The following is a 57,382-nucleotide window of genomic DNA, read 5'->3' as shown; positions in this document are numbered from 1 at the left end:
ACCTGCTGGAAGTCACCAGCCGTCAGGACTGATTCGCTCGCGATTTGCCCTGCCAACGGCCCGCCCTCTGGTGGGCCGTTGTGCTTGTGATACAGCATGCGACTGGCCAGCAACGCGCCGCTAGCGTACAAATCGTGGTCATCGATCACCCGGCTCCTAAGGCTGACAATGCGACTGCTTTCTTCCTCTGTGTTTCTCATCGCCCTGTTGCTGGGCGCCGCAAGTACCCAGGCCGCACCGCAGCACGCCATGACCGTCTACGGCGAACCGGCCAAGTACCCCCAGGGCTTCAGCCACTTCGACTACGTCAACCCCCAGGCCCCGAAAGGCGGGACCCTGCGCCGCTCGGCAATCGAGATCGGCCGCTTCGACCACGTCCTGCCCTACATCGACAAAGGCATCGGCGTGTCCCAGCTCGACGGCCTGGTCTATTCGCCCCTGGCCCAGCGCTCCCTGGACGAGCCCTACACCGTCTACGGCCTGGTGGCCGAGAAAATGGAACGCGCCGACGATGGCCTGTGGCTGCGCTTCTACCTCAACCCCAAGGCGCGCTTCGCCGATAACACACCGATCACAGCCGAAGACGTGCGCTACAGCTACGACCTGCTGATGACCCGTGGCAGCATGCGCTACCGCACCCAGTTCGACGACGTCAAAGGCGTCACCGTGGAGTCGCCGCGGGTGGTGCGCTTCGACTTCAAGAGCAACGAGAACCGCACCCTGCCGCTGGATATCGCGACCCTGCCGGTGTTCCCCGAACACTGGTGGAAGAGTCGCGACTTTGCTGGCGGCGGCGGTTATGAAGCCCCCCTGGGCAGCGGCCCCTACCGGGTGAGCAAGGTCGACTCGGGCAACAGCATCACCTTCGCCCGCAATCCCGACTGGTGGGGCAAGGACCTGCCGGTGAGTCGCGGCCTGTACAACTTCGATCATTTCAGCGTCGAGTACTTCGGCGACATCGACGTCGCCCGCCAGGTGCTGCGCGGCGGCGCCTACGACTACAACCGCGAGTTCTCCGCCACCGGCTACTCCATCGGCTACGACAGCCCGGCCCTCAAGGATGGCCGCCTGCAAAAGGCCCACCTGGCCCAGGCCGCGCCGCAACCGGCCCAGGGCTATGTGTTCAACCTTGACCGACCGATGTTCCAGGACCGCCGGGTACGCCAGGCCCTGGCCATGCTCTGGGATTTCGAATGGAGCAACCGGCAGATGATGCGCGACCTGTACATCCGCCAGCAGAGCTTTTTCTCCAACACCCCACTGGCCGCCCGCAGCCTGCCGGACGCCGAAGAACTGAAGATCCTCGAACCCCTGCGTGGGCAGATCCCCGACGAAGTCTTCACCCAGGTCTTCGAAGCCCCGAAAACCGATGGCAGCGGCAACATTCGCGACAAACAGCTGCAAGCCCTGGCACTGCTGGAGCAAGCGGGCTGGAAACCCGAAGGCGACAAGCTGGTGAATGCCGAGGGCGAGCCCCTGAGCTTCACCTTCCTGATCACCCAGAGTTCCATCGAACGCCTGCTGCTGCCCTACAAGCGCAACCTGGCGCAGATCGGCATCAACCTGAACATCCGTCGCATCGACTCCTCGCAGTACGTCAACCGGCTGATGGCCCGGGACTACGACATGATCGTCACCGGCTACCCGGTGACCACCTCGCCAGGCCTGGAGCTGTACAACTATTTCGGCTCGGCCTCAGCCAACGACCCCGGCTCCAACAACTACATGGTGCTCAAGAACCCGGCGGTGGACACCCTGGTCAACGGCCTGGTGAAGGCCACCAGCCAGCCGGAAATGCTGCGCTACGCCCACGCTCTGGACCGGGTCCTGCAGTGGAACTACTACTGGATTGCCAACTACTACCCGCCGGGCACCTCCACCGTATGGTGGAACCGCTTCGGCATTCCCAAGGTGCCGGCGAGCAACGACGAAGCCATCGAGAGCTGGTGGGAAGTCAGCGGCACCGCACTGACCGATGAACAAATGGCCGCCGAGCTGATCCGCCGTGGCAAACCCGGAGGACGCCACTGATGCTGGGCTACATTGTGCGGCGCCTGCTGCTGATCATCCCGACCCTGCTGATCATTCTTCTGGTGAACTTCGTCATCGTCCAGGCTGCCCCCGGCGGCCCGGTGGAACAGGCTATCGCCCGCCTGCAAGGCATCGGCGGTGGCGGCGCCGTCGGCGGTTCCGCCGACGCCATGAGCGCCAGCGGCTCCCGGGCCAGCCGCGGCCTGGATCCCAAGCTGATCGAGGACATCGAGAAGCAATACGGCTTCGACAAGCCGGCCCCCGAGCGCCTCTGGCTGATGCTCAAGAACTACGCCCAACTGGACTTCGGCAAGAGCTTCTTCCGCGGCGCCACGGTCACCGACCTGATCCTGGAAAAGATGCCGGTGACCATTTCCCTGGGCCTCTGGGCCACCCTGATCACCTACCTGGTGTCGATCCCCCTGGGGATCCGCAAAGCGGTGCACCACGGCAGCCATTTCGATATCTGGAGCAGCACCGCGATCATCATCGGCTACGCCATGCCGGCCTTCCTGTTCGCCATGTTCCTGATCGTGCTGTTCGCCGGCGGCACTTCGCTGAACTGGTTCCCGGTGCGCGGCCTGGTCTCGGACAACTTCGAGCAACTGAGCACCCTGGGCAAGATCGCCGACTACTTCTGGCACCTGGTGCTGCCGGTCAGCTCCCTGGTGATCGGCGGCTTTGCCACCCTGACCATCCTCACCAAGAACTCCTTCCTCAACGAGATCACCCGCCAGTACGTGGTCACCGCCCGGGCCAAGGGCCTGAGCGAGCGCCGGGTGCTGTATGGGCATGTGTTCCGCAACGCCATGCTGCTGGTGGTCTCGGGGATTCCCCAGGCCTTTATCAGCGTGTTCTTCGCCGGCTCCCTGCTGATCGAAGTGATCTTCTCCCTCGACGGCCTGGGGCGCATGAGCTACGAGGCTGCCGTGTCCCGGGACTACCCGGTGGTGTTCGGCTCGCTGTTCATCTTCACCCTGTTCGGCCTCCTGATAAAACTCATCGGCGACCTGTGCTACACCCTGGTCGACCCGCGTATCGACTTCGCCGCGAGGAACGCCTGATGTTCACGCTTTCCCCCCTGGCGCGCCGGCGCTTCGACCGCTTCAAGAAAAACCGCCGTGGCTGGTGGTCGCTGTGGCTGTTCATCGGCCTGTTCATCCTTACCCTGGGCGGCGAGCTGATCGCCAACGACAAGCCGCTGGTGGTCAGCTACCAGGGCTCGCTGTACTTCCCGGTGTTCAAGCGCTACACCGAGCAGGAATTCGGCGGCCAGTTGCCGTTCCAGGCCGACTACCGCAGCGACTACGTGCAGCAACTGATCCGCAAGGACGGCGGCTGGCTGCTGTTCCCGCCCATTCCCTTCAGCGAGGACACCCCCAATTACGACCTGAGTCGCCCAGCCCCCAGCCCGCCCACCGCGGTGAACTGGCTGGGCACCGACGACCAGGCCCGGGACGTGGCCGCGCGAGTGATCTACGGCGCCCGTGTATCGATCCTGTTCGCCCTGGCCCTGACCGCCATCAGCGCCCTGATCGGCATCGCCGCCGGCGCCCTGCAAGGCTACTACGGCGGCTGGGTCGACCTGCTCGGCCAACGCCTGCTGGAGGTGTGGTCGGGGCTGCCGGTGCTGTACCTGCTGATTATCCTTTCGGGGTTTGTCGAACCGAACTTCTGGTGGCTGCTGGGGATCATGGCGCTGTTCTCCTGGCTGGCCCTGGTGGACGTGGTGCGCGCCGAGTTCCTGCGCGGACGCAACCTGGAGTACGTCAAGGCCGCTCGGGCCCTGGGCCTGACCGACCGCAAGGTGATCCTGCGACACATCCTGCCCAATGCCATGAACGCCACCCTGAGCTACCTGCCGTTCATTCTCACCGGCGCCATCTCGACCCTCACCGCGCTGGACTTCCTCGGCTTCGGCATGCCCGCCGGCAGCGCCTCCCTGGGCGAGCTGATCGGCCAGGGCAAGCAGAACCTGCAGGCGCCCTGGCTGGGATTGACGGCCTTCTTCACCCTGGCGCTGATCCTCTCGCTGCTGGTGTTTATCGGCGAGGCATTGCGTGATGCCTTTGACCCAAGATCGTGAAGCGGATGCAAGCAATGACTGACAACCTGATTGAAATCCGCCAGCTCAACGTCGCCTTCGGCGAGCATCGCGTCGTCCGCGACCTGAGCCTGGACATCCGCCCCGGCGAGTGCCTGGCCCTGGTGGGGGAATCCGGCTCGGGCAAATCGGTAACCGCCCATTCGATCCTGCAACTGCTGCCGCAGACCGGTTGCAGCAGCACCGGCAGCGTACGCTATCGCGGCCAGGAACTGATCGGTGCCAGCCCCGCGACCCTGCAAAAACTGCGGGGCAACCGCATCGCGATGATCTTCCAGGAGCCCATGACCTCCCTCAACCCGCTGCACAGCATCGAGAAGCAGATCGGCGAGACCCTGCTGCTGCACCGCGGCATGGGGGGCAAGCAAGCCCAGGCGCGGATCCTCGAATTGCTGGAGCTGGTGGGCATTCAAAAACCCGGGGAACGCCTCAAGGCCTACCCGCACCAGCTCTCTGGCGGCCAGCGCCAACGAGTGATGATCGCCATGGCCCTGGCCTGCGAACCGGAACTGTTGATCGCCGACGAGCCCACCACGGCCCTGGACGTGACGGTGCAGCGCAAGATCCTGCTGCTGCTCAAGTCCCTGCAACAGCGCCTGGGCATGTCCTTGCTGCTGATCAGCCACGACCTCAACCTGGTGCGGCGCATCGCCCAGCGAGTGTGCGTGATGAAGGCCGGGGAAATCGTCGAACAGGCGGACTGCGAAACCCTGTTCAACGCCCCGGTCCATCCCTACAGCTGCGAACTGCTGCATGCCGAGCCCGAGGGCGAACCGCTGTGCCTCGACACCCGCGCCACCGTGCTGGAAGTGGACCAGCTCAGCGTCGAATTCCAGATCGGCGGCGGCCTGTTCCGGCGCAAGGAATACCTGCGGGCAGTGGACGGCATCAGCCTCAGCGTGCAACAGGGCAAGACCCTGGGGATCGTCGGCGAATCCGGCTCGGGCAAATCCACCCTGGGCCAGGCGATCCTGCGCCTGCTGGATTCCCAGGGCGGCATCCGCTTCCAGGGCGAGGCCCTCGATGGCCTGAACCAGAAACAGCTGCGGCCCTGGCGCAAGCGCATGCAGGTGGTGTTCCAGGACCCCTTCGGCAGCCTCAGCCCGCGCATGTCGGTGGCCCAGATCATCAGCGAAGGGCTGGAGGTGCACAGCCAGTACGACGCCCGGCAATGCGATGAACAGGTGATCCGTGCCCTGGAGGAAGTGGGCCTGGACCCCGACAGCCGGCACCGCTACCCCCATGAGTTTTCCGGCGGCCAGCGCCAGCGCATCGCCATTGCCCGGGCCCTGGTGCTGAAGCCGGCGCTGATCCTGCTCGACGAACCCACCTCGGCCCTGGACCGCACAGTGCAGAAACAGGTGGTGGCGCTGCTGCGCGAACTGCAGGAGAAACACGGACTGACCTACCTGTTCATCAGCCATGACCTGGCGGTGGTGCGGGCCCTGGCCCACGACATGATCGTGATCAAGGACGGCAAGGTGGTCGAGCGCGGCCCCAGCCACCAGGTGTTCGAGGCTCCGCAGCATCCCTACACCCGGGAGCTGCTGGCCGCTGCCCACCCGGGCTGAGCGCTGCAGGGGCAGGCTTTCCAGCGAAGGCGTCCGCCAGACCAACGCCCCATCCAAGGGCCTCATTCGCCGGCAAGCCGGCTCCTACAAGATCCGCAGCAGCCTCCAACCCTGTAGGAGCTGGCTTGCCAGCGAAGGCGTCCGCAAGACCAACGCCCCATCCAAGGGCCTCATTCGTCGGCAAGCCGGCTCCTACAAGATCCGCAGCAGCCTCCAGCCCTGTAGGAGCTGGCTTGCCAGCGAAGGCGTCCACCAGACCAGCGCCCCATTCAAAGGCCCCATTCGCCGGCAAGCCGGCTCCTACAAGATCCGCGGCAGCCACCAGCCCTGTAGGAGCTGGCTTGCCAGCGAAGGCGTCGACAAGACCAACGCCCCATCCAAAGACCCCATTCGCCGGCAAGCCGGCTCCTACAAATCGGGCATAATCCCTGGCGCCCATTTTCAGGATGCCACCATGAACGACAGCGACAGCCTCAAGGATTACCAGCGTGTGCGCCAACTGGCGATCCGCTCGCTGTTCGAGATCATCGAGCAATCCAGCGAAGGCACGGTGATCGTCGATCGTGACGCCAATATCGTCTGGATGAACCAGCGCTATGCCCGGCGCTTCGGCCTGGAGTCCGCCGAATTCGCCATCGGCAAGCCCTGCGAAAGCGTGATCCCCGGCAGCCTGCTGCGCGAAGTGGTGCGCACCGGCCGGCCGATCCTGCTGGACATGCAGGACACCCCCAAGGAACCCCTGGTGGTGATGCGCCTGCCGATCCATGACGACGCCGGCACGGTGATCGGTGCCATCGGCTTTGCCCTGTTCGACGAGCTGCGCAGCCTGTCGCCAATGCTCAAGCGCTACCTGAGCATGCAGGAAGAACTGGCTTCCACTCGCTCCCTGCTGCGAGCCCGGCAGACCAAGTACAACTTCGCCCATTTCATCGGTACCAGCGCCGCCAGCCTGGAGGTCAAGCGCCGGGCCCGACGCAGTGCCAGCGCCGATTCGCCGGTGCTGCTGCAAGGCGAGACCGGCACCGGCAAGGAGCTGCTGGCCCAGGCCATCCACGCTGCATCGCCTCGGGCCCACAAGCCCTTTGTCAGCATCAACAGCGCGGCGATTCCCGAGGCGCTGCTGGAGGCGGAGTTCTTCGGCACCGCCCCTGGCGCCTTCACCGGCGCCGACCGCAAGGGCCGCGCCGGCAAGCTGCAGATTGCCCAGGGGGGCACCTTGTTCCTCGATGAAATCGGCGACATGCCGCTGCCCCTGCAAAGCAAGCTGCTGCGGGTGCTGCAAGAGAAGGAGTTCGAACCGCTGGGCTCCAACGAAGTGATCAACAGCGATGTACGGGTGATCGCCGCCACTTCCACCGACCTTGCGGCGGCGATCAAGCGCGGCGAGTTCCGCGCCGATCTATACTACCGGCTCAACGTACTGCCGATTCAGGTGCCGGCCCTGCGTGAACGCCTGGATGACCTGCCGGCCCTGAGCGAGGGCATCCTCGAAGAACTGCGCAGCCAGCACGAACTCGACCGCGACGCCTTGCAGTTGCTGGCCCAGCACGCCTGGCCGGGGAATATCCGCGAGCTGCGCAATGTGCTGGAGCGAGCCGCGCTGCTCAGTGACGACCTGATGCTCAATGCCGCCGACATCCGCGCGGCGATCGGCAGCTTCAGTCCGGTGCAACGCGACGCCGCCAATCTGCCGCAGCCCTTGAACAGCGAAACCTTTGCCCAGGCCCGGGAGCGCTTCGACCGGCAACTGATCAGCGCCACTCTGGCCCAGTGCGCCGGCAAGGTGGATGACGCTGCCCGCAGCCTGGGGCTCGGGCGTTCGACCCTATACAAGAAAATGGCAGCACTGGGGATTACCGAGTCTCTATAGTGAGACACAAATCTCCATTTAGAGAACCTACCAATCGCGCTGCGCGCTTTTCGCTGGCAAGCCAGTGCCTACGGCGAGCTGAACAATCTCTGTAGGAGCTGGCTTGCCAGCGAACAGGCCGGCCAACCCCAAAAAAATCTCAAAACAGAGACAAACAACTTCAGCCCACCCCTATAAAAATAAAAATACCTATATATTTCAACTACTTACACAGATGGCACAGTTCTCGCTATAAGCCTCTCCACACGCAACACCCGACAACAATAACAATCCTGGAGAGACACACCATGAGTGTGATCATTGCCTTGGCAGCCCTGGCGCTGCTGATGCTCGCGGCCTACCGTGGCTACAGCGTCATCCTCTTTGCCCCGATCGCCGCCCTCGGCGCGGTGCTGCTCACCGACCCGTCCGCCGTGGCGCCCGCCTTCACCGGGGTGTTCATGGAAAAAATGGTGGGTTTCATCAAGCTGTACTTCCCGGTGTTCCTGCTCGGCGCGGTGTTCGGCAAGCTGATCGAGCTCTCGGGGTTTTCGCGCTCCATCGTCGCCGCCGCCATCAAGCTGCTCGGCACTCGCCAGGCAATGCTGGTGATCGTGCTGGTGTGCGCCCTGCTGACCTACGGCGGGGTCTCGCTGTTCGTGGTGGTGTTCGCGGTCTACCCGTTCGCCGCGGAGATGTTCCGCCAGAGCAATATCCCCAAGCGGCTGATCCCCGCCACCATCGCGTTGGGGGCGTTCTCCTTCACCATGGACGCCCTGCCCGGCACCCCGCAGATCCAGAACATCATCCCCAGCACCTTCTTCAACACCACCGCCTGGGCCGCGCCCTGGCTGGGAGTGATCGGCACCATTTTCGTGTTCTGCGCCGGCATGCTGTTCCTTCAGCGCCAGCGCAACAAAGCGCAAAAGGCCGGTGAAGGCTACGGCAGCGAACTGCGCAACGAACCGGAAACCGCCGCAGACCTGCAGTTGCCCAACCCCTGGATCGCCCTGTCGCCGCTGCTGCTGGTGGGGCTGATGAACCTGCTGTTCACCCACTGGATCCCCCTGTGGTACGGCAAGACCCACAGCCTCAGCCTGCCGGGCATGGCGGCGCCGGTGACCACCGAGATCGCCAAGCTCACCGCCATCTGGGCGGTGCAGGCAGCCTTGCTGGTGGGCATCTTGATGGTGCTGGTGTGCGGCTTCTCGGCGATTCGCAGCAAGCTCGCCGAAGGCAGCAAGAGCGCGGTCAGCGGCGCCCTGCTGGCGGCGATGAACACCGCCTCGGAATACGGCTTCGGCGCGGTGATTGCCTCCTTGCCGGGCTTCCTGGTACTGGCCGACTGGCTGAAAAGCATTCCCAACCCGCTGGTCAACGAAGCCGTTACCGTGACCTTGCTGGCGGGCATCACAGGTTCGGCTTCGGGGGGCATGAGCATCGCCCTGGCGGCCATGTCCGACAGCTTCATCAGCGCCGCCCATGCCGCCAACATCCCCTTGGAAGTGCTGCACCGAGTGGCCGCCATGGCCAGCGGCGGCATGGACACCCTGCCCCACAACGGCGCGGTGATCACCCTGCTGGCCGTCACCGGGCTGACCCATCGTGAAGCCTACAAGGACATTTTCTGCATTACCCTGATCAAGACCCTGGCGGTCTTCGTGGTGATCGCTACTTTCTACGCCACCGGCATTGTGTGAGGTATTCATGACCACTCTTAACGGCAAGACCGCACTGGTCACCGGTTCCACCAGCGGCATCGGCCTGGGCATCGCCCGGGTCCTGGCCCAGGCCGGGGCCAAGCTGATTCTCAACGGCTTCGGCGATGCCGCCCAGGCAATCGCCGAGGTTGCACAGTTCGGTGGCCAGGTCGGCCATCACCCGGCGGACGTCAGCGACCCGGCGCAGATCGCCGAGATGTTCGCCTATGCCGAACGGGAGTTCGGCGGCGTCGACATCCTGGTGAACAACGCCGGCATCCAGCATGTGGCGGCGGTGGAGGAGTTCCCCGTGGAACGCTGGGATTCGATCATCGCCATCAACCTGTCGTCGGTGTTCCACAGCACTCGCCTGGGGCTGCCGGGGATGCGCGCCAAGGGCTGGGGACGGATCGTCAACATTGCCTCGGTGCACGGCCAGGTGGGTTCGGTGGGCAAGGCCGCCTATGTGGCGGCCAAGCACGGGGTGATCGGCCTGACCAAGGTGGTGGGCCTGGAAACCGCCACCAGCAATGTCACCTGCAACGCCATCTGCCCGGGCTGGGTACTGACCCCGCTGGTGCAGAAGCAGATCGACGACCGCGTCGCCGCCGGCACCGATCCCCAGCAGGCGCAGCACGATCTGCTGGCGGAAAAACAGCCGTCCCTGGAGTTCGTCACCCCGTCGCAGCTGGGGGAACTGGTGCTATTTTTGTGCAGCGAAGCCGGCGCCCAGGTGCGCGGCGCGGCGTGGAATATCGACGGTGGCTGGCTGGCGCAATGACGCGACGCCCAGGCTGATGCCTTCGCTGGCAAGCCGGCTCCTACACGGCTCATCACCGCCGTGCAGGAGCGAGCTTGGCAGCGACAAGCCCGACCCGGAAAAACAATAAGAACACGAGGCCTTGCATGTCCGACATTCTCTGGCAACCCAGCGCCGAGCGCATCAGCAAGACGCGCATCGACGCCTTCCGCCGCTTGATCAATCAGCGCCACGGCCTGGACATTCGTGACTACCCCGAGCTGCACCAGTGGAGCATCGACCAGCGCGAAAGCTTCTGGCAGGCCATCGTCGACTTCTTCGAAGTCCGCTTCCAGCAGAGCGCCGAATGCGTGCTCCGCGAAGGCTCGCAGATGCCCAGTGCCCAATGGTTTCCCGGGGCCACTCTGAACTTTGCCGAGCACCTGCTCAAGCGCCGGGATCACAGTGTTGCGCTGGTGGCGCTCAACGAGAACGGCCAGCGCGAGCAACTGACTTACGCCGAACTGGCGGCCCAGGTAGCCGGTCTGCAGCAGAGCCTTCGGGCCGCCGGGGTCGGTCTCGGCGACCGGGTCGCGGCGTGCATGCCCAACACCTGGCAAACCCTGGTGGCGATGCTCGCCAGTACCAGCCTCGGCGCGGTGTGGTCATGCTCCTCGCCGGACTTCGGCACCCAGGGGGTGATCGACCGCTTCGGCCAGATCGAACCCAAGGTGCTGATCACCTGCGCCGGTTACCGTTACGCCGGCAAGGACATCGACCAGACCGCCAAGGTCAACGAAATCCTTGCGCGCCTGCCATCCCTGGAACAGCTGATCATCGTGCCCTATGCCCGGCCCCAGGCGCGGCCCGAGGATTTCATCGGCAACGCTCAAATCAGCCTGTGGGACGACTTCTACCGCCCTGGCGGCGAACCGCAATTCGTCGCCGTGCCCTTCGACCACCCGCTCTACATCCTCTATTCCAGCGGTACCACCGGAGTGCCCAAGTGCATCGTCCACGGCACTGGCGGCGTGCTCTTGCAGCACCTCAAGGAGCACGGCCTGCACGCCGACCTGGGCCCCGGCGAGCGCTTGTTCTACTACACCACCTGCGGCTGGATGATGTGGAACTGGCTGGTCTCGGCCCTGGCCACCGGCGCCAGCCTGGTGCTCTATGACGGCTCGCCGTTCCATCCGGGCACGGAACACCTGATCGACCTGATCGACAGCGAGGCCATCAACGTCTTCGGCACCAGCCCCAAGTACCTGGCCGCCCTGGAAAAAGCCGGCAGCCAGCCACGCCGCAGCCACCGCCTGGACAGCCTCAAGACCCTGCTCAGCACCGGTTCGCCGCTGTCGCCGCAGAGCTACGACTACGTCTACCGCGAGATCAAGAGCGACCTGTGCCTGGCTTCGATGTCCGGTGGCACCGACATCGTCGCCTGCTTCGTCGCCGGCAACCCGCTGCAGCCAGTGCGCCGTGGCGAAATGCAAGGCAAGGGCCTGGGCATGGCCATCGAAGTGTGGAACGACCAGGGCCGGCCGGTGATCGGCGAGAAAGGCGAGCTGGTGTGCACCCGGCACTTCCCGAGCATTCCCGTGGGCCTGTGGAACGACCCGGACCACAGCAAGCTGCGGGCCTCCTACTTCAGCCTGTTTCCCGGGGTCTGGGCCCAGGGCGACTACGCCGAGCAACTGCCCCACGGCGGCTGGCTGATCCACGGCCGCTCGGACGCAGTGCTCAACCCGGGGGGAGTGCGCATCGGCACCGCGGAAATCTACCGCCAGGTGGAAAAACTCGAACAGGTGGTGGAAAGCCTGGCCGTCGGCCAGAGCTGGGAGCATGACGTGCGGGTGGTGCTGTTCGTGCGCCTGCAACCCGGCGTGCAGCTCGACGAGGCCCTGCAGGAACGCATCCGCCAGGTGATCCGCGCCAACACCACGCCGCGCCACGTACCGGCAAAGATCCTTGCGGTCACGGACATTCCGCGCACCATCAGCGGCAAGATCGTCGAGTTGGCCGTACGCAATGTGGTGCATGGGCTGCCGGTGAAGAACACCGACGCCCTGGCCAATCCCGAGGCCCTGGAGCAGTTTCGCCAGCGCGAGGAATTGCGCAGCTGACCCCATCCCTTGCCGGCGAACCGCGCAGCGGCCGGTGGGTGCGGTTCATGGCGAAGGAATGCGGCGCTCTTGCGGGCCCCTTCGCTGGCAAGCCAGCTCCTACGGCTGGCGCGATAGCGGCGTCGTCCTTGTAGGAGCCGGCTTGCCGGCGAACCGCGCAGCGGCCGATGGGTGCTGTTCATGGCGAGGGAATGCGGCGCTCTTGCGGGCCCCTTCGCTGGCAAGCCAGCTCCTACGGCTCGCGCGATAGCGGCGTCGTCTTTACCGGCGAACCGCGCAGCGGCCGGTGAGTGCGGTTCATGGCGAGGGCATGCGGCGTTCTTGCGGGCCCCTTCGCTGGCAAGCCAGCTCCTACGGCTGGCGCGATAGCGGCGTCGTCCTTGTAGGAGCCGGCTTGCCGGCGAACCGCGCAGCGGCCAGAGTGTGCGGTTCATGGCGAGGGCATGCGGCGTTCTTGCGGGCCTCTTCGCTGGCCAGCCGGCACCCGAAGCTGGGTCGATGCTCGCGGACTACCGTTCAGCCGCTCTAGACTGGTCATCTGCCGCAAAAGCAGGTGAAAATAACCCAGCCGAACTCCCGACAATCCATCCGTTTGAATATGCACCGCATGTCCATGCGACTTTTCGAGTGAGCGAGCCTGACGCCTCGCCGCGCGCGACTGCTCCACCCAGGACACCTTCGACATGAATGCCCCCCACCCAGGCAGCGAAGCCGCCAACCTGATTGCCCGCCTGGACTGGTCCGCCACCGCCCTCGGCGAATCCAGCCACTGGCCCCAGAGCCTGCGCACCGCGGTGGACATCGTGATCCACTCACCGATGCCGATGCTGCTGCTCTGGGGCCCGGAGCTGGCGCAGATCTACAACGACGGCTTTGCCTTGCTGGCGGGCAACAAGCACCCCGGGGCCTTCGGCCAGCCGGCGCACCTGACCTGGCCGGAGCTCAAGGACTTCACCGGCCCGATCTACAGCGCCGTGCTCAACGGCCAGGTGCGCACCTTCAGTGAGCGGCGCTTCACCCTGCAACGCAGCAACGGCAGCGAATACGACCTGTGGCTGGACCTGACCTACAGCCCGATCCGCGATGAGCGTGGGGTGGTGGCGGGGATCCTGGTCACGGCCATCGAGACCAACGAGCGCCGGCGCATCGCCCTGGAGCTCAAGCAGCGCTCCGACGACAGCCTGCGGGCCCAGCATGAAACCGAAGAACGCCTGCAGCTGGCACTGGCGGCTACCGACGCGGTGGGTACCTGGGACTGGGACATCGGCGAAGACCGCTTTATCGCCGACGCCCATTTCGCCCAGTTGCACAGCGTCGACCCCCAGCAATCGCGCCAGCTGCCCATCAGCGAATACCTCAAGGGCGTGCACCCTGAAGACCGCGGCATGGTCGCCCGGGGCATCAAGCACTGCATCACCCACGGCACCGAGTACGCCGAGGAATACCGCCTGCAACTGGCCGATGGGCAAGTGCGCTGGGTCTTCGCCCGGGGCCGTTGCTACAAGGACCACCACGGCCGGCCCACGCGCTTTCTCGGCGCCGCCCTGGACCTGACCGAACGCAAGCAGACGGAACAGGCCCTGCGCCAGAGCCAGACCGAGCTGCAACTGATCATCAACGCCATGCCGGTGCTGATCGGCTATGTCGACCGCGAAGAACGCTTTCGCCTGAACAACAGCGCCTACCTCGACTGGTACGGACTGACCCCGCAAGAGCTGTACGGCAGGACCATCCGCGAAGTGGTGGGCGACGAGATCTATGCCACTCGCGCCGACAACATCGCCGCGGCCCTGGCCGGCAAGCCGTGCAGCTTCGAGGCCAACTCGCCACACCGCGACGGCCGCCCGCGCCACGCCCTGATGAAGTACCTGCCACGCTACGGAGCCGATGGGGCGATCAACGGCTTCTACATCTTCGTGATCGACGAAACCGAGCGCAAACAGACCGAAGAAGCCCTGCGCAACCTCAATGAAACCCTGGAAGAGCGGGTCAACCAGCGCACCGAGGCCCTGGCCACCGCCAACCAGCGCCTGCAGAACGAGATGTTCGAACGTGAGCGCGCCGAAGACGCCCTGCGCCACGCACAGAAAATGGAAGCCGTGGGCCAGCTCACCGGCGGCATCGCCCATGACTTCAACAACATGCTCACCGGGATCATCGGCAGCCTGGACCTGATGCAGCGCTACATCGACAACGGCCGTGGCGACGAGATCGGCCGCTTCACCGAGGCGGCCATGTCTTCGGCCAAGCGCGCCGCAGCCCTGACCCATCGTCTGCTGGCCTTCTCCCGCCGCCAGTCCCTGGACCGCCAGCCCCTGGACCCGAACCAACTGGTGCGCTCCCTGCAGGAGCTGTTCAACCACACCAAGGGCGAGCACATCGAGCTGCACATGCAACTGGCCGAAGGCGTGTGGCCAGTGAACACCGACGCCAGCCAGCTGGAAAACGCCCTGCTCAACCTGGTGATCAACGCCCGGGACGCCATGCCCAACGGCGGCCAACTGACCATCGAAACCGCCAACAGTTACCTCGACGGCAGTGACATCAGCACCCTGGAACCGGTCAAGGCCGGTGATTACGTGATGCTCGGCGTCAGTGACAACGGCGCTGGCATGAGCCCGCGGATCCTGGCCAAGGCCTTCGACCCGTTCTTCACCACCAAGCCCATCGGCCAGGGCACGGGCCTGGGCCTGTCGATGATCTACGGCTTCGCCCAGCAGTCCGGCGGCCACGTGACCATCAGCAGCGAGCCAGACCAGGGCACCTGCGTGCGCCTGTACCTGCCACGGTTGTATGCCGCCGCGCCGGAAGCGGCAAACAGCGCCACCGCCAACCAGGCGCCCCAGGCCCTGGCCGGGGAAACCGTGGTGGTGGTCGAAGATGATCCGGCGGTGCGCATGCTGGTGCTCAATGTGCTGAGCGAGCTGGGCTATCGCGCCTTCGAAGCCGAGGACGCGCGCAGCGCCCTGCCCTTGCTGGAGTCGCCGATGCGCGTCGACCTGCTGGTGACCGACGTCGGCCTGCCGGGCATGAACGGCCGGCAACTGGCAGAGATCGCCCGCCAGCATCGTCCGCAACTGAAGGTGCTGTTCATGACCGGCTACGCTGAAAAAGCCGCCGAGCGCCAGGGCTTCCTCGAACCCGGCATGGACCTGATGGCCAAGCCGTTCTCCATCGAGGACTTGGCGCAGAAGATTCGACGGATGATCGGCCAGCCGGATTGAATTCAGGCATAATCCGCGGCCGCCGTTTACCCGCTACAAGGTCACCTGCCCATGAAAGCCCAAGCCCGTCACATCCTGGTGAAAACCGCCGAAGAGGCCGAACAGCTCAAGCAGCGCATCGCCAAGGGCGAAGCCTTCGACGTCCTGGCGAAGAAGTACTCCACCTGCCCGTCCGGCAAGCGCGGCGGCGACCTGGGTGAGGTGCGTCCGGGGCAGATGGTCGGCGCCATCGACCAGGTGATCTTCAAGAAACCCCTGCGCACCGTGCATGGCCCGATCAAGAGCAAGTTCGGCTACCACCTGGTGCAAGTGTTCTATCGCGACTGACCCCGGACCTTGCAGGAGCTGGCTTGCCAGCGAAAGCGCACGCAAGGTCAGCGCCCGGTTCAATGGCCTCTTCGCCGGCAAGCCGGCTCCTACAACTTCCACCTGCCCTGTAGGAGCTGGCTTGCCAGCGAAAGCGCCCGCAAGGTCAACGCCCGGTTCAATGCCCCCTTCGCCGGCAAGCCGGCTCCTACAACCTCCACCTGCCCTGTAGGAGCTGGCTTGCCAGCGAAAGCGCGCGCAAGGTCAACGCCCGATTCAATGGCCTCTTCGCCGGCAAGCCGGCTCCTACAACTTCCACCTGCCCTGTAGGAGCTGGCTTGCCAGCGAAAGCGCGCGCAAGGTCAACGCCCGGTTCAATGGCCTCTTCGCCGGCAAGCCGGCTCCTACAACTTCCACCTGCCCTGTAGGAGCTGGCTTGCCAGCGAAAGCGCGCGCAAAGGTCAACGCCCGGCTCAATGGCCTCTTCGCCGGCAAGCCGGCTCCTACAACCTCCACCTGCCCTGTAGGAGCTGGCTTGCCAGCGAAAGCGCGCGCAAGGTCAACGCCCGGTTCAATCGCGGGGGATCAGGGCGCCGGGATACTGGATTACCCGACTCGCCAGTCGATGCCCCGCCTGCGCCGCTTGCTCCGGGCTCTCACCCCGCAAGCGGCTGGCCAGATAAGCCGCGCTGAACGAATCCCCCGCGGCGGTGGTGTCCACCACCTTGTCCACCCGCTGCGCGGGCACATCAAACGCGCCACCCGCGCCCCGAACCAGGCAGGACTCGGCCCCGCGCTTGAGCACCACTTCCGGCGTGCCGCGATAAGCCTCGAACACCGCCTCAACATCGCTGTAGGCAAACAGCGCCTGCTCATCCTCCAGGGTCAGCAGGGCCAGATCCACCTGGGGCAGTACCTCCCGATAAGCCGCCCGGGCCTGCTCCACCGAGGCCCACAAACGTGGCCGGTAGTTGTTGTCGAAGACGATCAGTGCCTGGCGCTGGCGCGCTTCGCTCACCATGGCCAGCAGTTTGCTGCGTCCCGATTCACCCAGCACGGCCAGGGTGATGCCGCTGAAATACAGCACGTCGTAACCCTTCAAGGCCTCAAGAATCGGCCCCGCCGCCAGGCTGGTAAAACAGTCGCGTACCGCGGCCTCGTTGCGCCAATAGAGAAAGCGCCGCTCGCCGCGGGCATCGGTCTGGATGCAATACAAGCCGGGCAAACGCCCCGGCAAGCGCTGCACCAGCTCCAGGCCGATGCCCTCAGCCGCCCAGCCCTGGCACATGGCATCGCTGAAGCTGTCGTCGCCCAGGGCGGTGACATAGTCCACCCGGGCCAGCTCGCCCAACTCACGGGACAGATACACCGCGGTATTCAAGGTGTCGCCACCAAAGCTCTGTTGCAGACGGCCATCGTGATGCTGTTGCAACTCGATCATGCATTCACCGATGCAGGCGATGCGTTTCTTCTGGTTCATGTCCTTGCCCTCCTCCCTCCCACACAACCCATCCTGCACAAGCCGGTGCGCCGGTGAAGTCCTCATGCGATCGTCTTCAGCGTCACACCGCTTATGCCATCAGCGGTTAGAAGCAGGTTTCCAGGCTCTCGACCACCTGCAGGCGCTCATCCACCAACAGCCCGGTGCGCCACTTGTCGAAGGTCAGGCACGGGTGCGACGTGCCAAAGGAGAGGATGTCGCCCACCCGCAACTCGATACCCGGCGCCACGGTCATGAAGGCGTGCTGGTCCATCACCGCCGTAACCTTGCAGGTGCTGACATCATCCCCCTGAACAGCACCTGCCTGCGGCTTGTAGCGACGCAGCGGCACCGGCAACCCGGCGTCATAGGCCACGTCGCGCTTGCCCAGGGCCACCACGGCGAACCCCGGTTCCGGCAGCGATTGCACATGGGCCCAGACCTCCATGGCCGGGCGCAGGCCCTCCTGCAGGTCCGAGCGGCGCTCCAACACGCAGCACTGCGCAACCTTGTAGATGCCATGGTCATGGGCCACGTAACTGCCGGGACGCAGCACGCTGAGGAAACGCCCCTTGGCGTTGTGCGTCTCGAAGGATTCGGCGATCAGGTCGTACCAGGCCGACCCCGAAGCCGTGATGATCGGCCGCTCGATGGCAAACAGCCCGTCGTTGTGCAGGTCCACCGCCAGGCGCACCAGGGAGTCGGCGAAGCGGCGAATCCCCTCAATGGCCTCGTCGCCATGGATCACCCCTTCGTAACCCTCGATACCGCACAGGGCCAGGGCCGGCTGCGCCTGGATCGCCTTGGCCAGGGCCAGCACCTCCTGCTCGCTGCGACAGCCACAGCGACCGCCAACCACGCCGTACTCGATCATCACCTTGAGGGTTACCCCGCGCTGGGCAAAAAAAGCGCCCAAATCGGCAACGTTGTCCGGGTGATCGACCATGCAATAGAAATCGAAATCCGCGTCCGCCAGCAGCTCGGCGATCAGCGCCATGTTCGGCGCCCCTACCAGCTGGTTGGCCATCAACACCCGACGCGCACCGTGGGCATAAGCCGCTCGGGTCTGCACCGCCGTGGCCAGGGTGATGCCCCAGGCTCCCGCGTCCAGCTGCCGCTGGAACAGCCCTGGCATCATGCTGGTCTTGCCATGGGGCGCCAGCTCGGCACCGCTGTCGCTGACGAACGCCTGCATCCAGCCGATGTTGTGTTCCAGGGCCTCGCGGTGCAGCACCAGGGCCGGCAGGCTGACCTCGGTCAACAGGTTCGCGCCCTTGCCAGCGGCACCCTTTTCCACCAGCGGCAGGTTCAATGGAGAATTCATCTTGGCACTCCTTATCAAGGCGGCTGCGCACAGCCGCGGTGTACAACCTATTAGTCGTTGATCCGCCGGGCCAACTGGTTGGCGCTGTCGATCAGCACCCGGCGGTACTCCTGGTAATTGCGCAGGGCATCGGCCCTCGGCGCGACGATGCAGAGCGTGCAAATGCACAGCCCGCGCTCATCGCGCACCGGCGCGGCAAAACAATGGGTAAAGGTGTCGGCCACACTGTCGAAGGAAAAGAACCCATCCTCGGTGGCCTGACGGATTTCCTTAAGGAAAATCTCCAAGGGCAGACGTTCACCACTGGGCAGAATGAAGTCCCGTTCATCGATCAGATCGACAATCTGCGCGTCGCTCAGATGCCCCAGCAGCAGCCGCCCGGAAGCAGTCCAGGGAATCGGCGCGTTCTCGCCGATGTCCGAGGAAATGCGGAAATGCCGCTCGCCCTCCTTCATCAGCGCCACCGTGTATTTGCGCCCGTTGAGCAGGCACATCTGCGCAGTTTCGTGGGTCTGGCTGACGATTTCCTGCAAGGCCTGATCGGCCTCACGGGTCAGGTCGAAATGACGCAAATGGGCCTGGCCGAGAAAGTACAACTGGCGGCCCAGGTACACATGCCCGTCCTTGCCCACGGGCTCCAGAATCCGCCGCTCCAGCAAAGACGCCACCAGCTCGTAGACCGTGGACTTGGGGCTGCCAATGCCCTTGGCAATATCGTTGGGGCGCAACGGCTGGCCGACTTCCTTGAGGAAATCGAGAATATCGAACGCCCGATCCAGGCCCCTGGCCCGGCGCTTGATGGTGTCTTCGCTCATCTACCTGCGCCCCCTCTATCGAACCGTAGGAGCCGGCTTGCCGGCGAAGAGGCTTTCAAGCCTTGTACCGCCCTCACGGGCGCCTTCGCTGGCAAGCCAGCTCCTGCAGGCCAGCTCCTACAGACCGTGGCCATCAGGCCTTCTTCTTGTACGCCACGCAATCGATCTCGACCTTGCAGTCGACCATCATGCTGGCCTGCACACAGGCCCGGGCCGGCGCGTGTTCGGGCTTGAAGTACTCGCCGAACACCTTGTTGAAACTCCAGAAATCCCGCGGGTCTTCCAGCCACACGCCAACCCGCACCACATCCTCCAGGCCGTAGCCGGCCTCTTCGAGAATGGCCACCAGATTGCGCAGCGTCTGATGCGTCTGCTCAACGATTCCACCGTGAATGATCTCGCCCTCCAGCGCTGGCACCTGGCCGGACACATGCAGCCAGCCATCGGCTTCGACGGCGCGAGCGAAAGGACGCGGCTGGCCACCGCCTGCGGTGCTGCCGGTGCCGTAACGGGTGATGCTCATGGGAGGTTCTCCTGGTTGAAGGTTGGCCATCTGCAGGCCATGCCCGAGAAGGTTATCCAGCTTGCCGTCCATTTCTGAGCAGTACTTGCGACAAAAACCAACGGCCATCTGAAAACCCTAAGCCTTTAAAAAATTCCGCTATAGCGGAATTAAATATGGAATAACGGAAATTCCAACGGAGTGTGCCATGGAGAACAAAGGAGATAACAGAGGGAATGGCAAACTTTCCGGAAACAACGATTGAGGACGTAGTAGGAAAAACACCGACCACCCCGTCGCCTCTGTCCAGCCTCAAGCCTCCTTGCTTGATCTGCTGACCAACGCCGGCCTGCGCATCCGTACTGCATGTGGCGAAACAACAAGCGATGCAACTGCCGGAGCATTAGCCACAAGACCTAGCCAGGGTTTTAGCTCTGCATTGCCCGGCTTTGGCTGTTGATCCTGAGGGGCCCGTTAACCACGATGGCCGAACGCAGGCATTGAGCCGTGGCTAACCCGACCATGGATGGTCGGTGGTGGCCCACGGATCAATGCTGGAGTGAGGAAATGCCGGGCCTAGACGAGAAACCGAGTAGAGGGGCAAGCAAGTGCCCTCGCCATAGAGGTTGTGTGGCCATGGCAGACGACTGAGGGACAGGGCAGCAACCGATACCTGCAACACCCAATCCCCTGGTGTTCTCGATGCCGCCTTCGCTGGCAAGCCAGCTCCTACGCAAAAAGCCTTGCGCCCGAAGGGCATCAATCAAAGTCAGCAACGCACAGCACCCACCAAAGATTCCGAGCCCCCTGGCAGGCGACATAGGCGGAAGAAAGGGTCGAGCTCCGGGTCAATTCACACCAATCGAGGCTGTCCAACCGATACACCACCAGCTCGGAAAACGGCCCCGGAAACACCGCCTCTAGCGCCTCGTACACCAACTTCCGAGCATTGGCCAGGCTCAACCCACGGGTCGAATGATGACACCCGCCCCGTAGCACCACCGCCAGCAACGAGCCCTCGAACTCATATCGATTCAGCATGGAAAAGGGCCCGAACTCACGCTCAACCTGCCCAATAGCCGTCGACCTGGCGAGGTTGCTGAAACGCTCCAGAAACTCGGCCAGTCGCTGCCTCTCATCCAACGCCTTGATTGAGGGGGCTGGCTTGACGAAGCTGGACACCAGCTCGCCACATTCAGCAAGCACGGCAAGTAGTTCGACAAGGGGTTGCTTGTCGACGAGGCACTGGCTGGCACCTGTAAATGGCGCTACAGCATCGTGCTTCAGACTTTCATCTTGATTCATGATTGAGCACCCGACTTTGGCCGCAAACAGGCAATCACCATGGTGGCTACCGCGCCCTGGGCTTTTGCGGCCGCAGATAATAGCCGGAGAGAAAGGCAATCATGACCAGCATCAACGCCAGGCCCGGATCACCTTTAGGCAGCATGAATTGATAAAGGCCAGCGCCCATCGTCAGCCCAGAGGCAATACACAAGACAAACCAAATAGCTTTTTTAAGCAGTTTCACGATCTGATGACAGCCCTTCCATAGACGACTTGAACGCATCCCATTACCAGCGAACGGTGGCCGGGGGACGACAATGTATCGGCCAGTACCCTGAACGGCAAATCCGAAATCAGCGCACCCACGACCGGTACAGCCGACTTGAAGCGAGCGCTCATGCCTACCACCGAGACCATCTTTGAACGCATCGCTTCAACCCAAGACATCGGTTAGCCATGAGGATCAACCCTCACTCCCAAGGGCCCGCCGTACTTACGCCTTGAAGGTCAGAATCGGCGAAAACCTGGCGATCACCGATACCGTTTCCTCTTCCACCTGGGACCGGATCACCTGGCCGATTTCCTTATAGGCCCCCGGCGCTTCCTCGATCATCCGCTCTTCCTTGGTGGTGATGCACTCCACTCCTTGCAGGCCAAGGAAGGCCTTGTCGCGCTTGGCCTTGACCAGAATCTCACTGCGGGACATGGAACGCCCGGCGCCATGGCTGGCCGAACGCAACCAGCGCTCATTGCCCAACCCGTTGAGCAGGTAGGAATCGTGCCCCATGCTCCCCGGAATCAGCAGCGGCTGGCCGGCATAGGCCGGGGTCGCGCCCTTGCGGTGGACGTTACCGCCCTCTTCACGCAGCACGATGTTGTGGGGCACATCGACGATCAGCGGGGCCTCGATGCCGGCACCGAACACTTGCCGGGTACGCTGACGCACCATCTCGGCAATCAGCGCCCGGTTGGCGTCGGCGTAATGGGCCGCACTGTGCATGGCCAGCAGGTACTGGTCGGCCATCTCCCCCAGCAGGGCAAAGATCTTCGAGTCCGGGTGCTTGATCCCCGCCGGCCACAGGGCCTTGGCCTTGTCCATCCAGCGCCGCCCGACGTAGAAGCCGACATCCCGGGAGCCGGTGTGAATCATCATCACCACCTGCCCCACCGATAGCCCCTGGGCGAAGCAGGCCTGACGGTCCACCAGTTCGGTGACCACCTGGATCTCGACAAAGTGGTTGCCACCGCCCAGGGAGCCCAGCCCCGGGTCCCGCAGGATCTTGCGCGAAGCATCCTGCAGGGCTTCCGGGGCGTACTGCGCACTGCCCTGGGCAAAGGACGACTCATGCAGGCCGGCCAGCTCACGCTGCAGTTGCTGGAAGTCCGCCCCGGCAAACAGGCCCACCGGGTCCTGCTGCTGCACCTGGCTCCAGAAATCACCGAGCCCGGACTGAAACAGCGCGCTCATCGCCGTCGGGCTGGTAGGAATATTGCGTGTGCCTTCCAGCAGATCGCCACGCACCAGGGCTGTCCATTGCGCCTTATGGGCCATGAAGCGCTCGTAGCTCAGGTCGAGCTTGTGCAGGCGCATGCCGCAATTGATGTCGGTGCCAATGGCTTGCGGCACCACCATGTCGTGGCTGGTGACAATCACGCTGCCCACCGGTATCGGGCTGCCGGTGTGGAAGTCCGGAGTGGCACAGGCGCACTTCACTTCACCGCCGTCGGGGTGGGCGACCTTGGCGAAATCCATCAGTTGCAGGATGGCTTTCTCTTCGATGGCAAAACTCTCGGGCAGCAGCAGATCCACCTTGAGCCCGGCGTCGTTGATCGAGGAGATAGAGAGGGAATTGGAATTCAGGCGTTCGATGGCCACCCCGGAACGGGCGAGCTTGTGCTGAATTCTTTTCAGAGGAGTCTTGGTCATTTTCAACTGCTTTTCTTGGACGCAACAAAACAACCACCCGATTGGTGGCTGGAATTGTCTGGTCAGCAGCGAAACTTAGACGGTGCGCATGGTGATGAGAATGGTGGCCGATGTAAAGACCCAGGGGCGTTTTTTTTCCAGGCGCAGCAGCGGCCGTACCGTTTAACGCAGGCCATAGTCCCAGCCGTCTGACTCAAAGGGCTCGGCACAGGCCTCACTCCAACCGAAACGAAAGGTCGGCCTCGATGGCCATAAATACCCTGCTCAACAAGGCATCTCCCGCCACGCAACCGGAAAGCAGGTAGTCCCCATCCGCCCAGTGGCACCAGCCGGCTTCGATCAGTACCTCGCCCCGACGAAACGACTGGGCCACGCCTGCGTCCCAACCATCGGCCGTTTCACCGCAACGCTCGAAGCCCAGCCCTTGCACCAGAAAAGCGCCAACCGCCTGGTGCAGCTCGCTGCCATAAGCATCGAACTCCAGAGTGAGGTGGCCGTTGGCGGCCTTGAACAGTCGCGGCTGCATCGCTATCGCTCCGCTTCAGAAATCGAAACGCACATCCTTGACCACCTGCACCTTGCCCCAGTGGAAATTGCACAACCGCGCCACTTCGGCACCATCCCGGCTTACCGGCACGCACCCGCCCTTGAGGGTCACGCTGTCCTGCCCTTGGCGAGACAGCATGTATTCCAGTGCCGGCCCCTTGGGGATCCGGTGAACCAGCGTCACGTCTTCGGCAAAGTCATCGGTCAGGCTGAAAATCAGTTCGCCATCGACCATCAGGCGATAGCTGTCATGCTTGAACGCCGCCCCTGGCAGCAGGCACATCTGCGCCATATGCCCCTGCACCTGCCGCTCTTCGCAGCGAGCCATCTGCTCTGCCTGCACTGGCTGCCCCAGCAACAAGGCCATCACTGGCAAGCATTTATAGAGTTTGAACATCTTTGCTGTCTCCCTGGCCACAGGCCGTTGCACAAGGTGTGCTATCCGCTATTCGCCCATCACCGGTGACCGGCTCGGCTCGACCGCCAGCACCGCTTCATAGGTGCCGCTGTCCGGCGCAAAGGACACGAAACGGTGCTCCGCCCCGCGCTGGACCCACAAGCGCCCACAGTTCTGGCACTCATAGACACAGGTGCTGGACGCCGCATAAAGGTTGCACAACCGGTCCCCGAGGTAATCTCTCGCCTTGGGCCGCCACGCCGTCTTGCCATAGGTCCGGTCCAGCAATTGATCCAGGCTCCCGGCCTCGGCTGCGACCTGAAATGCCTGGCTCAAGTGGCCAATACCCTCGTACAGCGCCTCCTCATGCCCGTCTCGCATCAACGATGCCTTATAGGCAAGATCGTCAGTCTGATCGACGATCACATGCCCGCAACTGCAGCCTAATTTGCTCATTGACTGACCTTTTGACTGATTCCGCTGGCGGTGTTGTTTTATTGCGCCCCCTGCCCCTGGGCATAGGCATCGTACCGAGAACGAGCCACGCCGACCTTGTCGGCCTGCGACCCGGAATCAAGGCTGCTTCGGCCCACCTTTCCAGGGTGAGTAAAACACGCTGGTGGCAATCGGCGGCACCTTGCCATCCACCAGCGCAAAGCCCGGCATCTGCCGCAGGTCCAGTTGCTCGCACAAGCCGGTCAGCTTGTTGCGCAGTTCGTTGTCGGGCTTGAACGACTCAGGCCGGTATTGCACCGCCCGCAGGTTGACCCAGCATTCCTGCACCTTGCCTTGGGGGTCGGCCTTGACCTCGAAACTGGCCACTCCAATGCTGTCCAGCGCTTGGCCCGCCAGGGTGCGCTCCCAGAAAAAGCGTCCCCGGGCGTAGTCCTGCGTCTGCTGATCCAGTGCCTTGCGTTGCTCGGCATTCGGGCTTGGCGGCGGGAAGATCATGGTTCCCTTCACCCGCAGCCGCTCGTCCCCATCAAAGGCCGTGGCCGGGGCCATTGGAAACACGCTGTCCCAGCAGATGCCCTTGACCAGCGCGCCCAGCTTGAGGCTATAGGGGTACACCTGCATCGCCGGGTTGGTGCTGCGCCGCGCCTCGCAACTGACCACCTCATTCTGGCGATTGAAGGTCATCAGCAAATCGACGCTGCCGGACAATTGCTGGGCATTGGCCCTGATGCTTTCAGCGTGCAGCACTTGCTGCACGGTATTCGAATACCGTTGCATATCCGCTTGGCGCTGCTGTTCGTCGCTCACCGCCGACGGGCTCTGCGCAGGGGACTGACAACCGGCCAGGGCCAGGAGCCCGGCCATCCACAGGCTGCGCCGTGCCTGGGTCGTTCTGAACTGGGTATGCATGTTCAATTCCTTTGCCGGGCAGGATCGCCTGCCCTTCTTGCGCTGTGTTCTGCGGCGCGATCAATGCGCCGCGCATGTGCCTCTGGTTGAACGAAGCAGCAGGGGTTCGCTACAGGGCTGAGTGCTGGCAAGCGTCCTCTGTCGGCTCCCGAACCGGCCTGCCGGACAGGCTTGCCCAGGGTTCGGCCCGCCCTTCCAGGGGCTGGAATCCACCTTGACCGGGAACCGCTCCTGGCCCTGCCGATACTCGCGCTTGCCCGGCAGCTCGCGCCTCTCCAGTTGCCGGCAGCGCTGCCACAGAGGCTGTTGCAGTCTGCATCGGCCCGGAACTGGCTGCCCCGGATAGGGGCCATGCCCAGTTCCACCTGGCAGCTGCGCACCTGGCACTGGTCATCCGTCATCCCTTCGGTTGCTGCGCAGTGGTCGCTGGCGCCAGGGCCTGACAGCCGCTCAGCAGCGCCATGGCGCCGGTCAGCAGCAGTGCTTTCAAGGATGCGGGGAGACTGGAATGCATGCTCAGGTCCATTGAGAAACATATCGGGACAGCGCCGTGCCTAGCCCTCCCGTCGATCAAGGCGCGAAAGCATAAAGGCTATCGCCCGCCTCACCAAGTGCAACCTTGATACCCCTGGCTGATGGCGTAACGGGCCGTTTCGCAGGGCCTTGCTCAAGCCCTGAATCACCCGGAAAAAACAGATATCCTGCAGCACCTGACTCCAGGTTCACCCAAGGAAGGACTGCCCCATGCCCCGCGCCATCACCCTCATCTGCGAGAACTTCGCCGATTGGGAAACCGCCCTGATCAACGCCACGGCCCGTGCCTATTACGGTTTCGACTGCCAATACGCTAGCCCCAAGGGCACCCCGGTGACCTCCATGGGCGGCCTGCGGGTGACCCCGGACCTGGCCCTGGAAGACATACGCCTCGATGAGCTCGACCTGCTGATGATCTGCGGCGGTCCGGTCTGGCAAAGCGCGCAGGCTCCCGAGATCAGCGAGCTGCTGCGGGCGGCGCAGGCACGCCAGATCGTTCTCGCCGGTATCTGCGACGGCACCCGCGCCCTGGCCAGGGCCGGGGTGCTGGATCTTGTGCGACATACCTCGAACTCGGCGGACAACCTGCTGGCGGAGGGATACGCCGGCGCGGCGCACTATCAGGACGTGCCCCACGCCGTGGCGGATCAGCGAGTGATCACAGCGCCGGGCAGCGCTCCGGTGAGTTTCATGGCGCAGATTCTCGGTGCTCTGGGCATCAGCGATGACAACCTCAGTGCCTACCTCGCCCTGCATGCAGCGGAACACCGCCCGAAGGCCTGAGCCCTCGCCTCCTGCGGCGGCCGGCGTGCCCAGCCACGGGGCTCCGACCGCCCCGGGCCTGGTGCTGCAGCGCAACGCCGCCACGAGGGACAGGCTCAGGGTTGTTTCGGCCCGCCCTTCCAGGGCCTGCAGCCGAGCTCCAGGAGCAACCGCCCACCCAGTCATCGAGGTTGTAGCGGCGAGCACCCTCGCTCAAGGCCTCGGCGAACGCCCACCGATAAGCCTCGCGCGGGCTCTGCAACTGTTGCTCGGGGGGCTGTGGCGTGGCGCTCTTGCAGCCGCCCAGCGCCAGCAGGCCGAGGTCATGGCCACGACCCGTTCAAGGGCGGGTGTCGTTGATCCCCAGCACCTGATCCAGTCGCCGCATCTGCTCCTCGGTCAACAAAGGTGCAGGCGGTTGCAAAGGCGCTTGGCTGGAAACGGCCACCCCAGGCGCTCGAGGCTTGGCCCTGGCCGGCGGGGTGCGGGTCGAGCTGCTCGACGGATACAGCGCCTCATCCAGGCATTTATCACGCATGCCCTGGCTCGACAGGCCCTGGCAGCCCTTGCCATTGGACAGCGCCCGGGCCCCACAGGTGGCCCTGCTGTCGGGGTCTTGCAGGTCGACGCAGCTCAGGGAACCAAAGCCATGGCCAAGCACCGAAGCCGGATCCTCGGCATGGGCGTTGGCCGCACACAACAACAGTGAACCGAGAAACAGGGCAATTCGCATAGATGCACATCCATGGCTGCAGAAACGGCCCCGGGCCAACCTAACGCCGGGCGCCAGTATTGCTGTCGGGGAAACCCTGTTCTAGCAGCCGAAGATGACCGTTTCGTGCTTTGGCGCTGCCACACCCTGGCCTCTAGCGGAAGCGCTGCGCCAGGAATGGCTGCAACGCCACGCTTGGCGTCAGTCCGCTGGCCTGCTCCGCCATCAGTTGCCCAGTGATCGCGGCCAGGGTCAGCCCGACATGGCCATGGCCGAAGTTGTAGTGCACCTGGGGCAATAATCGCGACTGGCCGAGCACCGGCTTGCTGTCCGGCAGCGACGGACGAAAGCCCATCCACCGGGATGACGGTGAGTGGTGCAGGGTCAGGAAACGCCGGGCACCGCGGGCCAGGTAACGGTAGCGGCGCGGGTCCGGGGCGGCGTCGAGGCCGCCGAACTCGACGGTGCCCGCCACGCGCAAACCCTGGGCCATCGGCGTCATGTAGAACCCTCCGGCGCCCCAGCACAGCGGCCGGTTGACCAGGCCGCCGGCCTGCTCGAACAGCACGTGATAGCCGCGCTCGGTGTCCAGGGGAATGGCGTCTCCCAGGCGTTGTGCCAGGCTGCGGGACCAGGCCCCGGTGCACAGCAGCAGGCGCTCGGCCGGCAGTGACTCACCACTGCTCAAGCGTGCGCTGAGCCGTTCGCCGTGCTGGGCGTGGCGCTCGATATCCAGCAACTCGCCCCGGCGAAACACCCCGCCGCGCTCGACAAAACGCTGGAGCAGACGCTGGCTCAAGGCATAGGGATCAAGGGTGCGGCTGACCTGCGGCAACTCCAGGGCCAGAGCGGCCCGGGCATTCAGGGCCGGCTCCATGGCCCGCAACTCCGGCCCCGGCACCAGGCGCATCGGCACGTCGAAGGCCTGATGGTAGGCCAGCATGTCGATGGCGCTCTGCCGCTCATGGGCCTCGAACAGGTACAACGAGCCGTCGTGGCGTACCAGATCATTGGCCCCGGCGTCATCGAACAGGGTCTGCCAGGCCCCCATGCATGGCTTGAGCAGGCTGTGCAGGTCGTGGCTGATGGCCTTGACCCGCGACGCACTGGAGCAGGCGAGGAAACGCCACAGCCAGGGAGCGATCCGTGGCAGGTAGCCCGGGCGGATGGCCAACGGGCTGTCGCGGCGCAACAGCATGCCCGGCGCCTGGCGCCAGATGCCGGGGGTGGCCACCGGCTCCACCGCATAGGTGGCGAACGTGCAGGCATTGCCGAACGAGGTGCCGCTGCCGGGGAGCTGGCGGTCCAGCAGGGTCACCTGCCAGTTCAGCCGCTGCAGCCACAAAGCACTGGCCAGGCCTACCACCCCGGCCCCCACCACTAGGGCATGGCCGCGTTGTTGCCGACTCGCAATCATGCCGGGCTCCTCATGTGCCGCTGACGACCCGTGTCCACAGGCGGGTGCTCAGACGCATGCCGGCCGGGGTCATGGTCTTGATCGGGAACAGGCTGTCGAGCACCGACTGCGGCGGATAGGCCGCCGGGTTGCTGCGCAATTGCGGCTCTATGTAAGGCAAGGACGCCGCGTTGCCGTTGGCGTACTGCACGAAGTTGCTGATGTTGGCGATCACTTTGGGGTCCAGCAGGTAATTCAGGTAAGCGTAGGCGTTGTCCAGGTGCGGGGCACCCTTGGGGATCACCACCATGTCCATGGCCACGGTGGAGCCTTCCTTGGGAATGCTGTAGCCGATGTTCACGCCGCTTTTCGCCTGGTGCGCGGTGGCCATGGCTTGCAGCACGTCGCCACTGAAGCCCACGGCCACGCAGATGTTGCCGTTGGCCAGGTCGCTGACGTACTTGGCCTGGTGGAAATAGAGGATCGAGGGACGGATCGCCTGCAGCGCCGCTTCGGCCTTTTTCAGGTCCGCCGGCTGTTCGCTGTGGGGGTCCAGGCCCAGGGCATTGAGGGTGATGGGCACCATCTGCGTGGGGTTGTCGAGAAAGGCCACGCCGCACTGCTTGAGCTTCTGGATGTTCTCCGGCTTGAACAGCAGCTGCCAGGACTGGGTGACGTCGGTGTCACCGAAGATCGCCTTGATCTTGTCGACGTTGTAGCCGATGCCCACGGTCACCCACATATAGGGGATGCCGTACTGGTTGCCCGGGTCGCTGGTTTCCAACAGCTTCATCAGCTTGGGATCGAGGTTGTTCCAGTTGGGCAGCTTGCTCCGGTCCAGCGGCTGGATCGCCCCGGCCTGGATCAGCCGCGGCAGGAAGTGATTGGACGGGCTGGCCAGGTCGTAGCCGCTGCCGCCAGTCATCAGCTTGGCCTCGGTGGTTTCGTTGCTGTCGATCACGTCGTAGGTGGTCTGGATACCGCTGCGCCGGGTGAACTCGGCCAGGGTGTCGGGAGCGATGTAGCCGCTCCAGTTGGCGATGCTCACCGTTTCGGCCGCGTGTACGCTTGCGCCGTACAAGGCCAGGGATAACAGTGCCGTAGTGGTGCGATTAATCATGTTTCCGCCCTCTGTGCTCTTATTATTGCGGCGTTTTATTCGCCGCGACGGTTAACGCTCGTGTCGCGCGCGCTGCACTTCCCAGCCCATGCGCAAGCTTGCTCCAATGTCGAAAAACGGTCGCGGCGGCAGGTAGCCGGGGCGGGCCTGGGACAGCACGTCCCGCAGCAGCGAGGAGTCGCAGCCGGCGGCCATTTCCGCCAGCAGCCGGCCCCACAGGGTGCCCCGGGCCACCCCCGAGCCATTGCAGCCGGCCACCGCGTGCAGGCCTGGGGCAACCCGGCTGAAGTACGGCTCGCCGGAGCGGGTGCCGCTCAGGTGCCCGGTCCAGGTGTATTGCAGGTCGGCGTCGGTGATGCCGGGAAAGCGCTTTTGCAGGCCCCGCAGGTGTTCCTGGCGGCGTACCGCCAACTGCGCCGGGCCGAGGTCGCGCTGGCGATATTCAACGGTGTTGCGCATCAGCAAGCGGCGCCCCGGCAACAGGCGCACCGTGGCCGCCCCGGGCAAGGTGGAGAGCACGCCCCAGCCCTGCTCATCCAGCAGCTGTTGCCAGTGCTCCTGGTGCAGGGGCCGGGTGATGCTGGCGCTCAGTTCCAGGGGGAAAGTAGCGCTGTGCCGGACCCCGACCCGGGGCAGGAAGGCGCCGACACAGGCCAGCACCTGGGACGCCTGGATCTCGCCCTCCCCGGTGGTGGCCCGCCAGCCCCGGCCCGCCAGGGGCTGCAGGTCCTGCACCGGGCTGTTCTCGAACACCGCCAGGCGTTCCGGCAGGCGCTCCAGCAGGCCCTTGACGTACTTGGCCGGCTGCAACAGCGCGTTACCGCCGGCGCAGTGGATGGCCCGCTGGTAGAAGCCGCTGCCCAGGCGCTGCTGCAAGGCCGCGCCTTCCAGATACCGGGCCTGGGCGCCCGCCGCATTCAGGGTGGCGACCCGGGCGCTGCTGTCCTGCAGGTGCTGGGGCTGGTGCACGGCAAAGTGATAGCCGCCCGCGTCGAACTCGCATTCAATGCCCAATTCGTCAATGCGTTGGCGCACCTCTTCACCGGCAGCAACGCCGATTCCACAGGCCAACAGATAGGCCTGATGCCCGGGTCGACCGAGCAATTCGTCGGCCCCGGGCAGCTCATGGCTGACCACGAACCCCGAGTTGCGCGCCGAGGCGCCCTGGGCCGCCCGTTGGCGATCCAGCAGGACGATGCGCTGCTGGGGAAACATCCGCGCCAGGGCGTGGGCCGCCGAGAGGCCGGTAATGCCACCGCCAATGATCAGCCAGTCGGCTTTCTGGAGGCCCTTGAGGGTTGGCCGCTGGGGAGTCTGCCCCGCCAGGGCGATCCAGCCACATACATTGTTCAAAGCCTGTCACTCCTGCACAATCCATGCGCCGGGAGCATTCAACAGAACATTCAATCCGGCGCCACATGCCTACAATCTAGGGATATGACGGCTTCATTTCGAACGTTATTAATTCATCCATCTATTCGGAAAACGCATGGATAACCCTCTTCGACTGCCCTCGTTGCAGGCCCTGCAAACCCTGGTCAGCGTGGCCCAGACCCACAGTTTCACCGAGTCTGCGGCGCGCCTGCACCTGACCCAGAGCGCGGTGAGCCGGCAGATCCAGCAACTGGAGGAGCACTACGGCGCCAGCCTGTTCGAACGCAGCAGTCGCCGGGTCTCGCTGACAGACTCGGGGCGCGATGTCTGCAACGTGGCCACGCAGGTCCTCAGGTCCCTCGGCGCCTTGCAGGAACGCCTGGCCCCGGCGCCCCTGGACCGGCCGTTTCGCATCCGCATCTTTGTTTCCCTGGCGGTGCGCTGGCTGTTGCCCAGGCTCAGCGGTTTCTACGCCGCCAACCCCGGGCTGTGCCTGTCGATCGAGACCGTGGGCGGGGCCATGGTGGACCCCAGCGGCGATTGCGACGCCTACGTGCTGTACCTGCCGGAAGGCCTGGACGAACGGCCGCTGACCCCACTGTTCGACGAATACCTGGTGCCGGTGTGCGCGCCGCAACTCAGTGACGGGCAATTACCGCCGCGCTCCCTGGAAGAGCTGGCCGGGCACGCACTGATCCACGGCTCCACCAGCCGCCAGGAATGGACCGCCTGGCTGCAGGCCCAGGACGACCAGAGGCCCCGCAGCTACAAGCACCTGCTGTTCAACCTCGACGACCTGGCCCTGGACGCCGCTGCCCGGGGGCTGGGGGTGGCGATGACCGACCTGATCCTGGCCCAGGACTCGATTGCCCGGGGCAGCCTGCTGATTCCCTTCGGCCAAGCGCTGAAGACCGGCGGGGTCTATGCCCTGTGGCTGCGCGACAGCGGCGCCGCGCACCCGGCCTGCGAAACCGTCCTGAACTGGTTCCAGGCCCAGGCGGCCGAGCGGGATCTGCCCGCGCCAGGGCGGGCCTGAAACACCTGCACGGGGCAGCGGCCCGTCATCCCGCCTTTCTGGTTCAGGAGGAACTGCGTTGAAACCACGGATCTATCTGATCGGTGCCTCGGGCGCCGGCGTCAGCACCCTCGGCAGCGCCCTGGCCCGGCACCTAGACCTGCCCCACGTCGATGTCGATGAGCACTACTGGATTCCCAGCGATCCGCCCTTCACACAAGCACGCCCGCCCGAGGAACGCCTGGAGCGCCTGCACGCAGCCCTGGGCGAGGTGCCCTGGGTGGTGTCGGGTTCGATGGATGGCTGGGGCGACGCCATCATCGCCAGGGCCGACTGGGTGCTGTACCTGGACACCCCGACAGCGCTGCGCCTGCAACGCATCGCTGCCCGGGAGCGGCAACGCTTCGGCCCGCGCATCCTGCCCGGGGGCGACATGCACTCCCAGCACCTGGCGTTTCTGCAATGGGCGGCGGCCTATGACAGCGGCACCCGGGCCGGCCGCAGCCGCCCACGGCACAACGCCTGGCTGGCGCAATTGCAGCAGCCCTGGGAGCGCCTGGACGGCAGTCGATCGAAGGATGAATTACTCGACCAGGCCCTGCGGATCATGGGCCGGGACTGACACCGCTGAAGGACCGCTGAACAGCGGTCCGGGAAAGGCCTGGACGCTACGGGGGGCTCAACTGTAGACAGTCGCCATCGCCCAGGCAAAGCACGCCAGCACCAAGGCCATTCCCACTACATACACCGCTAAAGCACGACCCACAGCAATACTCCACGAACTAGGCAGTCATCAAAACACTCACTCTAGGGGTGAGTCATGGCGCGCATTTTAACAGCAAGCGACGTCATTTTGACACCAGTCCTTGATCTGGATTTTAGACCTACCGACAAATGGCAATATCGTCAATTTTGTGGCGAAAAACCATCCAGGCATTCTTGTCGAACAACCCGACACCGCAACATGATTTTGCATTTTGCCCAGGGTTTCTCCGCCGTTCGAGGAACTTGACGCCCAGGTCAATGCCAGACCCCCTTTTCCCGATAACCGCGCATTTGAGCGATGTCACAGCCTTCGCCCCTGGTTGGACAAGAGTGATTCTCACTGCTTTCATTCAAGGTCAGGTCCGGTTATCACAATCCCAGGAGGGGATACATGCCTTTCAAAGTCATGATGGTTTTCGGTACGCGTCCTGAGGCGATCAAGATGGCGCCATTGGCCCGGGTGCTGCGCAACTGGCCAGGTATCGAGTTGCACATCTGTTCCACCGGCCAGCACCGGGAAATGCTCAAGCAGGTGCTCGACTCCTTCGAGCTCGAAGTCGATGTGGACCTGCAAGTGATGACCCAGGGCCAGACCCTCAACGGCCTGTCGCAGCAACTGCTGATCCACCTGGACACCAGCTACCAGCGCCTGCAACCGGACATCGTGCTGGTCCATGGCGACACCACCACCAGCTTTATCGCCGCCCTCGCCGCCTTCAACCGGCAACTGCCCATCGGCCACGTCGAGGCCGGCCTGCGTACCGGCAACCTCAAGGCGCCCTGGCCCGAGGAGGCCAACCGGCGCCTGACCGGCGTCATCGCCGACCTGCACTTCGCCCCGACCGCCAAGTCCGAAGCCAACCTGCTGCGGGAAAATGTTCGCGCCGAGAACATCGAGGTCACGGGCAATACGGTGATCGATGCACTGTTGTGGATGCGCACCCACCAGCAGCAAACCCACTGGCGCCCCGCCGCCGACTCGCCCCTGGCGATGCTCGACGACAACCGGCGCATGGTACTGATCACCGGCCACCGCCGGGAGAACTTCGGCGACGGTTTCCGCGATATCTGCCTAGCCCTGGCAACCCTGGCCCAGCGCTACCCGGACGTGCAGTTCGTGTACCCGGTGCACCTCAACCCCCAGGTGCAGAACGCGGTCTACGGCCTGCTCTCGGACAAGCCCAACATCTACCTGGTAGCGCCCCAGGACTATCAGCATTTTGTCTGGCTGATGGGACGTTCGCACTTCATCCTCAGCGACTCCGGCGGGGTCCAGGAAGAAGCCCCGGCCATCGGCAAACCGCTGCTGGTGCTGCGGGACGTCACCGAACGGCCGTCGGTGCTGGAGGGCGGCACCGTGCTGCTGGTGGGCACCGATCACCAGCGCATCGTGGGCCACGCCAGTGAGCTGCTGGACGATCCCCAGGTGTATGCCCGCATGAGCCGCGTGCACAGCCCCTACGGCGATGGCCACGCCAGCGAACGCATCGCCCGTCGGCTGTGCTCCTGGCTGGAGGCTCAGCCTGCGCGTGACCCGGCATGAGTCTGGGCTTGATCGATGTCTTCATCTATATCCTCTACGGCCTCAAGTACCTGGCGATCACCCTGGCCCTGCTGATGTTCCTGCTGGGCCTGGATGACCTGTTCATCGACCTGGTGTATTGGGGCCGCAAGCTGATCCGGCGCTGGCGGATCTACGAAAAATTCGAGGCGGCGGATGAGAAACGCCTCTACGAGACCCCGGAAAAACCCCTGGCGATCATGGTCCCGGCCTGGAACGAGGTCGGCGTGGTGGGCGAGATGGCACGCCTGGCGGCCTCCACCCTCGACTATCAGAACTACCAGATCTTCGTCGGCACCTACCCCAACGACGCCGAGACCCAGGCCGACGTCGACGCGGTGTGCCAGCACTACCCCAACGTGCACAAGGTGGTCTGCGCACGCCCCGGTCCCACCAGCAAGGCCGACTGCCTGAACAACATCATCGACGCCATCCTGCGCTTTCAGAACGAGGCCCGGATCGAGTTCGCCGGCTTCATCCTGCATGACGCCGAAGACGTGATCTCGCCCATGGAACTGCGCCTGTACAACTACCTGCTGCCCAACAAAGACCTGATCCAGATCCCGGTCTACCCCTACGCTCCGGCGTGGCAAGGCTTCACCGCCGGGCACTACGTCGACGAGTTCGCCGAGAACCACGGCAAGGACGTGATCGTGCGCGAGGCCCTGACCGGGCAGGTGCCCAGCGCCGGGGTCGGCACCTGCTTCAGCCGCCGGGCCATCAGCGCCCTGCTGGAAGACGGCGACGGCATCGCCTTCGACGTGCAGAGCCTGACCGAGGACTACGACATCGGCTTTCGCCTGAAGCAAAAAGGCATGAAGTGCATCTTCGCCCGCTACTCCATCAGCGATCCGAAACTGGCCCTGGACTACCAATGGGTGCCGGGCATGGACCGCCGCTTTGCCCAGGTGATCTGCGTGCGCGAGCACTTCCCCCGGGACTGGCAGCACGCCGTCCGGCAGAAGTCGCGATGGATCGTCGGCATCGTGTTCCAGGGCACCACCAACCTGGGCTGGAGCCGCAAGGGCCTGCTCAACTACTTTCTCTGGCGCGACCGCCGGGGCCTGATCGCCTACCTGCTGAGCTTCCTGGTGAACCTGCTGTTCCTGGTGCTGCTGAGCATGTGGCTGATCACCGTACTGTCCCCCGACGCCTGGCGCTTCCAGTCGATTCTTGCCGACAGCCCGCTGCTGGCGGCGCTGCTCTGGCTCAACGGCCTGATGCTGCTCAACCGGCTGTTCCAGCGGGCCTGGTTCGTCACCCGGTTCTACGGTGTGGTGCAGGGCCTGCTGTCGGCGCCACGGATGATGTGGAGCAACTTCGTCAACTTCTTCGCCAACCTGCGGGCCCTGCGCCAAGTACTGCAGATGGGCGACTCGCGGCGCGTGGCCTGGGACAAGACCACCCATGAGTTCCCCGCCCTGACCAAGGCCCAGCGCAGCCCCCTGGGCCACCGCCTGGTGGACAAGGGCCTGCTCACCGAAGAGCAGCTCGAAGCCGCGATCACCAGCCCGGTACGCCGGCGCCTGGGGCGCGAACTGCTGCTGCGCGGTTACATCGACACGACCCAGCTGGTGCAGGAACTGGCCGAACAATTCGATCTGCCATGGGCGCCCCTGAACCCGTTCAAGATCGATCCGCAACTGATCGCCGGCGTGCCGCGGCAGATTGCCGTGCAGTACGGCGTACTGCCGGTGGAGGAACAGGGCGAGACCCTGGTCCTGGCCGCCGAAGACCCGGTCAGCCAGGTCTCGCTGGGGGCCATCAGCCGCCAGCTCAAGCGCCCGGTGAGTTGCCGCCTGGCCCCCCAGGGCCGGGTCACCCTGGGCATCCGCTACTGGTACGCCGGCAAGCATCAGAGCGAGGACACCCGACGCATGCTCGAGACCCTCAAGCGCCACCAGGATGACGAAGCCCTGCTGGAGCGCATCAGCCTGCACCAGGTGCAAGTCGGGCACCTGCTGCAGGTGCGCGGCCTGGTGCCCCCCAGCCTGTTCAACCAGGCCATGATCGACTACGACGCCGATCGCGGCTCCCTCGGCGAGCACCTGATCGAACGCGGCATGATCACCCCCCAAGTACTGCAGCAGGCCCTGGCGGACCAGGCCTCGGAACAACAGGCGGCCTACCGCATCGTCGCGCAGGTGGCCCCATGAACCCAGGCCGTCAACTGCTGCTGTGCAGCCTGCTGCTGAGCCTTGGCGGAACCGCCGTGGCCCAGACCGAACCACTGACCGACTTCGAGCGCTTTCGCAGTTACCCCTACCTCGACCGCAGCTACCGCGAGGCGCAAAAAGGCAACTGGAAGGAGGTCGAGCGCCTGACCCGGCACCTGCTGCAACAGGTGCCGAAGAACCAGGAAGCCCAGGGCCTGCTGGCCCAGTCCCTGGCTCGCCAGCGGCGCTACAAGGACGCCGTGCAGGCCATGAACACCGTCCCGGGCGACAGTGAAGCACTGCTGGAACTGCGCCTGACCTGGATCGAACAGGATCCGCCCGGTACCGAACAGGTGGAAAGCTGGATCGCTGCCAGCTCGCTGGCGCACCGGATACGCCTGTGGCAGGCCTACAGCATGAGCCTGGCCAAGTTTGGCGGCGCCCGGCGCGCCTACGACTGGCTGGCGCAACTGCCGGCCAAGGGCGACGACACGGCCCTGCGCCAGGCCCGGGCCAACTGGTCCGAGCAACTGCGCAACTGGGATGAGACCATCGCCCAGCTTGAACCCGTGGCAGCTCGCGGGCAGCTCGACGCCGAAGGCTGGCAGCGCCTGGCCACCGCCTACACCCAGCGCCTGGACGAGATGAAGCTAGAAGCCCTGCTGAAACAGGCCCCCAGCCCCGAGGCCGCGCACCAGGTGCACCTGGCGATGATCGAGCGGGCGATTGCCCTGGGCCACCGCAACCAGGCGCAACGCTGGATCCAGCGCCTGTCGCCGGCCGAGCAGGCCGACCCGGCCCTGCGCCAGCAGCACTGGGAACTGGCCCGCCAGGAGAACGACAGCGACACCGTGCAACGCCTCAGTGCCGAGTTGCAACGGCCTTGCCTGGAGACCGCTGAATGGCTGTCCCGGCACGACCCGGACGCCGCGCTCAAGCAATTGCACCAGTGCTCGCCCCAGGACGATCCGCAGGCCTGGCTGGTGCTGGCCCAGCGCCTGCAAGCCAGCGACCTGCTGCAAAGCCAGCGCCTGCCCGAGCCTTGGGACACGGCCCGGCGCGAACGCCTGGTGGAGGTCTGGCAAGAACAGGGGCAAGGCGCCCAGGCCCTGGCCTGGCTGAGCCAGCAACCGCAGACCCCGGCCGTGCTGAGAAAACGCGCCGAACTCCTGCAGGCCCAGGGCCGCCACCGGGAAGCGGCCGAGCTGTGGGAACGCCAGTACCGCCAGACCGGCAACCTGGCGGCCCTCGACCAAGCCACTTACCTGGCCCTGGGCAACGGCCAGCAAACCCGCGCCCAGTCACTGCTGGAACAGGCCTATGAGCGCCACGCCGGCGGCTTGCCCAGCCCCCTGCTGCAGCGCCTGGCCGGGCTCTACGCCGCCTCGCCGCGCCTGAGTCCAGCGCAGCTGCAACGCATGGGCGCGCTGGTCAAGCGAGTCGACCCGGCCACCCGTGGCCAGCTACTGGCGCAACTGGCGGAAAACGATCGCTGCGACATCGTGCAACAAGCCATCGGCCAACAGCCCAGGGAAGCCTTGGAATACCGCGCCCTGGGCCGCTGCGCCATGCCCGCGCAACCCGGGGCGGCCGTCGCCTACTACCAGGCTGCCGAACGCCTTGGCGAGCGCGGCAACCGCCTGCCCCTGGCCTATGCCCTGGAAGCTTCCGGCGACTCGGCCGGGGCCCTGGCCATCTGGCGCAGCGTGCCGGACACCCAACTGAGCGACAACGCCCGGCTCACCGCCAGCCGCAGCGCCCTGACCGTCGGCGACAACCCCGGCGCCGAACATTACTGGCAGCACAGCCAGGCCCGTGGCGCTGATGAGTGGGCCCTGGGGGCGGCGATCGCCGAGCAGCGCGGTGACACCGCCACAGCCCTGGAGCGTCAGCGTCAGGCCCTCAGACAGGCACCGAATGCCGGGCACTACTACGCCGCGTCGGTCACCGCACAGAAGGCCGGCGACCTGGAGCAAAGCACCCAGTGGCTGGCCGAAGCGGTGCGCCTCGAGCCGGACAACCCGCGCTTTCGCGCCGACTACGGCATGCGCCTGTCCGCTACCCAGACCCCGCAACAGCGACGCCTGGCGATTCCCTACCTGCAACAGGCGACCCGCGACTTCCCCGAGGACTACCGCCTGGGCGAGACCCTGGCCTGGCGCTACGACGAAATCGAAGACAGCGCCGCAGCCCGCCAGGAACTGCGTCGAGTAATCGACCTGGAGCAGAACCCGGTGGCCGCCGATGACCACAACGGCAGCCTCGAAGCCCGCCGCTACCGCCAGCGCCGCGCCCATGAAAGCCTGTCCCGGCGCGACAGCGTGAGCATCGCCAGCACCTGGTCGCCAGGCGGGGTGTCCACCAACAACAGCCTGCTGCCCAACAGCAACACTCAGGGCAGCCGGCGCAGCCCGCAGTCGCAGAACGTCCAGGTGGCGATGTGGGACCACGCCCTGGGGGACGAGCCCAGCCGCAACGGCAGCACCCTGTCGGTCTATGGCCGGACCCTGCTCGGCGGTCTCGGTCGCTCGTCCTACGCCGAGTCGGCCGCCGCCGGCCTGGGCCTGCGCTACAAGCCCTGGGGCAACGCCAACATCAATTTCTATGGCGAGATCTACAAGCAGAGCCAGTTCGACGACCAGGACAACCATGGCCTGAGCCTGGGCCAGATGCTCGACCCCGGCCGCCTGCTGGACCAGCTCAACGATCACCGCAAGCGCGGCCACACCAGCACCGACTACCTGCTGCGCACCACCGCCTCGTTCTTCGACCAGGGCAAGTACCGCAACGACTGGCGAATCGACGAGAGCGACTGGGACGAGCGCTTCCTGTACCTGGACGCCGCCTGGTGGACCAAGGCCGGCGACCATCAATGGCTGTCGCGCTACCAGCAGGGCCACGCCTGGAAACTGCCGCTGAGCACCCCGCAGACCCTCATGCCCTACGGCTTTCTCGAGTTTGCCGCGCAAGACCCGAGCAACGACTGGCGCCAGGACCTGCGCACCGGGGTCGGCCTGCGCTGGCAATACTGGTTCGACGACGACAAGTACAACGCCGACCGCGCCCACCTGACCGTGCGCACCGAATATCAACAGTCCCTGGGAGGCAATCTGTACGAAGGGGGCAATGGCGTCCTGGTGGGCGTGGAGCTGAATTTCTGATGAAACGACTGATGCTGACCACCCTGCTATGGCTGGGCCTGCAACTGACGGCCCAGGCCGAGGAGCGGCTGTTCTACCAGCCGCTCAACAGCGATGCCGCCCTGAGCCGCGAGCAGTGGCGCAAAATCTGGCAGGCCAGCGCCCGGCACGGGGTCAAGACCCTGATCGTGCAATGGACCGCCTACGGCGACTCGAACTTCGGCAACGCCCACGGCTGGCTCGCCGACAGCCTGCGCCAGGCCCGGGACCAGGGCCTGCAGCTGGTTCTGGGCCTGTACATGGACCCGGCCTACTACCAGCGTATCGAGCAACTGGACAGCGCCGGCCTGGAAACCTACTGGCAAGCGCAACTGGCCAGCTCCCTGGACCGCCAGCGCAAGCTGCGTGAAGACTGGAAGCTGCCGGTCAGCGGCTGGTACCTGCCCATGGAACTGGACGACCTGCACTTTCAGGCCGCGGACCGCCGCACCACCCTGCACCGCCAGCTCAAGGACTTCGCCCGCCAGCTCGACGCGCCACTGCACCTGAGCGCCTTCAGCGCCGGCCACCTGGCGCCCCAGGTCAATGCTGCCTGGCTCGGCGAACTGGCCAGTGCCGGCCTGCAGCTGTGGTGGCAGGACGGCGCCGGCACCGGGCGCCTGGCGCCGCTGGTGCGCGATACCTATGCCAGTGCCCTGCCCTGCAGCGTCGGCATCGTCCACGAAGCTTTCCGCCAGACCAGCGCCGCGGGCCAGCCGTTCCACGCCGAGCCGGCCGCCCCGGATGCCCGGCCCGGCGGTTGCCACGCCAGCGCGGTGTTCTCCCTGCGCTACCGCCCGTGGGGCAAGCCACTGCTCGATCATCCGCTCACGACCAAGGCCCGCAATGTTCAGAACCATTGAAGAGCAAGTGCTCAAGCAGGCCGCTCCAGCCGCCTTGAAAATTGAATTCGCGCAACATGATTTCGAACGCCTGCGCAGCTTCTGCATCCTGATCTACATCGCCAGCACCGTTATCTGGCTGATCTTCGACCTGATTGTCAGTTTCCCCGGACGGCAAGGCTTCACCGTCTACTCGATGGTGTTCCTGGTGATCCTGGCCCTCACCACCATCATCCTGCGCTTCACCCGCAAGGCCCGGCATTTCCAGTGGGTCAACCTGCTGTTCGTGCTGACCATCACCATCGGCGTACGCCTGGTGATCGAGGGCCTGCCCATGGACCTGCACCCCGGCTGGCTGATCCTCGGCGCTTCCAGCATTCTCTACAGCGCCTCGGTGATGCCCTTGCGGCGCTGGTCGTTCTTCGCCGCCATCCTCATTACCTGGGCAGTACTCAATCCGTTCTGGGCCACCCAGATCGCCATCAGCGAGCTCAAGGGCCTGATGGTGCTGGTGTATGCCCTGTTTCTCAGCACCCTGACCCTCTACAGTTTTCTCAAGCTGCGCCAGGCCAAGTTGCACAACTACATCATGTCCAAGCTGCTGCTGGACCAGGCCTACCTCGATACCCTCACCGAAATCCCCAACCGCCGCTCCTTCATGACCCGCGCCGACCAGCGCCTGCAGGCCCTGCCCCGGGAGCACGAGCACTACCTGGCGATGATCGACATCGACAATTTCAAGAAGGTCAACGACCTGTACGGGCATGACATCGGCGACGAAGTGCTCAAGCGCATCGCTGCCGATATCAAGTCGGTGATGGTGGATTTCGACTATGCCCGCCTCGGCGGCGAGGAGTTCGCCATCTACCTGGCCGGGGTCCGCCGCGACGATGTCGAGGCCCTGGCCGGGCGCCTGTGCCAGGTGGTACGGGACCAGACCACCCAACACCCGGTGACCATCAGCATCGGCCTGGCCCGGGTCGAGGAAGGCGACAGCCTGAACCAGGCGCTGATCAATGCCGATCGAGCGCTGTACGAGTCCAAGCACAGCGGCAAGGACAGGTACACCTTTCACGTCCCATCCTAGCCACGCCCCGTGCTCCTGCCGGAGTAGTGCCTGTGCAGAGGCTCGGGCCGGGCATGGGATGAGCCCCGGGGCTGCTGCGCGGCCCAGCGCGACCCAGCCCCCTCGCCACCGGGCCTGCCGCTGACGGTCAGACGGGTTCCTGGCGCGACAGCAGGACCCGGGTCACCCGGCGCTCTTCCACGGCCATGACCTGCAGGCTCCAGCCCTCCCACTCCACCCGGTCGCCCTTGACCGGCAAGCGATCCAGCAGGCTCATCACCAACCCGGCCAGGGTCTGGTAGTCATCGGTGGGCGGCGCATTGAAGCCGGTGCGCTGGCGGACCAGGGGCAGGTTCAACGCACCGCCCACCAGAAAGCCGCCATCCTCCTCGACCACATCCGGGCCTTCGATCTCGCTGGCATCAGGCAGCTCACCGGCGATCGACTCAAGGATGTCCGTCATGGTCAGGATGCCGACAAAGTCACCGAATTCGTTGATCACGAACGCAATGTGGGTCGAAGCCTTGCGCATCTGCTCCAGGGCATTGAGGATCGAAAAACTGTCCAGCAGGTTGAGGGTCTTGCGCGCCAGGTGCGCCAGGTTCGGCTCGTTGCCCGCCAGGTACTCCTTGAGCAGCTCCTTCTTGTGCACAAACCCCAGGGGCTCATCCACCGCACCATTGCGAATCAGCGGCAGGCGCGAGTAGGACGAATGCATCAGTTGGGTGCGGATGGTTTCCGGGCTGTCGGCCAGGTCGATGGTGTCGACCTGGGCACGCACGGTCATCAGGCTGCGGATCGGCCGCTCGGCCAGTTGAAGCACGCCACTGATCATCACCCGCTCGCGGCGGTCGAACAGCTCGGCAGCCGGCGCCTCGCCCTCTTCCAGCAGGTCGGCGATTTCCTCGCCCACTTCCTCGGCCGCCAGCTTGCGCCCGCCCAGCAGGCGCATCACCGCATAAGCGGTGCGCTCACGCATGGGCCGCAGGCCCTGCATGGACTTCTTGCGCCGGGCCCGGGCCACCTGGTTGAACAGCTCGATCAGGATCGAGAAGCCAATCGCCGCGTACAGGTAGCCCTTGGGAATATGGAAACCCAGGCCTTCGGCGGTCAGGCTGAAACCGATCATCATCAAGAAGCCCAGGCACAGCATGATCACCGTCGGGTGCTCGTTGACGAAGCGAGTCAGCGGCTTGCTGGCGATGATCATCACGCCGATGGACACCACCACCGCGATCATCATCACGGCCAGTTCCTCGACCATGCCCACGGCGGTGATCACCGCGTCCAGGGAGAACACTGCGTCGAGCACCACGATCTGCGCCACGATCGGCCAGAACAGCGCATAGGTGGCGCTGCCAGTGCGCACGCTGACATGGCCTTCCAGGCGTTCATGCAGTTCCATGGTGGCCTTGAACAGCAGGAACACACCGCCGAACAGCATGATCAGGTCACGGCCCGAGAAGCTCTTGTCGAACACCTCGAACAGCGGCTGGGTCAGGGTCACCATCCAGGAAATACTCGCCAGCAGGCCCAGGCGCATCAACAGCGCCAGGGACAGGCCGATCAACCGCGCACGGTCACGCTGCTCCGGCGGCAGTTTGTCCGCGAGGATGGCGATGAACACCAGGTTGTCGATGCCCAGCACCAGTTCCAGGACGATCAGGGTCAAGAGGCCAAGCCAGGCCGTGGGGTCTGCGATCCATTCCATAAAAAACACTCGATACCTTCAGAGGGGTCAAACAGCCGGACGCGACAAGGCACCAAGGTGCACGCGATGCACAACCTCGGGGCCGGGTAGATCAGGGCAGAAAGTGGCCAGGGCCGGAAAAGCCGGCAAGGCATGAGGGCGGCCTGAGCGTCTGGGGCTCAGTATGGCCGGAAGGCACGAAATACTGGACGTGGAAAGCGAGGGTTGCAGCAGGAAAGAGCGCCGACTGGGAGGCTCCGAGAGACTGTTCATGCAGGTCCTGGATGGAAAAACGGACTTGAAGATTACAGGGCCGGCGCGGAGTTTCCCCAGCGGGAAATTATTTCAAAAGTTTATCGATTTGCACGCCCGGCCCCTGCGGGCCTTGCGGCCAAGACCGCTGGTCGCCCGAGCGAACGCCAGCAGTCACCGGCCACTGCCAGCGCGGTCAGGGCTTACGGGTGGCGTCGTCCAGGGCGAGGATGGTATGGGCGTTGGTCACAGTGGTGGCCAGGGTGTTGATCACCCCGGAACGCAGCGCCCCAAGGGTGGCCGCGGCCTTGGTGTTCTCGCTGGCGATGGCCACCACATCGGGAATCCGCACCAGCTCCTGCACGCTCAGGCCGATCACCCGCCCCTGCATGGCGTTGACCGCCGGCTGGCCGTGAATGTCGATGAAGTCGTAGCCCATCATGTCGCCCACGGTGCCCGAGAGCCGCGCCTGGGCCACTTCCTGGGGCGAGAACCAGCCCATGCGCACCATGTTGCTGTTCTCGCTCATGTCACCGATGCCGATCAGGGCGATGTCGGCGCGCCGTGCCCGGTCCAGGGTCGAGCGCACGGTGTCGTTGCTGATCAGCGCGCTGCGCAGCTCGGGATTGGCCACCAGGGCCGGGGCGTACAGGGTCTCGCTCTCGGCGCCGAAGCGCTGGGCCAGGCGCCGGCAGATATGGTCGGGGTTCATGTACTCGCCGGCCCGCAGGGAACCGCCGATGGCGCAGACGAAGGTGCAGTTGCGGGTCACCGGCAGGAACACGTTGTCGGCCACCGCGCCGACATTGCGGCCCATGCCGACGGCGACGATCATGCCGTCGCCCAGGGTCTTGTTCAGGTAGTTGGCCACCAGGCTGGCCACCGCCGAGCGCTGGGTATCCGGGTCGCTGTGGTCCACCGCGATCAACGCCCGGTCGAGCTTGAAGCGTTGCACCAGGGCCTGCTCCAGCTCGTTGTTCATGGCCGGGTGCTGCAATACCCGCACCTCGACGATGCCCTCGTCCCGCGCGCGCTTGAGCAGACGGCTGACCTTGGCCCGAGACAGGTCGAAGCGCTTGGCGATGACCTCCTGAGTGACGTTCTCCAGGTAGTAAAGCATCGCCACTTCGGTCATCAGGTCGATGTCGCTGGCCCCGCGCAGGGTACTGTCACTCATGTGGACTGGCTTCCGTTTCGGCGTCAAAGGCGCATTCTCCTAGTGGATGTCGATGGCGTCCAGCCTTGGTGCGCCGCCACGGCGCCGGCGTGCCCTGCCCGGTGCCGGTCGCCGCCCCGACCAGTTCCACCCAGTCCTTGGCGGCGCCGACCAAGCCTAGGAATGCCCATCGCGCTCGATGGCGTTGATGCGCTCCACCTTGGCCCCGGAGCGCGCCACTTCGAACTCCGATTGCAGGAAGGCACTGACAATGCCCTTGGCCACCTCCGCCCCGACCACCCGGGCGCCAATGGAGAGAATCTGCGCATCGTTGCTCTTGCGTGCGCGCTCCGCCGAATAGGTGTCGTGGGCTTGCGCCGCGCGTATGCCCTGAACCTTGTTGGCCGAGATGGCCATGCCGATGCCGGTGCCACAGACCAGTATTCCCAGGCGATGCCGCCCAGCCTTGATCGCCGTGGCCACGGCCAGGGCGATGTCCGGATACAGCACCGGTTCCAGTGAATGAGTGCCGAAATCCTCCAGCGGATGCCCCAGCGCCTCAATGTGCCCCTTGAGCAATTCCTTGAGCTCGAAACCCGCTTCATCACATCCAATGGCCACCGAAAAGGCGCTGTTCATGGCAGTTCGCTCCGCAAAGTGAGGTAAGAACGAGATTGATCATATGATCATTGACTGAAACTTTGCTCAGCTATTTTTTCAATATTACACGCCGAGGTGTCAAGCGAGATTTACCTGACACCCGAGTCAAAGCCCTACATAGAGGGGTAAAAAGCCCTATAACCCGTTCAGGAAGAATTATTCCGAAAGCGATTGACTGATCAGAATTTCATTTGATACACATATGATCACCGGGAAACATGACTCTGCGACCTAATAAGAATTCACCGCACGAGGACACGCCGATGGCCACGCCATTACTGCTCCAGGCTCGACATGTCGCCAAGGCCTACGCCGGGGTTCCCGCCCTGCGCGACGGCTGTCTTGATCTGCGGGCCGGCAGCGTGCACGCCCTGTGCGGCGGCAACGGCGCCGGCAAATCGACCTTTCTCAACATCCTCATGGGCATTGGCCAGCGTGACGCCGGCAGCATCCTGCTCAATGGCCGGGCCGTGCGTTTCGAGCGCCCCGGCGACGCCCTGGCCGCCGGGGTGGCGATGATCACCCAGGAGCTGGAGCCGATCCCCGACATGACCGTGGCCGAGAACATCTGGCTGGGGCGCGAGCCCCGTCGCCTGGGCTGCATCGTCGACCGCAAGGCCCTCGTTCGGCAGACCCGCGAGCTGCTGCAGGGCCTGGAGTTCGAGGTCGACCCCCAAAGCCCCATGCGCCACCTGAGCGTGGCTCAGGTGCAGCTTGTGGAAATCGCCAAGGCCTTCAGCCACGACTGCCAGGTGATGATCATGGACGAACCGACCTCGGCCATCGGCGAGCAGGAAACCCAGACCCTGTTCCGGGCCATCCGCCGCCTCACCGAGCGCGGCGCCGGGATCATCTACGTGTCGCACCGCCTCAGCGAACTGGCCCAGATCGCCGACGACTACAGCATTTTTCGCGATGGCGCCTTCGTCGAGAGCGGGTCCATGGCGGACGTCGACCGTGCCCACCTGGTGCGCGGCATCGTCGGCCAGGAACTGCAACGCATCGACCACAAGGCCGGCCGCCAGCAAGCCGCGCAAACCTGCCTGGAGGTCCAGGGCCTGTGCCGTGATGGCGAGTTCCAGGACATCAGTCTGCAACTGCGCCAGGGCGAAATCCTCGGCATCTACGGCCTGATGGGTTCGGGGCGCAGCGAATTCCTCAACTGCCTCTATGGCCTGACTACCGCCGATGCCGGCAGCGCCAGCCTGCAGGGCCGGCCCCTGCCCCGGGGCACCCCGGCAGCCAGCCTGCGCGCCGGCCTGTCCCTGGTGCCCGAAGACCGCAAGGACAGCGGCCTGGTGCTCGATGGCAGCATTCTCAGCAACATCGCCCTCAGCGCCTACGGGCAACTGTCGCGCTGGTCGCTGATCAATGCCCGCAAGGAACAGGCCCTGGCCCGGGACATGATCGGCCGCCTGCAGATCAAGGTCAGCTCCCTGGACCTGCCGGTGGCGTCCATGAGCGGCGGCAACCAGCAAAAAGTGGTGTTGGCCAAGTGCCTGTCCACCCAACCGGTGTGCCTGCTCTGCGACGAGCCGACCCGGGGTATCGACGAGGGCGCCAAGCAGGAGATCTACCACCTGCTGGACCAGTTCGTGCGGGCCGGCGGCGCCGCCATCGTGGTGTCTTCCGAAGCCCCGGAACTGCTGCACCTGAGTGATCGCATCGCGATCTTCAAGGGTGGCCGGCTGGTGACCATCAGCCACGACACCGACCTCTCCCAGGAAGCCTTGTTGAGTCTCGCCTCATGAATGCCAAGACCCGGATCTCTCCTGCCAGCACCGCCACCGCCGTCAGCCCCGCCGCCCGCAGCCACCTGCGCCGGGCCCTGGACCGCTTCGGCCTGCCCCTGGTGTTCATCCTGCTGTGCGTGGCCATGGCCTTTGCCAGCGAGTACTTCATGACCTGGCGCAACTGGATGGACATCCTGCGCCAGACCTCGATCAACGGCATCCTGGCGGTGGGCATGACCTACGTGATCCTGACCCGGGGCATCGACCTGTCGGTGGGCTCGATCCTCGCCTTCGCCGGGCTGTGCAGCGCCCTGGTGGCGACCCAGGGCTACGGCCTGCTGGCGGCGGTGAGTGCCGGCATGTTCGCCGGGGCCATGCTGGGCATGGTCAACGGCTTCATGGTGGCCAACCTGTCGATCCCGCCCTTTGTCGCCACCCTGGGCATGCTCAGCGTCGCCCGCGGCATGACCTTCATCCTCAACGACGGCAGCCCGGTCACCGACCTGCCGGAACACTACCTGGCCCTGGGCATCGGCAAGATCGGCCCGGTGGGCGTGCCCATCGTGATCTTCGCGGTGGTGGCGCTGATCTTCTGGCTGGTGCTGCGCTACACCACCTACGGCCGCTACGTGTATGCGGTGGGCGGCAACGAGAAAAGCGCGCGCACCTCCGGGATCGGCGTGCGCAAGGTGATGTTCTCGGTGTACGTGGTCTCGGGCCTGCTGGCGGGGCTGGCCGGCGTGGTGCTCTCGGCCCGCACCACCTCGGCCCTGCCCCAGGCCGGCACCTCCTACGAGCTGGACGCCATCGCCGCGGTGGTAATCGGCGGCACCAGCCTGTCCGGCGGCACCGGCAGCATGGTCGGCACCCTGTTCGGCGCCCTGTTGATCGGGGTGATCAACAACGGCCTGAACCTGCTGGGGGTGTCGTCCTATTACCAGCAAGTCGCCAAGGGCCTGATCATCGTCTTCGCGGTGCTGATCGATGTCTGGCGCAAGAAGAAAGGCTGACCCCCGCCACCGCGCGGTACAACCACAACAACAATGGAGTTCCCCATGAAGCTTTCTCCGATCCGGCTTGGCACTTCCCTGGCAGCAGTGGTGGCCATCACCCTGCTCTCCGGCAACCCGGCGCTGGCAGCCGAAAAGACCTACAAGATCGGCGCCGCGGTCTACGGCCTCAAGGGCCAGTTCATGCAGAACTGGGTGCGCGAGCTCAAGCAGCATCCAGCGGTCAAGGACGGCACGGTGCAGATCACCGTGTTCGACGGCAACTACGACGCCCTGACCCAGAACAACCAGATCGAGACCATGGTCACCCAGCACTACGACGCGATCATCTTCGTGCCCATCGACACCAAGGCCGGGGTCGGCGCCGTGGCCCGGGCCCGGGAGAACGACATTCCGGTGATCGCCTCCAACACCAAGGTGGCCAGCGCCAGCGTGCCCTACGTCGGCAACGACGACGTCGAGGGCGGGCGCCTGCAGGCCCAGGCCATGGTCGACACGCTCAAGGGCAAGGGCAATGTGGTGATCATCCAGGGCCCGATCGGCCAGTCGGCCCAGATCGACCGCGAAAAAGGCGAGATGGAAGTGCTCAAGCAGCACCCGGACATCAAGGTCATCGAGATGAAGACCGCCAACTGGTCCCGGGCCGAAGCCCTGTCCCTGACCGAAGACTGGCTCAACGCCCACCCCAATGGCGGCATCTCGGGGGTCATCGCGCAGAACGACGACATGGCCCTGGGCGCCCTGCAGGCGATCAAGTCCCGCGGGCTGTCCCCCAGCGACGTGCCGGTGACCTCCATCGACGGCATGCCGGATGCCATCCAGGCAGCGAAAAAAGGCCAACTCACGACTTTCCTGCAGGACGCCCAGGCCCAGTCTCAGGGTGCCCTGGACGTGGCCCTGCGGACCTTGGCCGGTAAGGACTACAAGCCGCGCTCGGTGATCTGGGAGCGCTACGCCAGCAATCTGAAATGGGGTGATGGCAGCGACACGCTGTACATCCTGCCCTGGGTGCCGGTGACCCCGGCCAACGCCGACGCGCTGTACCAGCAGGTCAGCGGCAGCAAATAGCCCCTGCGGTGACCGGCGAGCCTGCTCGCCCGGCACCGGCCACCACCTACAACAAGGAGTCATGACATGTCCGGATTCTGGGACCAGGCCTTCGATCTGAGCGGTCGTTGCGCCGTGATTACCGGTGGCGCCGCCGGCATCGGCCTGGCCTGCGCCAGCCTGCTGGTGGAGCGCGGCGCCCGAGTGGCCCTGCTCGACCGCGACCCGGCGGTGCTGCGCATGGCCGCCAACCTGGGCAGCCAGCACCTGGGGGTGCCGGTGGACCTGCGGGAGCTGGACCAGTTGAACCAGGCAGTGGAGCAAGTGGCCGAGCACTTCGGGCGCCTGGACTTTCTGGTCAACAGCGCCGGCGTGGCATTGCTGGACAAGGCCCTGCAAGTGACCGAAAGCGCCTGGGACACCACCCTCGACATCAACCTCAAGGCCAGCTTCTTCATGGCCCAGGCCTGCGCCCGGCACATGCGAGACCAGGGCGGCGGGCGCATCGTCAACCTTGCCTCCCAGGCGGCGGTGATCGGCCTCGACCGGCACGTCGCCTACTGCGCCAGCAAGGCCGCCGTGGTGGGCATGACCAAGGTCCTGGCCATGGAGTGGGCGGCGGACGGAATCAACGTCAACGCCGTCTCGCCAACCATTGTCGAGACCGCCCTGGGCAAGCAGGCCTGGGCCGGCGAACTGGGGGAGCGGGCCAAATTGCAGATCCCGGTCGGGCGCTTCGCCCAACCCGAGGAAATCGCCGGGCTGGTGCTCTACCTGCTCAGCGACGCCGCCAAGATGATCACCGGCGAGAACGTGGTGATCGACGGCGGCTACAGCATTCAGTAACCCGCAGACATTCCAGCCATTGCGCCGAGGTGCCCGTCTATGTCCAGCCAGCCTGAAACCGCCAGCGCCCATCAGTTGCCGCCCGCCATTCCCGCCACCATGCAGGCGGTGGTCTGCCACGGTCCCGAGGACTACCGCCTGGAACAGGTGCCCGTCCCCATACCGGGGCCCGAGGAGATCCTGACCCAGGTCGAGCTGTGCGGCATCTGCATGGGTGATATCAAGACCTACCGCGGCGCGCCGTCGTTCTGGGGCGACGCCGAGCAGCCGCGCTACGTCAAGCCGCCAATGATCCCCGGCCACGAGTTCGTGTGCCGGGTGGTGGCCCTGGGGCCGGGCGCGGAAAAACGCGGGGTCAAGGTCGGCGACCGGGTGATCTCGGAGCAGATCGTGCCCTGCTGGGGCTGTCGCTTCTGCAACCACGGCCAGTACTGGATGTGCCAGAAACACGACCTGTACGGCTTCCAGAACAACGTCCAGGGGGCCATGGCTCAGTACATGATCTTCACCCGGGAAGGCATCGTGCACAAAGTGCCGGACAGCATTCCAGCGGACGAGGCCATCCTCATCGAACCCCTGGCCTGCTCCCTGCACGCCGCCGACCGCGCCGATGTCGGCTTCGACGACATCGTGGTGGTGGCCGGGGCCGGCACCCTGGGCCTGGGGATCATCGGCGCGGTGCGCATGCGCAACCCCAAGCGCCTGATCGTCCTCGACATGAAGCCCGAGCGCGCCGAACTGGCCCTGCGCATGGGCGCCGACGAGGTCTGGAACCCGGCCGAGGAAGACGTGCTGGCAAAGATCCGCGGCCTCACCGAAGGCTATGGCTGCGACATCTACATCGAAGCCACCGGCCACCACAAGGCGGTCAACCAGGGCCTGGCGATGCTGCGCAAACTGGGGCGCTTCGTCGAGTTCAGCGTGTTCAACGACGAAGCCACGGTGGACTGGTCGATCATCGGCGACCGCAAGGAACTGGACGTGCTCGGCTCGCACCTGGGGCCCTACATGTACCCGCGGGCCATCGACTTCATCGGCCAGCGCAAGATCGACATGCGCGACGTGGTCACCCACACCTTCGCCCTGGCGGACTTCAAGCAGGCCTTCGCGGTGATGGAACGTGGCGATCGCTCCCTCAAGGTGGTACTCAAGCCCTGAGCCGCCCCCACTCACCGCGCCACGGCCAACAACAAGAACACAGGAAAACCGTCATGAATCGAGTGATCAACGACCCGGACCAGGTGGTCGAGGACATGCTGCAAGGCATCCTGCTGGCCCATCCGCATCTGGCACAGTTCGAAGCCAATCCACGGGTCATCGGCAAGCACCAAGCCTCGCCGCAGGGCCAGGTGGGCATCGTCACCGGTGGCGGCTCGGGCCATGAGCCGGCCTTCCTCGGCTATGTGGGGCCAGGCCTGGTGGACGCCGTGGCAGTGGGCGAGATCTTCTCCTCGCCCACCGCCAAGAGCTTCTTCGACGCCTTTCGCGCCGCCGACCGCGGGGCCGGCGTGGCCTGCCTCTATGGCAACTACGCCGGCGATAACATGAATGTCAAACTGGCGATGAAAATGGCCGCCAGCAGGGACTTGCAGGTACGCACGGTGGTGGCCAACGACGACGTGGCGTCAGCACCACGGGAAGAGATCCACAAGCGACGCGGCGTGGCCGGGGAAATTTTCATGTGGAAGGTCGGCGGCGCGGCAGCGGCCCGGGGCTACGACCTCGACGGGGTTATCCGGGTCGCGCAGAAAACAGTCGACCAGTGCCGCTCCATCGGCGTCGGCCTGACCCCCTGCACCATTCCTGCCGTGGGCAAGGCCAACTTCCAGATTGCCGACGGCCAGATGGAACTGGGCATCGGCCACCATGGCGAGCCGGGCATTGAAGTGATCCCCACTGAATCCGCGGCGGCCATGGCCCAGCGCATGCTGGCACCGATCCTGGCCGACCGGGAGTTTGAGCACGACGCGTCGGTGGTGGTCCTGGTTTCAGGCCTCGGCGCCACCCCGGTAATGGAGCTGTACATCTTCTACGCCGAAGTCGAGCGCCTGTTGCGCGCCCAAGGCCTGAACATCCACCGCTGCTACGTCGGCAACTACTTCACCTCCCTGGAGATGATGGGCGTGACCCTGACCCTGCTGGGCCTGGACGCCGAACTGGCAACCCTGATCGACCACCCTTGCCGTTCCATCGGCATGACCCAGGCGGAGTGAGCCATGAACCAGCAGTTTTCCAGCCAGGACGGCAGCGCCATCGTCAGCGATCTGGTGACGGTGATCGTGGCCAACCGCGAGTACCTGAGTGAAGTGGACGGCGCCATCGGCGATGGCGACCACGGGATCAACATGGCCAAGGGCTTCGCCCATTGCGGGCGCGCCCTTGAAGGTCGCGAACTGGGCCTGGCAGAAGCCCTCGACGAACTGACCCTGAGCCTGATGGAAGGCATCGGCGGCTCCATGGGGCCGCTGTACGGCAGCCTGTTCATCGGCATGGCCAACGAGGTGCGCGGCGCCACCCGGATCGACGCCGCGGGTTTCTCCCGCCTGCTGCGGGGCGGCCTGACCTCCTTGCAGGACATCACCGAGGCCGGCGTGGGCGACAAGTGCCTGATGGACACGCTGATTCCGGCGGTGGAGGCCTTCGAGCAGGCCGAAGCTGCCGGAGCCTCGTTCCAGGAGGCCTTGCAACGCATGAAAAGTGCGGCGTCCCAAGGCCGGGACTCGACCCGCGACCTGGTGGCGCGGATCGGTCGGGCCAGCCGCCTTGGGGAGCGCTCCCTGGGGGTACTGGATGCCGGGGCAGTGTCCTGCTGCCTGATTCTCGAGCGCCTGGCGGACTCCATCACCGCGCGCCTTTGATCAGCCCTGCGCGCGCCCTGGCGATCCCGGCTCGGCATGGGTTGGGCCACTGCCGAGCCCGGAAGAGCCGGGCGCTCTGCCAGCCCAGGGCTCCTGCCGGTCGAGCCCAGCCGATGACTGCGGCTACACCTGTTCGGCAATCTCGATCAGGTTCAGGTCCGGGTCCCGCAGGTACACCGAACGGATCGGCCCCGTGGCCCCGGTGCGCGCCACCGGGCCTTCGATGATCGGCCAGTCGACCTGCTGCAGGTGGGCAATCACCTGCTCCAGGGGCACGCTGGCGATAAAGCACAGGTCCAGCGCCCCCGGCACCGGCAGGTGCGCCTTGGGTTCGAACTCATGGCCGCGCACATGCAGGTTGATCTTCTGGTTGCCGTACTTGAACGCCTTGCGTCCGCCGGCAAAAGTCTGCAGTTGCATGCCCAGCACCCGCACGTAGAAATCCTCGGCGGCGACCGGGTCGACGGTGGTCAGTACCAGATGGTCAAGGTGGTCGATCATGGGCGGTTCAGCTCCTGAAGAAAAACGCACAAGGCGAGGATTATGCGCGCCAGTCATCTGCTTGAACACGCCTTCTCAGGCCTTGTTCCGGTACTCGCGCCGGACCTGTTCGATGTAGCGCACCACTGCTGGAGCCTGCTCGAAACGGCGATGGATCAACGACAGCCAGGACGATGCCGAACTGCCGCCGATGGGCCGGTACAGGACATTGGGCAGGCTGACATGGCCCACCACCGACTCGGGAACCACCGCCACCCCCTGCCCTAGGGACACCAGGGCCAGCACCGCCACCAGGCCCCCGGGCTGAGCCCCGAGCTTGGGAGCGTAGGCGCCCTGGGCCGCCACCTGCAGGGTGCCGCTGATCTGCTCGGGCAGAATGAAGGTCTCGTTGAGCAGGTGCTCGGAGGCGATCTGCGGCAGGCGGCACAACCAGGACTCGGCTGACAGCGCCAGGACAAAACCCTCGGCGTCCAGGCGAATGGCCTCGACCCCCTCCGGCAGGGGCATGGGCGAGCGGATGTAGCCAACATCGAGGCGCCCGTCGGCGATGCGCGCCGGCAGTGTCGCCATGGGCATCTCCCGCACATTGAGGCTGACGTCCGGGCAATCGCGGCCAAAGCCCTGCACCTGTTTCTGCAGCAACCCGGAATACACCGCCGAGGCCACGTAGCCCAGCTCGATGTGACCGATCTCGCCGCGCCCGGCGCGCTGCGCGTTGCGCTGGGCAAACTCGAACTGGCGCACCGTCGCCTCGGCCTCCAGCAACAGCGTGGCACCGGCCTCGGTGAGGCTGACCTCGCGCTGCTGGCGCAGGAACAGGCGCGTGCCCAGGGCTTTTTCCATGTCCTGGATCTGCCGGCTCAGGGTCGGCGGGGCGATGCCCAGTTGCTCAGCGGCACGGGTGAAATTGCGCTGCCGGGCCACCGCCAGGAAGTAGCGAAAGTGACGAATTTCCATAAGGCATTAGCTCAAAGGTAATGAACTGCCCGCCAGCAGCTAACAAAGACCCTCAAGGGCCGGGATAAGCTGAGCGGACCTTCACAGTAGAGAGCCACGGCCATGCGCGTCAAACCCCTGTTTCTGGCAATGATCACCTGCTGCAGCCTGCAGACTGCTGTAGCTGGGGAGATTCGACCCGACGTTGCCCACAAGGCAATCCTTACCCTTGACAGTGCCCAGAGCCTGCTGCGAGCAGCCCAGGAAACCGCCAACGCCAAGGGCTGGCCCTGCGCGGTGGTGATCGTCGACGACGGTGGCTGGCCGATTCTCGGCGCACGCATGGACGGCGCCCCGGTGGTAGCCGGGATCGAACTGGCCCAGGGCAAGGCGCGCACTTCAGCGCTGTTCAAGCGCCCCTCGGGGGACCTGGAAAACGCCGTCAATGGCGGCCGCCCCGCCGCCCTCAGCGCCGGCCTGCTGATGATGAAAGGCGCGCAGCCGATCATCGTCGACGGCCAGGTGGTCGGGGCCATCGGGGTCAGTGCCGACACCCCGGCCCACGACGATGAAATCGCCCTGGCGGCCATCGCCACCCTGGCCCAGCGGGTGACCCCATGAGCGCCGTCAACCCGCGCCTGACCCTGCTCACCGCCTCCGGGGTCTGTTCGCTGATCGTCCTGGACACCAATATCGTCGCCGTGGCCCTGCCCAGCATCGCCCGCGACCTGGGGGCCAACTTCGCCGACATCGAATGGGTGGTCAGCGCCTACATGCTGGCCTTCGCCGCGCTGCTGCTGCCGGCCGGCAGCCTGGCCGACCGCTTCGGCCGCAAGCGCGTGCTGCTCTGCGGCCTCGGCCTGTTCATCCTCGCGTCCCTGGGCTGCGGCGCGGCGCCCAACGCCTTGCTGCTGGACATCGCCCGGGCGCTGAAAGGCGTGGGGGCGGCCCTGCTGCTGACCTCGGCCCTGGCCTCCATCGGCCATACCTTCCACGACGAAGTGGAACGGGCCAAGGCCTGGGCCTTCTGGGGTGCCTGCATGGGCATGGCAATGACCGCCGCCCCCACCGTCGGCGGGCTGATCACCGAATACTTCGGCTGGCGCTGGATCTTCTACTTCAACCTGCCGGTGGGCCTGCTGCTGTTATGGAGTGTGCTGCGCAACGTGCCCGAATCCCGCGATACCCAGGCCGCGCGCCTGGACCCCTGGGGCAGCCTGGCCTTCAGTGCCAGCCTGCTGTGCCTGATCTGGGGCCTGATCGAAGCCAACCGCATCGGTTGGAGCCATCCCGCCACCAGCACCCGGCTCCTGGCGGGGATCGCCCTGCTCGGCCTGTTCGTGCTGATCGAACGGGTGCAGCGCCGGCCCATGGTCGACCTGCAACTGTTTCGCCACCCGCGCTTCATCGGAGCCCTGCTGGGCATGTTCGCCTACGCCGGCTGCGCCCAGGTGATGATGACCCTGCTGCCCTTCTACCTGCAGAACGGCCTGGGGTTCTCGGCCATCGCCTCAGGCCTGGGCATGCTGCCCTTTGCCTTGACCATGCTCATCTGCCCGCGGATCGGCGCACGCCTGGCCGGGCGCTATGCCCCGGCCACACTGATGGCCGCCGGCCTGACCCTGGTGGGCTGCGGCAACCTGCTCAGCGCCTGGGCGGTGCAGGCCGGAGGCTACCTGAGCTTCGCCCTGGCCATTGCCGTGACCGGTGCCGGTGCCGGCCTGCTCAATGGCGACACACAGAAAAACATCATGGCCTGCGTGCCCCGGGAGCGTACCGGCATGGCCTCGGGCATGAGCACCACCATGCGTTTCAGCGCCATCATGCTGGCCATCGGCGTGTTCGGCGCGTTGCTCGGCAGCCACACCCAGCAGCGCTTGCAGCAGAATCTTGAAACCCAGGCCGGACAATGGCTGCAACAGGCGCCGGAGATTGCCTCGCGGGTGGTCGCCGGCGACATGCAGGGGGCCCTCGCCGGGCTGCCGCAAAGTGCCCGAGCGTTGATCGAGCCACTGGCCAACCAGGCCTTTGTCGCCGGTTTCGCCCTGGTCCTGACCGTCGCCGGGTTCCTCGCCCTGCTGGGCGCACTGGTGGTCGGCAGCCTGATGCGCAAGCCCCTGCCCCAGGCTCAGGGGCTGGCACTGAAGATCGAATAGATCCATGGAGCAGCCGCCAGGCCGGCATTGGCGACCGCGGCATCGACCGGCGCCTGCTGGCCTGCGGCAACCCCCAGGGTCAGCGACACAGGCAGCGCCATCCGGTCTTCGCCGATGCCTGCAACAACCAGCACCGAATCGCCATACAGGCTCCGGTTGCACTTTCATAACACTGTGCAAATTGCCCAGACCTCTGGCGAGGATTAAGGTGCGCCAGGCTTGCGCTCAATGAGCCGCCCGGCAAACCAGACAATGAGGTCAAATGGTGCAGGATAAAAACATCATCGTAGTGGGCGCGGGCATTGTCGGCGCGTCCATCGCCTATCACCTGGCGAGCCTTGGCGCCCGGGTCACGGTGCTGGAACAGGCTACCCCGGCCGCCGGTGTCAGCAGGCAGTCCTTTGCCTGGATCAACCAGGCCGACGAATCCCCCGACGCCAGCAATGCCCTGCGCCGCCTGGCGCTCACGGACTACCGACGCCTGCAACAGGCACTGCCGCAACTGGCGATCAACTGGAGCGGCGCGCTGTCCCACACCCGGGCCACCCTGGACTCGGAACAGCGCTGCAAGGTCGCGCCCATCGGCTCGGCCCGCTGGCTGACCCGCGCGCAAATCAGCCAGCTAGAGCCCAACCTCAACTCGCCAGCGCAGCGGGCCCGCTACGCCCGGGACGAAGGCAGCCTGGATCCGGTCGCCGCCATTCGCACCCTGCTCGACGCCGCCTGTGCCCACGGCGCCCAGGTGCTCGAACACACCCCGGTGCT

Annotated in this window: 51 protein-coding genes (2 of these 51 only partly in view); 29 read left to right on the top strand and 22 right to left on the bottom strand. The window is 65.1% G+C overall.

What is annotated here, in order from left to right; translation table 11 throughout:
* From U873_RS0119260 to U873_RS0119210, 11 genes are all read left to right on the top strand, one after another.
* On the top strand, positions 1–32 hold the 3' portion of the coding sequence (locus U873_RS0119260; RefSeq protein ID WP_025129793.1) for a peptidylprolyl isomerase. Its footprint begins 250 nt before the window's first position; 32 of the gene's 282 nt are visible here — the last part of the coding sequence; its start codon lies beyond the left edge, outside the window; its stop codon occupies positions 30–32.
* 136 nt (positions 33–168) lie between these two features.
* Positions 169–2,031 carry an extracellular solute-binding protein gene (locus tag U873_RS0119255; protein ID WP_025129792.1) on the top strand — a complete coding sequence of 621 codons (1,863 nt, stop codon included), beginning with the start codon at positions 169–171 and terminating at the stop codon, positions 2,029–2,031.
* Positions 2,031–3,095 carry a microcin C ABC transporter permease YejB gene (locus tag U873_RS0119250; protein ID WP_025129791.1) on the top strand — a complete coding sequence of 355 codons (1,065 nt, stop codon included), beginning with the start codon at positions 2,031–2,033 and terminating at the stop codon, positions 3,093–3,095. The genes U873_RS0119255 and U873_RS0119250 overlap by 1 nt, the downstream gene beginning before the upstream one ends.
* Positions 3,095–4,117, top strand: coding sequence for an ABC transporter permease (locus tag U873_RS0119245; RefSeq protein WP_025129790.1), 1,023 nt, complete (start codon positions 3,095–3,097; stop codon positions 4,115–4,117). Before U873_RS0119250 ends, U873_RS0119245 begins: the two co-directional genes overlap by 1 nt.
* Positions 4,118–4,131: 14 nt before the next feature.
* Positions 4,132–5,706 (top strand): ABC transporter ATP-binding protein, encoded by a 1,575-nt coding sequence (locus U873_RS0119240; protein ID WP_025129789.1) that lies wholly within the window; start codon positions 4,132–4,134, stop codon positions 5,704–5,706.
* Between the two features lie 454 nt (positions 5,707–6,160).
* Positions 6,161–7,576 (top strand): sigma-54-dependent Fis family transcriptional regulator, encoded by a 1,416-nt coding sequence (locus U873_RS0119235; protein ID WP_025129788.1) that lies wholly within the window; start codon positions 6,161–6,163, stop codon positions 7,574–7,576.
* Positions 7,577–7,863: 287 nt separating this feature from the next.
* Positions 7,864–9,255: a GntP family permease gene (locus U873_RS0119230; RefSeq protein WP_025129787.1), complete on the top strand. Its 1,392-nt coding sequence runs from the start codon at positions 7,864–7,866 to the stop codon at positions 9,253–9,255.
* A gap of 7 nt (positions 9,256–9,262) precedes the next feature.
* Complete coding sequence (gene hbdH, locus U873_RS0119225; protein ID WP_025129786.1) at positions 9,263–10,036, top strand: 3-hydroxybutyrate dehydrogenase; 774 nt, start codon at positions 9,263–9,265, stop codon at positions 10,034–10,036.
* A 125-nt stretch (positions 10,037–10,161) separates the two neighbouring features.
* Positions 10,162–12,117 (top strand): acetoacetate--CoA ligase, encoded by a 1,956-nt coding sequence (locus U873_RS0119220; protein WP_025129785.1) that lies wholly within the window; start codon positions 10,162–10,164, stop codon positions 12,115–12,117.
* Positions 12,118–12,800: 683 nt separating this feature from the next.
* Positions 12,801–15,341: a PAS domain-containing sensor histidine kinase gene (locus U873_RS0119215; RefSeq protein ID WP_025129784.1), complete on the top strand. Its 2,541-nt coding sequence runs from the start codon at positions 12,801–12,803 to the stop codon at positions 15,339–15,341.
* 51 nt (positions 15,342–15,392) lie between these two features.
* Positions 15,393–15,668 (top strand): peptidylprolyl isomerase, encoded by a 276-nt coding sequence (locus U873_RS0119210; RefSeq protein ID WP_007932676.1) that lies wholly within the window; start codon positions 15,393–15,395, stop codon positions 15,666–15,668.
* A gap of 550 nt (positions 15,669–16,218) precedes the next feature.
* On the opposite strand, the gene U873_RS0119205 is transcribed toward U873_RS0119210, so the two are convergent.
* The 12 genes from U873_RS0119205 to U873_RS36730 form a co-directional block, all read right to left on the bottom strand.
* On the bottom strand, positions 16,219–17,127 hold the full coding sequence (locus U873_RS0119205; protein WP_025129783.1) for a sugar kinase: 909 nt from the start codon (positions 17,125–17,127) through the stop codon (positions 16,219–16,221).
* Positions 17,128–17,233: 106 nt separating this feature from the next.
* Entirely contained in the window at positions 17,234–18,451 is a 1,218-nt protein-coding gene (locus U873_RS0119200; RefSeq protein WP_025129782.1) for an amino acid deaminase, read from the bottom strand.
* Positions 18,452–18,501: 50 nt separating this feature from the next.
* Complete coding sequence (locus tag U873_RS0119195; protein WP_025129781.1) at positions 18,502–19,266, bottom strand: IclR family transcriptional regulator; 765 nt, start codon at positions 19,264–19,266, stop codon at positions 18,502–18,504.
* Between the two features lie 133 nt (positions 19,267–19,399).
* Positions 19,400–19,789 carry a RidA family protein gene (locus U873_RS0119190; protein ID WP_025129780.1) on the bottom strand — a complete coding sequence of 130 codons (390 nt, stop codon included), beginning with the start codon at positions 19,787–19,789 and terminating at the stop codon, positions 19,400–19,402.
* Positions 19,790–20,527: 738 nt separating this feature from the next.
* On the bottom strand, positions 20,528–21,073 hold the full coding sequence (locus U873_RS0119185) for a hypothetical protein (RefSeq protein ID WP_025129779.1): 546 nt from the start codon (positions 21,071–21,073) through the stop codon (positions 20,528–20,530).
* 46 nt (positions 21,074–21,119) lie between these two features.
* Positions 21,120–21,338: a hypothetical protein gene (locus U873_RS0119180; RefSeq protein ID WP_157838107.1), complete on the bottom strand. Its 219-nt coding sequence runs from the start codon at positions 21,336–21,338 to the stop codon at positions 21,120–21,122.
* A gap of 210 nt (positions 21,339–21,548) precedes the next feature.
* A complete protein-coding gene (locus U873_RS0119175) occupies positions 21,549–22,982 on the bottom strand; it encodes an RtcB family protein (protein ID WP_025129777.1) in 1,434 nt (477 codons plus the stop codon).
* A 214-nt stretch (positions 22,983–23,196) separates the two neighbouring features.
* The gene (locus U873_RS0119170; RefSeq protein WP_025129776.1) at positions 23,197–23,508 is read right to left on the bottom strand and encodes a hypothetical protein; all 312 of its coding nucleotides are present in this window, start codon (positions 23,506–23,508) and stop codon (positions 23,197–23,199) included.
* Between the two features lie 15 nt (positions 23,509–23,523).
* On the bottom strand, positions 23,524–23,925 hold the full coding sequence (locus U873_RS0119165) for a hypothetical protein (protein ID WP_025129775.1): 402 nt from the start codon (positions 23,923–23,925) through the stop codon (positions 23,524–23,526).
* 48 nt (positions 23,926–23,973) lie between these two features.
* A complete protein-coding gene (locus U873_RS0119160) occupies positions 23,974–24,381 on the bottom strand; it encodes a hypothetical protein (protein WP_025129774.1) in 408 nt (135 codons plus the stop codon).
* A gap of 117 nt (positions 24,382–24,498) precedes the next feature.
* A complete protein-coding gene (locus tag U873_RS0119155) occupies positions 24,499–25,290 on the bottom strand; it encodes a hypothetical protein (RefSeq protein WP_025129773.1) in 792 nt (263 codons plus the stop codon).
* Between the two features lie 397 nt (positions 25,291–25,687).
* Complete coding sequence (locus tag U873_RS36730; protein ID WP_157838106.1) at positions 25,688–25,804, bottom strand: lipoprotein; 117 nt, start codon at positions 25,802–25,804, stop codon at positions 25,688–25,690.
* A gap of 230 nt (positions 25,805–26,034) precedes the next feature.
* Between U873_RS36730 and U873_RS0119145 the strand changes: the two genes are divergently transcribed.
* Complete coding sequence (locus U873_RS0119145) at positions 26,035–26,607, top strand: type 1 glutamine amidotransferase family protein (RefSeq protein WP_025129772.1); 573 nt, start codon at positions 26,035–26,037, stop codon at positions 26,605–26,607.
* A 319-nt stretch (positions 26,608–26,926) separates the two neighbouring features.
* On the opposite strand, the gene U873_RS0119140 is transcribed toward U873_RS0119145, so the two are convergent.
* The 4 genes from U873_RS0119140 to U873_RS0119125 all read right to left on the bottom strand — a co-directional run bounded on the left by U873_RS0119140 (position 26,927) and on the right by U873_RS0119125 (position 31,167).
* Positions 26,927–27,319, bottom strand: coding sequence for a hypothetical protein (locus U873_RS0119140; RefSeq protein WP_025129771.1), 393 nt, complete (start codon positions 27,317–27,319; stop codon positions 26,927–26,929).
* Positions 27,320–27,452: 133 nt separating this feature from the next.
* The gene (locus U873_RS0119135) at positions 27,453–28,715 is read right to left on the bottom strand and encodes an FAD-binding oxidoreductase (protein WP_025129770.1); all 1,263 of its coding nucleotides are present in this window, start codon (positions 28,713–28,715) and stop codon (positions 27,453–27,455) included.
* Between the two features lie 10 nt (positions 28,716–28,725).
* A complete protein-coding gene (locus U873_RS0119130; RefSeq protein ID WP_025129769.1) occupies positions 28,726–29,814 on the bottom strand; it encodes a polyamine ABC transporter substrate-binding protein in 1,089 nt (362 codons plus the stop codon).
* A gap of 51 nt (positions 29,815–29,865) precedes the next feature.
* A complete protein-coding gene (locus U873_RS0119125) occupies positions 29,866–31,167 on the bottom strand; it encodes an FAD-binding oxidoreductase (RefSeq protein WP_025129768.1) in 1,302 nt (433 codons plus the stop codon).
* Between the two features lie 136 nt (positions 31,168–31,303).
* On the opposite strand from U873_RS0119125, the gene U873_RS0119120 reads away from it, so the two are divergent.
* The 7 genes from U873_RS0119120 to U873_RS0119090 all read left to right on the top strand — a co-directional run bounded on the left by U873_RS0119120 (position 31,304) and on the right by U873_RS0119090 (position 41,793).
* Positions 31,304–32,224, top strand: a complete 921-nt coding sequence (locus tag U873_RS0119120) for a LysR substrate-binding domain-containing protein (RefSeq protein WP_025129767.1) — start codon at positions 31,304–31,306, stop codon at positions 32,222–32,224.
* A gap of 58 nt (positions 32,225–32,282) precedes the next feature.
* Entirely contained in the window at positions 32,283–32,825 is a 543-nt protein-coding gene (locus U873_RS0119115; RefSeq protein WP_025129766.1) for an adenylate kinase, read from the top strand.
* Positions 32,826–33,359: 534 nt separating this feature from the next.
* Entirely contained in the window at positions 33,360–34,511 is a 1,152-nt protein-coding gene (gene wecB / locus U873_RS0119110) for a non-hydrolyzing UDP-N-acetylglucosamine 2-epimerase (RefSeq protein WP_025129765.1), read from the top strand.
* A complete protein-coding gene (gene nrfB, locus U873_RS0119105) occupies positions 34,508–36,685 on the top strand; it encodes a cyclic di-3',5'-guanylate-activated glycosyltransferase NrfB (RefSeq protein ID WP_025129764.1) in 2,178 nt (725 codons plus the stop codon). Before wecB ends, nrfB begins: the two co-directional genes overlap by 4 nt.
* Positions 36,682–39,846, top strand: coding sequence for a hypothetical protein (locus U873_RS0119100; protein WP_025129763.1), 3,165 nt, complete (start codon positions 36,682–36,684; stop codon positions 39,844–39,846). The genes nrfB and U873_RS0119100 overlap by 4 nt, the downstream gene beginning before the upstream one ends.
* Positions 39,846–40,727: a DUF4434 family protein gene (locus tag U873_RS0119095; protein ID WP_025129762.1), complete on the top strand. Its 882-nt coding sequence runs from the start codon at positions 39,846–39,848 to the stop codon at positions 40,725–40,727. The genes U873_RS0119100 and U873_RS0119095 overlap by 1 nt, the downstream gene beginning before the upstream one ends.
* Positions 40,711–41,793, top strand: a complete 1,083-nt coding sequence (locus U873_RS0119090) for a GGDEF domain-containing protein (RefSeq protein ID WP_025129761.1) — start codon at positions 40,711–40,713, stop codon at positions 41,791–41,793. The genes U873_RS0119095 and U873_RS0119090 overlap by 17 nt, the downstream gene beginning before the upstream one ends.
* A 127-nt stretch (positions 41,794–41,920) precedes the next feature.
* Here the strand turns inward: U873_RS0119090 and U873_RS0119085 are convergent, their stop codons facing one another.
* From U873_RS0119085 to rpiB, 3 genes are all read right to left on the bottom strand, one after another.
* Entirely contained in the window at positions 41,921–43,483 is a 1,563-nt protein-coding gene (locus tag U873_RS0119085; RefSeq protein ID WP_025129760.1) for a TerC family protein, read from the bottom strand.
* 427 nt (positions 43,484–43,910) lie between these two features.
* Positions 43,911–44,891: a sugar-binding transcriptional regulator gene (locus tag U873_RS0119080; protein WP_025129759.1), complete on the bottom strand. Its 981-nt coding sequence runs from the start codon at positions 44,889–44,891 to the stop codon at positions 43,911–43,913.
* Positions 44,892–45,047: 156 nt separating this feature from the next.
* Positions 45,048–45,509 (bottom strand): ribose 5-phosphate isomerase B, encoded by a 462-nt coding sequence (gene rpiB, locus U873_RS0119075; protein WP_025129758.1) that lies wholly within the window; start codon positions 45,507–45,509, stop codon positions 45,048–45,050.
* Between the two features lie 284 nt (positions 45,510–45,793).
* Between rpiB and U873_RS0119070 the strand changes: the two genes are divergently transcribed.
* From U873_RS0119070 to dhaL, 7 genes are all read left to right on the top strand, one after another.
* On the top strand, positions 45,794–47,281 hold the full coding sequence (locus tag U873_RS0119070) for a sugar ABC transporter ATP-binding protein (RefSeq protein WP_025129757.1): 1,488 nt from the start codon (positions 45,794–45,796) through the stop codon (positions 47,279–47,281).
* A complete protein-coding gene (locus tag U873_RS0119065; protein ID WP_025129756.1) occupies positions 47,278–48,273 on the top strand; it encodes an ABC transporter permease in 996 nt (331 codons plus the stop codon). Before U873_RS0119070 ends, U873_RS0119065 begins: the two co-directional genes overlap by 4 nt.
* Before the next feature lie 60 nt (positions 48,274–48,333).
* Positions 48,334–49,341 carry a substrate-binding domain-containing protein gene (locus U873_RS0119060; RefSeq protein WP_025129755.1) on the top strand — a complete coding sequence of 336 codons (1,008 nt, stop codon included), beginning with the start codon at positions 48,334–48,336 and terminating at the stop codon, positions 49,339–49,341.
* A gap of 66 nt (positions 49,342–49,407) precedes the next feature.
* On the top strand, positions 49,408–50,166 hold the full coding sequence (locus U873_RS0119055) for an SDR family oxidoreductase (protein ID WP_025129754.1): 759 nt from the start codon (positions 49,408–49,410) through the stop codon (positions 50,164–50,166).
* A 39-nt stretch (positions 50,167–50,205) separates the two neighbouring features.
* Positions 50,206–51,324 carry a zinc-binding dehydrogenase gene (locus tag U873_RS0119050; protein WP_025129753.1) on the top strand — a complete coding sequence of 373 codons (1,119 nt, stop codon included), beginning with the start codon at positions 50,206–50,208 and terminating at the stop codon, positions 51,322–51,324.
* A 53-nt stretch (positions 51,325–51,377) separates the two neighbouring features.
* Positions 51,378–52,379 carry a dihydroxyacetone kinase subunit DhaK gene (locus U873_RS0119045; protein WP_025129752.1) on the top strand — a complete coding sequence of 334 codons (1,002 nt, stop codon included), beginning with the start codon at positions 51,378–51,380 and terminating at the stop codon, positions 52,377–52,379.
* Between the two features lie 3 nt (positions 52,380–52,382).
* The gene (gene dhaL, locus U873_RS0119040; protein WP_025129751.1) at positions 52,383–53,024 is read left to right on the top strand and encodes a dihydroxyacetone kinase subunit DhaL; all 642 of its coding nucleotides are present in this window, start codon (positions 52,383–52,385) and stop codon (positions 53,022–53,024) included.
* A gap of 123 nt (positions 53,025–53,147) precedes the next feature.
* On the opposite strand, the gene U873_RS0119035 is transcribed toward dhaL, so the two are convergent.
* Positions 53,148–53,525, bottom strand: coding sequence for a VOC family protein (locus U873_RS0119035; RefSeq protein ID WP_025129750.1), 378 nt, complete (start codon positions 53,523–53,525; stop codon positions 53,148–53,150).
* A 75-nt stretch (positions 53,526–53,600) separates the two neighbouring features.
* Complete coding sequence (locus U873_RS0119030; RefSeq protein ID WP_025129749.1) at positions 53,601–54,482, bottom strand: LysR family transcriptional regulator; 882 nt, start codon at positions 54,480–54,482, stop codon at positions 53,601–53,603.
* A 102-nt stretch (positions 54,483–54,584) separates the two neighbouring features.
* Between U873_RS0119030 and U873_RS0119025 the strand changes: the two genes are divergently transcribed.
* Positions 54,585–55,082, top strand: a complete 498-nt coding sequence (locus U873_RS0119025; protein WP_025129748.1) for a heme-binding protein — start codon at positions 54,585–54,587, stop codon at positions 55,080–55,082.
* On the top strand, positions 55,079–56,617 hold the full coding sequence (locus U873_RS0119020) for an MFS transporter (RefSeq protein ID WP_025129747.1): 1,539 nt from the start codon (positions 55,079–55,081) through the stop codon (positions 56,615–56,617). Before U873_RS0119025 ends, U873_RS0119020 begins: the two co-directional genes overlap by 4 nt.
* On the opposite strand, the gene U873_RS36725 is transcribed toward U873_RS0119020, so the two are convergent.
* Positions 56,590–56,751 carry a hypothetical protein gene (locus U873_RS36725; protein ID WP_157838105.1) on the bottom strand — a complete coding sequence of 54 codons (162 nt, stop codon included), beginning with the start codon at positions 56,749–56,751 and terminating at the stop codon, positions 56,590–56,592. The genes U873_RS0119020 and U873_RS36725 overlap by 28 nt on opposite strands.
* A gap of 128 nt (positions 56,752–56,879) precedes the next feature.
* On the opposite strand from U873_RS36725, the gene U873_RS0119010 reads away from it, so the two are divergent.
* Positions 56,880–57,382, top strand: the 5' portion of a protein-coding gene (locus U873_RS0119010) for an FAD-binding oxidoreductase (RefSeq protein ID WP_025129746.1). Its footprint extends 565 nt past the window's final position; 503 of the gene's 1,068 nt are visible here — the first part of the coding sequence; the start codon lies at positions 56,880–56,882; its stop codon lies off the right edge, out of view.

This window comes from Pseudomonas sp. PH1b, from assembly GCF_000633395.1.
Classification (GTDB): domain Bacteria; phylum Pseudomonadota; class Gammaproteobacteria; order Pseudomonadales; family Pseudomonadaceae; genus Aquipseudomonas.
The sequence above is the reverse complement of the archived record's forward strand: the minus strand, read 5'-3'. Positions and strand labels throughout refer to the sequence as shown.

What these genes read in the sequence shown, in the direction of transcription:
- U873_RS0119230 (WP_025129787.1), top strand. Translation starts at nt 7,864, where the DNA reads ATGAGTGTGATCATTGCCTTGGCAGCCCTGGCGCTGCTGATGCTCGCG.
- U873_RS0119190 (WP_025129780.1), bottom strand. Translation starts at nt 19,789, where the DNA reads ATGAGCATCACCCGTTACGGCACCGGCAGCACCGCAGGCGGTGGCCAG.
- dhaL (WP_025129751.1), top strand. Translation starts at nt 52,383, where the DNA reads ATGAACCAGCAGTTTTCCAGCCAGGACGGCAGCGCCATCGTCAGCGAT.
- U873_RS0119140 (WP_025129771.1), bottom strand. Translation starts at nt 27,319, where the DNA reads ATGCGAATTGCCCTGTTTCTCGGTTCACTGTTGTTGTGTGCGGCCAAC.
- U873_RS0119210 (WP_007932676.1), top strand. Translation starts at nt 15,393, where the DNA reads ATGAAAGCCCAAGCCCGTCACATCCTGGTGAAAACCGCCGAAGAGGCC.
- U873_RS0119085 (WP_025129760.1), bottom strand. Translation starts at nt 43,483, where the DNA reads ATGGAATGGATCGCAGACCCCACGGCCTGGCTTGGCCTCTTGACCCTG.
- rpiB (WP_025129758.1), bottom strand. Translation starts at nt 45,509, where the DNA reads ATGAACAGCGCCTTTTCGGTGGCCATTGGATGTGATGAAGCGGGTTTC.
- U873_RS0119055 (WP_025129754.1), top strand. Translation starts at nt 49,408, where the DNA reads ATGTCCGGATTCTGGGACCAGGCCTTCGATCTGAGCGGTCGTTGCGCC.
- U873_RS0119080 (WP_025129759.1), bottom strand. Translation starts at nt 44,891, where the DNA reads ATGAGTGACAGTACCCTGCGCGGGGCCAGCGACATCGACCTGATGACC.
- U873_RS0119045 (WP_025129752.1), top strand. Translation starts at nt 51,378, where the DNA reads ATGAATCGAGTGATCAACGACCCGGACCAGGTGGTCGAGGACATGCTG.
- U873_RS0119205 (WP_025129783.1), bottom strand. Translation starts at nt 17,127, where the DNA reads ATGAACCAGAAGAAACGCATCGCCTGCATCGGTGAATGCATGATCGAG.
- U873_RS0119195 (WP_025129781.1), bottom strand. Translation starts at nt 19,266, where the DNA reads ATGAGCGAAGACACCATCAAGCGCCGGGCCAGGGGCCTGGATCGGGCG.
- U873_RS0119200 (WP_025129782.1), bottom strand. Translation starts at nt 18,451, where the DNA reads ATGAATTCTCCATTGAACCTGCCGCTGGTGGAAAAGGGTGCCGCTGGC.
- U873_RS0119050 (WP_025129753.1), top strand. Translation starts at nt 50,206, where the DNA reads ATGTCCAGCCAGCCTGAAACCGCCAGCGCCCATCAGTTGCCGCCCGCC.
- U873_RS0119180 (WP_157838107.1), bottom strand. Translation starts at nt 21,338, where the DNA reads ATGCGTTCAAGTCGTCTATGGAAGGGCTGTCATCAGATCGTGAAACTG.
- U873_RS0119235 (WP_025129788.1), top strand. Translation starts at nt 6,161, where the DNA reads ATGAACGACAGCGACAGCCTCAAGGATTACCAGCGTGTGCGCCAACTG.
- U873_RS0119160 (WP_025129774.1), bottom strand. Translation starts at nt 24,381, where the DNA reads ATGAGCAAATTAGGCTGCAGTTGCGGGCATGTGATCGTCGATCAGACT.
- U873_RS0119070 (WP_025129757.1), top strand. Translation starts at nt 45,794, where the DNA reads ATGGCCACGCCATTACTGCTCCAGGCTCGACATGTCGCCAAGGCCTAC.
- U873_RS0119135 (WP_025129770.1), bottom strand. Translation starts at nt 28,715, where the DNA reads ATGATTGCGAGTCGGCAACAACGCGGCCATGCCCTAGTGGTGGGGGCC.
- U873_RS0119165 (WP_025129775.1), bottom strand. Translation starts at nt 23,925, where the DNA reads ATGTTCAAACTCTATAAATGCTTGCCAGTGATGGCCTTGTTGCTGGGG.
- U873_RS0119145 (WP_025129772.1), top strand. Translation starts at nt 26,035, where the DNA reads ATGCCCCGCGCCATCACCCTCATCTGCGAGAACTTCGCCGATTGGGAA.
- U873_RS0119215 (WP_025129784.1), top strand. Translation starts at nt 12,801, where the DNA reads ATGAATGCCCCCCACCCAGGCAGCGAAGCCGCCAACCTGATTGCCCGC.
- U873_RS0119120 (WP_025129767.1), top strand. Translation starts at nt 31,304, where the DNA reads ATGGATAACCCTCTTCGACTGCCCTCGTTGCAGGCCCTGCAAACCCTG.
- U873_RS0119175 (WP_025129777.1), bottom strand. Translation starts at nt 22,982, where the DNA reads ATGACCAAGACTCCTCTGAAAAGAATTCAGCACAAGCTCGCCCGTTCC.
- U873_RS0119035 (WP_025129750.1), bottom strand. Translation starts at nt 53,525, where the DNA reads ATGATCGACCACCTTGACCATCTGGTACTGACCACCGTCGACCCGGTC.
- U873_RS0119245 (WP_025129790.1), top strand. Translation starts at nt 3,095, where the DNA reads ATGTTCACGCTTTCCCCCCTGGCGCGCCGGCGCTTCGACCGCTTCAAG.
- U873_RS0119100 (WP_025129763.1), top strand. Translation starts at nt 36,682, where the DNA reads ATGAACCCAGGCCGTCAACTGCTGCTGTGCAGCCTGCTGCTGAGCCTT.
- hbdH (WP_025129786.1), top strand. Translation starts at nt 9,263, where the DNA reads ATGACCACTCTTAACGGCAAGACCGCACTGGTCACCGGTTCCACCAGC.
- U873_RS0119095 (WP_025129762.1), top strand. Translation starts at nt 39,846, where the DNA reads ATGAAACGACTGATGCTGACCACCCTGCTATGGCTGGGCCTGCAACTG.
- U873_RS0119130 (WP_025129769.1), bottom strand. Translation starts at nt 29,814, where the DNA reads ATGATTAATCGCACCACTACGGCACTGTTATCCCTGGCCTTGTACGGC.
- U873_RS0119255 (WP_025129792.1), top strand. Translation starts at nt 169, where the DNA reads ATGCGACTGCTTTCTTCCTCTGTGTTTCTCATCGCCCTGTTGCTGGGC.
- U873_RS36730 (WP_157838106.1), bottom strand. Translation starts at nt 25,804, where the DNA reads ATGCATTCCAGTCTCCCCGCATCCTTGAAAGCACTGCTGCTGACCGGC.
- U873_RS0119250 (WP_025129791.1), top strand. Translation starts at nt 2,031, where the DNA reads ATGCTGGGCTACATTGTGCGGCGCCTGCTGCTGATCATCCCGACCCTG.
- U873_RS0119065 (WP_025129756.1), top strand. Translation starts at nt 47,278, where the DNA reads ATGAATGCCAAGACCCGGATCTCTCCTGCCAGCACCGCCACCGCCGTC.
- U873_RS0119020 (WP_025129747.1), top strand. Translation starts at nt 55,079, where the DNA reads ATGAGCGCCGTCAACCCGCGCCTGACCCTGCTCACCGCCTCCGGGGTC.
- nrfB (WP_025129764.1), top strand. Translation starts at nt 34,508, where the DNA reads ATGAGTCTGGGCTTGATCGATGTCTTCATCTATATCCTCTACGGCCTC.
- U873_RS0119220 (WP_025129785.1), top strand. Translation starts at nt 10,162, where the DNA reads ATGTCCGACATTCTCTGGCAACCCAGCGCCGAGCGCATCAGCAAGACG.
- U873_RS0119185 (WP_025129779.1), bottom strand. Translation starts at nt 21,073, where the DNA reads ATGAATCAAGATGAAAGTCTGAAGCACGATGCTGTAGCGCCATTTACA.
- U873_RS0119170 (WP_025129776.1), bottom strand. Translation starts at nt 23,508, where the DNA reads ATGCAGCCGCGACTGTTCAAGGCCGCCAACGGCCACCTCACTCTGGAG.
- wecB (WP_025129765.1), top strand. Translation starts at nt 33,360, where the DNA reads ATGCCTTTCAAAGTCATGATGGTTTTCGGTACGCGTCCTGAGGCGATC.
- U873_RS0119025 (WP_025129748.1), top strand. Translation starts at nt 54,585, where the DNA reads ATGCGCGTCAAACCCCTGTTTCTGGCAATGATCACCTGCTGCAGCCTG.
- U873_RS0119155 (WP_025129773.1), bottom strand. Translation starts at nt 25,290, where the DNA reads ATGCATACCCAGTTCAGAACGACCCAGGCACGGCGCAGCCTGTGGATG.
- U873_RS0119240 (WP_025129789.1), top strand. Translation starts at nt 4,132, where the DNA reads ATGACTGACAACCTGATTGAAATCCGCCAGCTCAACGTCGCCTTCGGC.
- U873_RS0119090 (WP_025129761.1), top strand. Translation starts at nt 40,711, where the DNA reads ATGTTCAGAACCATTGAAGAGCAAGTGCTCAAGCAGGCCGCTCCAGCC.
- U873_RS0119030 (WP_025129749.1), bottom strand. Translation starts at nt 54,482, where the DNA reads ATGGAAATTCGTCACTTTCGCTACTTCCTGGCGGTGGCCCGGCAGCGC.